This window comes from Sphingomonas trueperi, from assembly GCF_040545965.1.
GTDB classification, from domain to species: domain Bacteria; phylum Pseudomonadota; class Alphaproteobacteria; order Sphingomonadales; family Sphingomonadaceae; genus Sphingomonas; species Sphingomonas trueperi_C.
Genome location: NZ_JBEPMV010000011.1, coordinates 1 through 56,948 on the forward strand (window position 1 = coordinate 1; position 56,948 = coordinate 56,948).

The 56,948-nt window shown below is 68.1% G+C and carries 47 protein-coding genes (1 of these 47 running past the window's edge); 27 read left to right on the plus strand and 20 right to left on the minus strand.

Annotation, left to right across the window (positions count from 1 at the left end; all coding sequences use genetic code 11):
• Positions 1-284: 284 nt before the first annotated feature.
• Positions 285-1,469, minus strand: a complete 1,185-nt coding sequence (locus tag ABIC35_RS21200) for a M24 family metallopeptidase (protein WP_121080054.1) — start codon at positions 1,467-1,469, stop codon at positions 285-287.
• A 12-nt stretch (positions 1,470-1,481) separates the two neighbouring features.
• Entirely contained in the window at positions 1,482-2,708 is a 1,227-nt protein-coding gene (locus ABIC35_RS21205; RefSeq protein WP_121080055.1) for an NAD(P)/FAD-dependent oxidoreductase, read from the minus strand.
• A 128-nt stretch (positions 2,709-2,836) separates the two neighbouring features.
• Here ABIC35_RS21205 and ABIC35_RS21210 point away from each other — a divergent pair, with 128 nt between their 5' ends.
• Positions 2,837-3,481 carry a GntR family transcriptional regulator gene (locus ABIC35_RS21210; RefSeq protein WP_121080057.1) on the plus strand — a complete coding sequence of 215 codons (645 nt, stop codon included), beginning with the start codon at positions 2,837-2,839 and terminating at the stop codon, positions 3,479-3,481.
• A gap of 4 nt (positions 3,482-3,485) precedes the next feature.
• Here the strand turns inward: ABIC35_RS21210 and ABIC35_RS21215 are convergent, their stop codons facing one another.
• Genes ABIC35_RS21215 through ABIC35_RS21225 form a run of 3 tightly spaced genes read right to left on the minus strand, consistent with a single transcriptional unit; the run spans position 3,486 to position 6,851 of the window.
• Positions 3,486-4,892 carry an amino acid permease gene (locus ABIC35_RS21215; protein ID WP_121080059.1) on the minus strand — a complete coding sequence of 469 codons (1,407 nt, stop codon included), beginning with the start codon at positions 4,890-4,892 and terminating at the stop codon, positions 3,486-3,488.
• A gap of 28 nt (positions 4,893-4,920) precedes the next feature.
• A complete protein-coding gene (locus tag ABIC35_RS21220; protein WP_121080061.1) occupies positions 4,921-5,919 on the minus strand; it encodes a 4-hydroxyproline epimerase in 999 nt (332 codons plus the stop codon).
• A gap of 8 nt (positions 5,920-5,927) precedes the next feature.
• A complete protein-coding gene (locus ABIC35_RS21225) occupies positions 5,928-6,851 on the minus strand; it encodes a dihydrodipicolinate synthase family protein (protein WP_121080063.1) in 924 nt (307 codons plus the stop codon).
• A gap of 259 nt (positions 6,852-7,110) precedes the next feature.
• Here ABIC35_RS21225 and ABIC35_RS21230 point away from each other — a divergent pair, with 259 nt between their 5' ends.
• The 3 genes from ABIC35_RS21230 (at position 7,111) to ABIC35_RS21240 (ending at position 13,698) form a co-directional block, all read left to right on the plus strand.
• Positions 7,111-9,999 carry a TonB-dependent receptor domain-containing protein gene (locus ABIC35_RS21230; protein WP_183049531.1) on the plus strand — a complete coding sequence of 963 codons (2,889 nt, stop codon included), beginning with the start codon at positions 7,111-7,113 and terminating at the stop codon, positions 9,997-9,999.
• A gap of 108 nt (positions 10,000-10,107) precedes the next feature.
• Entirely contained in the window at positions 10,108-13,302 is a 3,195-nt protein-coding gene (locus tag ABIC35_RS21235) for a helicase-related protein (RefSeq protein ID WP_121080065.1), read from the plus strand.
• Between the two features lie 69 nt (positions 13,303-13,371).
• On the plus strand, positions 13,372-13,698 hold the full coding sequence (locus ABIC35_RS21240; protein ID WP_121080067.1) for a hypothetical protein: 327 nt from the start codon (positions 13,372-13,374) through the stop codon (positions 13,696-13,698).
• Between the two features lie 6 nt (positions 13,699-13,704).
• Here ABIC35_RS21240 and ABIC35_RS21245 read toward each other — a convergent pair whose 3' ends face one another.
• The 6 genes from ABIC35_RS21245 to ABIC35_RS21270 all read right to left on the minus strand — a co-directional run bounded on the left by ABIC35_RS21245 (position 13,705) and on the right by ABIC35_RS21270 (position 20,279).
• The gene (locus tag ABIC35_RS21245) at positions 13,705-14,472 is read right to left on the minus strand and encodes a ThuA domain-containing protein (RefSeq protein ID WP_121080069.1); all 768 of its coding nucleotides are present in this window, start codon (positions 14,470-14,472) and stop codon (positions 13,705-13,707) included.
• Positions 14,469-15,689: a M20/M25/M40 family metallo-hydrolase gene (locus tag ABIC35_RS21250; protein WP_121080255.1), complete on the minus strand. Its 1,221-nt coding sequence runs from the start codon at positions 15,687-15,689 to the stop codon at positions 14,469-14,471. The genes ABIC35_RS21245 and ABIC35_RS21250 overlap by 4 nt, the downstream gene beginning before the upstream one ends.
• Before the next feature lie 174 nt (positions 15,690-15,863).
• The gene (locus ABIC35_RS21255; protein WP_121080070.1) at positions 15,864-16,097 is read right to left on the minus strand and encodes a DUF6894 family protein; all 234 of its coding nucleotides are present in this window, start codon (positions 16,095-16,097) and stop codon (positions 15,864-15,866) included.
• A gap of 532 nt (positions 16,098-16,629) precedes the next feature.
• On the minus strand, positions 16,630-17,796 hold the full coding sequence (locus tag ABIC35_RS21260) for a replication initiator protein A (protein WP_121080072.1): 1,167 nt from the start codon (positions 17,794-17,796) through the stop codon (positions 16,630-16,632).
• Between the two features lie 166 nt (positions 17,797-17,962).
• Positions 17,963-19,045 (minus strand): ParB/RepB/Spo0J family partition protein, encoded by a 1,083-nt coding sequence (locus tag ABIC35_RS21265; protein WP_121080074.1) that lies wholly within the window; start codon positions 19,043-19,045, stop codon positions 17,963-17,965.
• Between the two features lie 34 nt (positions 19,046-19,079).
• Positions 19,080-20,279: an AAA family ATPase gene (locus ABIC35_RS21270; RefSeq protein ID WP_121080076.1), complete on the minus strand. Its 1,200-nt coding sequence runs from the start codon at positions 20,277-20,279 to the stop codon at positions 19,080-19,082.
• A gap of 182 nt (positions 20,280-20,461) precedes the next feature.
• Here ABIC35_RS21270 and ABIC35_RS21275 point away from each other — a divergent pair, with 182 nt between their 5' ends.
• Positions 20,462-20,743, plus strand: a complete 282-nt coding sequence (locus ABIC35_RS21275; protein WP_121080078.1) for a type II toxin-antitoxin system Phd/YefM family antitoxin — start codon at positions 20,462-20,464, stop codon at positions 20,741-20,743.
• A complete protein-coding gene (locus ABIC35_RS21280) occupies positions 20,740-21,072 on the plus strand; it encodes a type II toxin-antitoxin system RelE/ParE family toxin (RefSeq protein ID WP_121080080.1) in 333 nt (110 codons plus the stop codon). Before ABIC35_RS21275 ends, ABIC35_RS21280 begins: the two co-directional genes overlap by 4 nt.
• 7 nt (positions 21,073-21,079) lie before the next feature.
• Here ABIC35_RS21280 and ABIC35_RS21285 read toward each other — a convergent pair whose 3' ends face one another.
• Positions 21,080-21,337, minus strand: a complete 258-nt coding sequence (locus ABIC35_RS21285; RefSeq protein ID WP_241213516.1) for a helix-turn-helix domain-containing protein — start codon at positions 21,335-21,337, stop codon at positions 21,080-21,082.
• Positions 21,338-21,572: 235 nt separating this feature from the next.
• Here ABIC35_RS21285 and ABIC35_RS21290 point away from each other — a divergent pair, with 235 nt between their 5' ends.
• Positions 21,573-22,250 carry a FadR/GntR family transcriptional regulator gene (locus tag ABIC35_RS21290; protein ID WP_121080082.1) on the plus strand — a complete coding sequence of 226 codons (678 nt, stop codon included), beginning with the start codon at positions 21,573-21,575 and terminating at the stop codon, positions 22,248-22,250.
• On the opposite strand, the gene ABIC35_RS21295 is transcribed toward ABIC35_RS21290, so the two are convergent.
• Positions 22,240-22,791, minus strand: coding sequence for a gluconokinase (locus ABIC35_RS21295; protein WP_436286794.1), 552 nt, complete (start codon positions 22,789-22,791; stop codon positions 22,240-22,242). The genes ABIC35_RS21290 and ABIC35_RS21295 overlap by 11 nt on opposite strands.
• A 131-nt stretch (positions 22,792-22,922) precedes the next feature.
• Here ABIC35_RS21295 and ABIC35_RS21300 point away from each other — a divergent pair, with 131 nt between their 5' ends.
• The 4 genes from ABIC35_RS21300 (at position 22,923) to ABIC35_RS21315 (ending at position 30,106) form a co-directional block, all read left to right on the plus strand.
• The gene (locus ABIC35_RS21300; RefSeq protein WP_121080084.1) at positions 22,923-25,943 is read left to right on the plus strand and encodes a glycosyl hydrolase family 28-related protein; all 3,021 of its coding nucleotides are present in this window, start codon (positions 22,923-22,925) and stop codon (positions 25,941-25,943) included.
• Positions 25,944-26,073: 130 nt separating this feature from the next.
• Entirely contained in the window at positions 26,074-29,043 is a 2,970-nt protein-coding gene (locus ABIC35_RS21305; RefSeq protein WP_121080086.1) for a TonB-dependent receptor plug domain-containing protein, read from the plus strand.
• A 132-nt stretch (positions 29,044-29,175) separates the two neighbouring features.
• The gene (locus ABIC35_RS21310) at positions 29,176-29,382 is read left to right on the plus strand and encodes a hypothetical protein (RefSeq protein ID WP_121080088.1); all 207 of its coding nucleotides are present in this window, start codon (positions 29,176-29,178) and stop codon (positions 29,380-29,382) included.
• Positions 29,383-29,494: 112 nt separating this feature from the next.
• Positions 29,495-30,106, plus strand: coding sequence for a TetR/AcrR family transcriptional regulator (locus tag ABIC35_RS21315; RefSeq protein WP_121080090.1), 612 nt, complete (start codon positions 29,495-29,497; stop codon positions 30,104-30,106).
• A 27-nt stretch (positions 30,107-30,133) separates the two neighbouring features.
• Here the strand turns inward: ABIC35_RS21315 and ABIC35_RS21320 are convergent, their stop codons facing one another.
• Positions 30,134-30,601, minus strand: a complete 468-nt coding sequence (locus ABIC35_RS21320; protein ID WP_121080092.1) for a hypothetical protein — start codon at positions 30,599-30,601, stop codon at positions 30,134-30,136.
• Positions 30,602-31,092: 491 nt separating this feature from the next.
• On the opposite strand from ABIC35_RS21320, the gene ABIC35_RS21325 reads away from it, so the two are divergent.
• The 4 genes from ABIC35_RS21325 (at position 31,093) to ABIC35_RS21340 (ending at position 37,484) form a co-directional block, all read left to right on the plus strand.
• Positions 31,093-31,506, plus strand: a complete 414-nt coding sequence (locus ABIC35_RS21325; RefSeq protein ID WP_121080094.1) for a hypothetical protein — start codon at positions 31,093-31,095, stop codon at positions 31,504-31,506.
• A complete protein-coding gene (locus ABIC35_RS21330; protein WP_121080096.1) occupies positions 31,484-32,734 on the plus strand; it encodes an efflux RND transporter periplasmic adaptor subunit in 1,251 nt (416 codons plus the stop codon). Before ABIC35_RS21325 ends, ABIC35_RS21330 begins: the two co-directional genes overlap by 23 nt.
• Positions 32,735-32,850: 116 nt before the next feature.
• Positions 32,851-36,027 carry an efflux RND transporter permease subunit gene (locus tag ABIC35_RS21335; RefSeq protein WP_354278596.1) on the plus strand — a complete coding sequence of 1,059 codons (3,177 nt, stop codon included), beginning with the start codon at positions 32,851-32,853 and terminating at the stop codon, positions 36,025-36,027.
• A gap of 50 nt (positions 36,028-36,077) precedes the next feature.
• The gene (locus ABIC35_RS21340) at positions 36,078-37,484 is read left to right on the plus strand and encodes an efflux transporter outer membrane subunit (protein ID WP_121080098.1); all 1,407 of its coding nucleotides are present in this window, start codon (positions 36,078-36,080) and stop codon (positions 37,482-37,484) included.
• A gap of 50 nt (positions 37,485-37,534) precedes the next feature.
• Here the strand turns inward: ABIC35_RS21340 and ABIC35_RS21345 are convergent, their stop codons facing one another.
• The gene (locus ABIC35_RS21345) at positions 37,535-37,969 is read right to left on the minus strand and encodes a pyridoxamine 5'-phosphate oxidase family protein (protein ID WP_121080101.1); all 435 of its coding nucleotides are present in this window, start codon (positions 37,967-37,969) and stop codon (positions 37,535-37,537) included.
• 259 nt (positions 37,970-38,228) lie between these two features.
• On the opposite strand from ABIC35_RS21345, the gene ABIC35_RS21350 reads away from it, so the two are divergent.
• From ABIC35_RS21350 to ABIC35_RS21370, 5 genes are all read left to right on the plus strand, one after another.
• Positions 38,229-38,876 carry a PEP-CTERM sorting domain-containing protein gene (locus ABIC35_RS21350; RefSeq protein WP_121080103.1) on the plus strand — a complete coding sequence of 216 codons (648 nt, stop codon included), beginning with the start codon at positions 38,229-38,231 and terminating at the stop codon, positions 38,874-38,876.
• Between the two features lie 118 nt (positions 38,877-38,994).
• The gene (locus ABIC35_RS21355; RefSeq protein ID WP_354278597.1) at positions 38,995-39,588 is read left to right on the plus strand and encodes an RNA polymerase sigma factor; all 594 of its coding nucleotides are present in this window, start codon (positions 38,995-38,997) and stop codon (positions 39,586-39,588) included.
• Between the two features lie 3 nt (positions 39,589-39,591).
• Positions 39,592-40,218: an anti-sigma factor family protein gene (locus ABIC35_RS21360; RefSeq protein ID WP_121080108.1), complete on the plus strand. Its 627-nt coding sequence runs from the start codon at positions 39,592-39,594 to the stop codon at positions 40,216-40,218.
• Positions 40,215-41,405 (plus strand): S8 family peptidase, encoded by a 1,191-nt coding sequence (locus tag ABIC35_RS21365; RefSeq protein ID WP_121080110.1) that lies wholly within the window; start codon positions 40,215-40,217, stop codon positions 41,403-41,405. Before ABIC35_RS21360 ends, ABIC35_RS21365 begins: the two co-directional genes overlap by 4 nt.
• Complete coding sequence (locus tag ABIC35_RS21370; RefSeq protein WP_183049532.1) at positions 41,353-42,087, plus strand: TorF family putative porin; 735 nt, start codon at positions 41,353-41,355, stop codon at positions 42,085-42,087. The genes ABIC35_RS21365 and ABIC35_RS21370 overlap by 53 nt, the downstream gene beginning before the upstream one ends.
• Here ABIC35_RS21370 and ABIC35_RS21375 read toward each other — a convergent pair.
• Positions 42,070-43,098, minus strand: a complete 1,029-nt coding sequence (locus ABIC35_RS21375) for a LacI family DNA-binding transcriptional regulator (protein WP_121080114.1) — start codon at positions 43,096-43,098, stop codon at positions 42,070-42,072. The genes ABIC35_RS21370 and ABIC35_RS21375 overlap by 18 nt on opposite strands.
• A gap of 12 nt (positions 43,099-43,110) precedes the next feature.
• Positions 43,111-44,328 carry an MFS transporter gene (locus tag ABIC35_RS21380; RefSeq protein WP_354278598.1) on the minus strand — a complete coding sequence of 406 codons (1,218 nt, stop codon included), beginning with the start codon at positions 44,326-44,328 and terminating at the stop codon, positions 43,111-43,113.
• Between the two features lie 316 nt (positions 44,329-44,644).
• Here ABIC35_RS21380 and ABIC35_RS21385 point away from each other — a divergent pair, with 316 nt between their 5' ends.
• From ABIC35_RS21385 to ABIC35_RS21400, 4 genes are all read left to right on the plus strand, one after another.
• Positions 44,645-46,876, plus strand: a complete 2,232-nt coding sequence (locus ABIC35_RS21385; protein ID WP_121080118.1) for a beta-glucosidase — start codon at positions 44,645-44,647, stop codon at positions 46,874-46,876.
• Between the two features lie 116 nt (positions 46,877-46,992).
• Positions 46,993-50,178, plus strand: coding sequence for a TonB-dependent receptor (locus ABIC35_RS21390; protein ID WP_121080120.1), 3,186 nt, complete (start codon positions 46,993-46,995; stop codon positions 50,176-50,178).
• Between the two features lie 68 nt (positions 50,179-50,246).
• A complete protein-coding gene (locus tag ABIC35_RS21395; protein ID WP_121080122.1) occupies positions 50,247-50,954 on the plus strand; it encodes a SapC family protein in 708 nt (235 codons plus the stop codon).
• A 35-nt stretch (positions 50,955-50,989) separates the two neighbouring features.
• Positions 50,990-52,480 (plus strand): tryptophan halogenase family protein, encoded by a 1,491-nt coding sequence (locus ABIC35_RS21400; RefSeq protein ID WP_121080124.1) that lies wholly within the window; start codon positions 50,990-50,992, stop codon positions 52,478-52,480.
• Between the two features lie 9 nt (positions 52,481-52,489).
• Here ABIC35_RS21400 and ABIC35_RS21405 read toward each other — a convergent pair whose 3' ends face one another.
• Positions 52,490-52,699, minus strand: coding sequence for a hypothetical protein (locus tag ABIC35_RS21405; protein WP_354278599.1), 210 nt, complete (start codon positions 52,697-52,699; stop codon positions 52,490-52,492).
• A 115-nt stretch (positions 52,700-52,814) separates the two neighbouring features.
• Here ABIC35_RS21405 and ABIC35_RS21410 point away from each other — a divergent pair, with 115 nt between their 5' ends.
• Positions 52,815-53,549 carry an ABC transporter ATP-binding protein gene (locus tag ABIC35_RS21410; protein WP_121080128.1) on the plus strand — a complete coding sequence of 245 codons (735 nt, stop codon included), beginning with the start codon at positions 52,815-52,817 and terminating at the stop codon, positions 53,547-53,549.
• Positions 53,546-54,991, plus strand: coding sequence for a hypothetical protein (locus ABIC35_RS21415; protein ID WP_354278600.1), 1,446 nt, complete (start codon positions 53,546-53,548; stop codon positions 54,989-54,991). Before ABIC35_RS21410 ends, ABIC35_RS21415 begins: the two co-directional genes overlap by 4 nt.
• Before the next feature lie 2 nt (positions 54,992-54,993).
• Here the strand turns inward: ABIC35_RS21415 and ABIC35_RS21420 are convergent, their stop codons facing one another.
• A complete protein-coding gene (locus ABIC35_RS21420) occupies positions 54,994-55,545 on the minus strand; it encodes a hypothetical protein (protein ID WP_121080130.1) in 552 nt (183 codons plus the stop codon).
• A gap of 244 nt (positions 55,546-55,789) precedes the next feature.
• Between ABIC35_RS21420 and ABIC35_RS21425 the strand changes: the two genes are divergently transcribed.
• Complete coding sequence (locus tag ABIC35_RS21425; RefSeq protein WP_121080132.1) at positions 55,790-56,788, plus strand: phosphatase PAP2 family protein; 999 nt, start codon at positions 55,790-55,792, stop codon at positions 56,786-56,788.
• Between the two features lie 20 nt (positions 56,789-56,808).
• On the opposite strand, the gene ABIC35_RS21430 is transcribed toward ABIC35_RS21425, so the two are convergent.
• Positions 56,809-56,948 carry the 3' portion of a hypothetical protein gene (locus ABIC35_RS21430; protein ID WP_183049533.1) on the minus strand. The gene runs 1 nt beyond the window's last position, so only the last 140 of its 141 coding nucleotides appear in the window; the start codon is cut by the window's right edge — 2 of its three bases fall inside, at positions 56,947-56,948; its stop codon occupies positions 56,809-56,811.

The following is a 56,948-nucleotide window of genomic DNA, read 5'->3' on the forward strand; positions in this document are numbered from 1 at the left end:
CCCCTTTTTCTCGGGGCGGCCGCTGCGCCTGAATTTCGGTGACCGTCGCTGCGTTCCGGTGAGGAGCACCGCGTCGGTGGAGTGGCTTCTATGCGGGAGCTCCCGACCCGTCAACACCGTTTTGCAATTTTGTGTCGTTTGGCGTGGAACCGATCCAGAAACCAGCAGGAAACCGCCATTCTTGCGTGCCCATGGCGGCGGCTCACATGACCATTTTATGACCTATGTGAGCCGAATCACCCCGAATCATCCCCGAATCAGGGGCTAGAACCGACGAATCAGGCTCAAGAGAGCCGATCGATCGCCTTTTGCGGCTCGGTGAACCAGCGCGGGCCCGACTCAGCCATGTAGAAATGGTCCTCGAGGCGGATGCCGAAGCGATCGGGCACCACGATCATCGGCTCGTTCGAGAAGCACATGCCCGTGTCGAGCGGCGTCCTGTCCCCCCGCACCAGATAGGCCGGCTCGTGGATCGACAGGCCGATGCCGTGGCCGGTGCGATGCGGCAGACCCGGCAAGCGATAGTCGGGGCCAAGCCCTGCCCTTTCGAGGATGGTGCGCGCTGCCGCGTCGACCTGCTCGCAAGGGACGCCTAGCTGCGCCGCATCGAACGCCGCCGCCTGGGCTTCCTTCTCCAGCGACCAGATCGCCTGCTCCTCGTCGGAGACGCGGCCGAAGGCATAGGTGCGGGTGATGTCCGAATGATACCCCTCCACCGTGCAGCCGGTGTCGATCAGTACCAGCTGGCCCTCCTCCAGCGCCTGTTCGCCGGGCAGGCCATGGGGGAAGGCGGTCGCGTGGCCGAACTGGACGATGCAGAAGCTCGATCCCGCGGCGCCGAGCGCACGATGGGCCTGGTCGATGAAGCGCTTCACCGCGCCAGTGGTGATGCCGGGCGCCAGGATGCGCGCAGCGGCGTGGTGGACCGCCAGCGTCATATTCTTGGCCTGCTGCATCAGCGCGATCTCGGCGGGGGACTTGCGCATGCGGCAGCCGTCGATCGCCGGGGCGCCGTCGACCAGGGTGACGCTCGGCGCGGCGCGGCGGAGGCGCTCGGCCATCTGGAAGGGAAGCGCGGGGTCGATCGCCAGCGTGGTGACGCCGCCCAGTGCGTCGGCCAGCAGCGCGAAGGGATCCTCGTCCTCCTCCCACAGCCGCATGTCCGCGTCATAGGCCATGTCGGCGGTGAGCGAGCCAAGTTCGAAGCGCGGGCAGAGCATGATCGGCTCGCCGCGGAGCGGCAGCAGCATCGCGACCAGCCGCTCGGTCGCCCCCCAGGGGACGCCGGCGAAATAGCGCAGCGACATGCCGGCATTCACCAGCAGCGCCTGCGCGCCCATCGCTTCCATACGCTCGCGCACGCGCGCGAGGCGGTCGCGGCGCTCGGCAAGGGCGATGGCCGGCGCGCGATCGGCCCAGGGGGCGAGCGCGGCGAGTTCGGTTTCCGCGGTGGATCCGCCGATGGTCATGGAGAGACGTCCTTATGCGTGGAAGCGTTGAAGATCGAAGGGGGCGAGGTCGTCCCCCCTACCCTCGGCCAGCGCGGCGACGCGTTCGCCGGTGATCGCCGCGAGGGTGAGGCCGAGATGCTGGTGGCCGAAGGCATAGAGAAGGTTGCCCGCCTTGCGGCTGCGGCCGATCGCCGGGAGATAATCGGGCAGCGTCGGGCGCGCGCCGCTCCAGCGGGTGAAGGGCGGGCGCAGCGGCAGTCCGAGCGCGGTGATGTGCGCCTCGAGCCGCTCCCATTTCGCCGGATCCGGCGGCGTGTCGATGCCGGCGAACTCGACGAAGCTCGCCGCCTGCACGCAGCCAGCATAGCGGGTGACGATCATCGAGCGGTCCTCGAACACCAGGGGCGGCAGATCGGCAGGCCAGTCGCGATCGGTGGCGCGGAGATGATAGCCGCGCTCGGCGATAATCGGCACGCGGTGGCCGAGCGGGGCCAGCACCCGGCCCGAGGCGACGCCGGCGGCGACCAGCAGCTGGTCCGCATCGGGCACCGCCACCCCGTCGATCGCCAGCCGTGCCTCGCCGCCGGCAAGACTGAGCGTCGCGCGGCCCGAGAGGATCGTGCCGCCTGCCGCGACCAGTGCCGCTCGCAGCGCGTGGTCGAGCACGCCGAGATCGCTGATCTGCGCGGTGTTGGTGAAGCGGATCGCGCCGGCCATCGCCCTGCCCGGCAGCTGGAGCAGTTCGGCGGGGGTGGCGTCGCGGAAGGCGGCGGTGCCGATGTCCGCCGACGCCCAGGCGCGCCGCCCCGCCTCGACCGATGCAGGGCTGCTCCAGGCGACGATATGGCCCTGGTCACGCAAAAGATCAGGGGTGTCGAGGCTGGCGCTCAGCCGCTGCCAGGCGGGCATCGCCTCGGCGAGCAGGCCCCCCAGCGTCGCTTGCCCCCGCGCAAACACGCTCGGGCGCGCCGCGCCGAGCAGCCGCAGTCCGAAGGGCAGCCAGTGCCGCCAGGCCGAGGGCGGGAGCGACACCGCACCCCCTGCCCCGAAGCGCCGCCGCGGCAGGCTGCGCACCGTCGCCCAGGAGGCGAGCGGTGCCACCTGCTCGATCGCGATATGCCCGGCATTGCCCCAGGAGGCGGCGCGTCGATCGGGATCGGCATCGACCAGCCGCACCGACCAGCCGGACCGCGCCAGGGCGATCGCGCTCGACAGCCCGACAACGCCCCCGCCGATCACTAGGATATTGCGCTGCATCAACTTCGCCTTGCCGATTTTGGGGTACAGGTATACTGTATTTGTACGTTTCGCCTGCCACAAGCCGCGCCCTCAGGACGGGGAAATCCTGGCGCCGACGGCGGGTATTCCAGGGAAAGACCGAGCACATGAGTATCGTCGTCCGCACGCTGTCGGAACAGATCTTCACGATCGTCCGCGAGCAGATCGTTTCCGGCAAGCTGCCGGTGGAGCAGGCGATCCGCCAGGATGCGCTGGCCAACCAACTGGGCGTAAGCAAGATCCCGCTGCGCGAGGCGCTGGCGCGGCTGGAGCAGGAAGGACTGCTCGTCGGCCAGGCGAACCGCGGCTATTTCGTCCGCGCGATGTCGTCGGGGGAGGCGGAGGAGATCTTCGCGCTGCGCCTCGCCATCGAGCCCGATGCCGTCGCCGCCGGCGCGCTTTCCGCAACCGACGCCGATCGCACCGCTGCGCGCGAGGCGCTGGCTGCGCTCGACCTGGCCGCCAACGACCATCTCGACGAAGTCGCCGCGCGCAACCGCGAGTTCCACATCGCGATGGTCCGCCCCGGCGGGCGGCTGCTCACCACCCAGCTGGTCGAGCGCTTGCAGATCCTCGCCGAACGCTATGTCCACAAGCATCTCGAACCCGCCGGGCGCGAGGATCGCGCGCATCTGGAACATGCCGAACTGATGGCCGCGTGGGAAAGCGGCGATGCCGATCGCACCCGGGCGCTGGCCCGCGCGCATATCGAAGGCACCCTCACCGATCTCCGCCGCCAGCTGAACGGCTGAGCCCTCAGCCGCGCGCCAGCACGCTGCGCGCGCGGCCATAGAGGAAGTAGACGGCGAGCCCCGCGACGTTCCAAATCAGGAAGCGCACCAGCGTCTTCTCGGGAAGCGAGAAGAGCAAATAAAGGCAGCCGAGCACCGCCAGCGTGCCGACCAGATAAGGTTGCGGGCAGCGGAAGATACGCGGCGCGTCGGGCGCGCGGCGGCGGAGCAGCATCATGCAGACGCCGACCGCGATGAACGCGATCAGCGTGCCGGCATTGGCCAGTTCGGCAATCTCGTCGAGCCGCAGGAATCCCGCAACGGCGGCGACGAACAGCCCGGTGATGCCGGTCACCAGCACCGGCGCACCGGTGCGCGGCGAAACCTTGGCGAGGCTGCGCGGCAGCAGCCCGTCGCGCGCCATCACGAAGAAGATGCGGCTCTGCCCATACATCATCACCAGGATCACCGAGGGCAGCGCAACCAGCGCGGCCGCCGCGATCGCCCAGGCGGCAAAGGGATGGCCGAGCGTGCGCAGCACCAGCGCCAGTGGCTCGGGCGAGTTGCCGAGCGCGGTGTAGGACATTGCCCCCACCGCCGCGACGGCGACGAGGATGTAGATGGTGGTGCACAAGGCCATCGATCCGACGATGCCGATGGTCAGGTCGCGGCCCGGCTTCTTGGCTTCCTCGGCCGAGGTGGCGACGGCGTCGAAGCCGTAAAAGGCGAAGAACACGATCGCGGCGGCGGCCATCACGCCGCGGGTGCTCGCGCCGTCGGCGTGGCTGGCGAAACCATAGGGCATGAAGGGGTGGAAGTTCGCCGCATCGAAGCCGGGCAATGCGAGGGCCACGAACACCGCAAGCGCGACCAGCTTGATCACAACCAGCACGATGTTGAGCGTCGCGCTCTCGCGGGTGCCGAGCATCAGCATGCCGGCGATCGCGAAGGAGACGAGCACCGCCGGCAGGTTGACGATGCCGCCGGCATGCGGCCCCTGGAGCAGCACCGCGGGCAAATGGATCCCCGCCGATTGCAGCCAGCCGACCAGATAGCCCGACCAGCCCACCGCCACCGCCGAGCAGGCCAGCGAATATTCGAGGATCAGGCTCCAGCCGACCACCCAGGCGATCGTCTCGCCCAGCACCGAATAGCTATAGGTATAGGCGCTGCCCGCCGCCGGGATCATCGTCGCAAGCTCGGCATAGGCGAGCGCGGCGCAGGCGCAGACCGCACCGGCGATGACGAAGGCGAGGATCACCGCGGGCCCTGCCCGCTCGGCGCCGACGCCGGTCAGCGTGTAGATGCCGGTGCCGACGATCGCGCCGACGCCGAGCGCGATCAGGTGCGGCCAGGAAAGCGTGGGGCGCAGCCGATGCGCGCTAGGAGCCGTGCTGCGTTCGATCGGCTTGATCGGTCCCCAAAATCCCATGCAACCCCCGATATTTTCGTTGTTTGGTTCAGACGACCGAGAAGCCGGCCCAGAAGGGGTCCTCGCGTTCGATCCAGATGGTGTTGAAGCCGGTCGCGATCGCCGAGCCTTGGATCGAGGGGATGATTCCGGGACGATCGCCCACCATCACCGCTTCCTCGACCCGGCCGATGAACCGGCTGCCGATATAGCTTTCATGGACAAAGCGGTCGCCGACGCCGAGGCGCCCCTGCTGCTCCAGATGCGCGAGCCGCGCCGAGGTGCCGGTGCCGCACGGGCTGCGATCGATCGCGCGCTCGCCGTAGAAGACGGCGTTGCGGCCATCGGCCCCCTCGCCCTTGGGCTTGTCGGCCCAGAGGACATGGCTCACCCCGCGGATGCGGTCGTCGAGCGGATGCACCGGCTCCACCTTGTCGCGCACCAGCTCGCGGATGGTGCGGCTGAGCTCGACGATGCGCGACGCGCCGAGATCGTCGAGGCCGGTATAGGGCCCCTGCGGCTCGATGATCGCGTAATAGTTGCCGCCATAGGAGACGTCGATACGGAGCGGGCCAAAGCCCGGCACCTCGATCTCGATACCGCGCGCGGCGACATAGGCGGGCACGTTGCGGATGCGCACCCAGCGCACCCGATCGTCCGTCATTGCGTAGGTGATGTCGATCACCCCCGCCGGCACTTCGATGCGCAGCTGGCCGGGCGTGCGGGGGGTGATCAGGCCGTGTTCGAGCCCGAAGGTGACCATCCCGATCGTGCCGTGCCCGCACATCGGCAGGCAGCCCGAGGTCTCGATGAACAGGATGCCGCAATCGGCGTCGTCACGGGTGGGCGGGTAGAGGAACCCGCCCGACATCATGTCATGCCCGCGCGGCTCGAAGCAGAGGCCGGTGCGGATCCAGTCGAACCGCTCGAGAAAGTCCGCGCGCCGCGCCAGCATGTCGCCCCCGCGGAGCAGCGGTGCGCCGCCCGCGACCAGCCGCACCGGGTTTCCCGCGGTGTGGCCGTCGATGCAGAAGAAGGTGTGGCGCATGGGTATCCTCAGGCCGCCTTTGCGGCGCGCTGGCTCGGGCGGGTGGCGGCGGCTTCCTCGACCCAGGCGATCACCTGGGCGCGGCGGGCACCCGAGAGCGGCAGGCGGGGCATGCGGACGCGCTCGCTGCCGCGGCCCATGATCTGCTCGGCAAGCTTGATCGACTGGACCAGGTCGTGCTCGGCATCGAGGTGGAGCAGCGGCATGAACCAGCGGTAGATGGCGCGGGCTTCGTCGTAACGGCCTTCGTTGAACGCCGCGATCAGCCGCACCGACTCTTCGGGGAAGGCGCTGGTCAGGCCCGAGACCCAGCCCGAGGCGCCGAGGAACATGCCTTCGAGCGCGACATCGTCGAGCCCCGCCATCAGCGTGTAGCGATCGCCATAGCGGTTGAAGAGATCGGTGAAGCGGCGCGGATCGGGCGCACTTTCCTTGACCGCCACGATGTTCTTCACATCGGTGAGCCGATCCAGCGTCGCGGTGTCGATCGACACGCGATAGGCCGGCGGGTTGTTGTAGAGCATGATCGGCAGCGAGGTCGCCTCGGCCACCGCGCGGAAATGGGCTTCGAGCTCTTCGGCGGTCGGCACATAGACCATCGCCGGCAGCAGCATCAGCGCGTCGACACCGATCTTCTCGGCATCGCGGGCGTACTGGATCGCGCGCGCGGTGGTGAATTCGGAGACGCCGGCGACCAGCGGCACCCGGCCGCCCACCGCCTCGACGCCGGCCTGGAGCACGACGCGCTTCTCGTCCGCCTCAAGCGAGTTGTTCTCGCCGCAGGTGCCGAGCAGGATAAGGCCGTCGACGCCATCATCGACCAGCGCGGTCTGCGTGCGCTGGGTGGCATCGAGGTCGATCGAGAGATCCTCGGCGAACTGAGTCGTCGCCGCGGGATAGACGCCGGTCCAGAGCGTCTTGGCTGCAGTCATAAGAACACGATCCTCCGCTGGGTTGGCGATTTCGTATACCGTATGCGGCAAATGCGCAAGGCTGCTATGCACCAACGCATATTTTCCCAAATCCCGAAAGGGGTAACCGCGCGCAGCAACGAAGCGTTACGATATCGTATAATTTATTTGACTGAATTCTGCTTCTCATGTTGCATATGCGCGACTCAAAAAACGGGGTGCGCGGGATATGCGTAATTTTCTTACAATTCGAACGGGAGCGGCGCTCAGTGCGCTCGCCATGGCACTGGTTTCCAGCGCGGCGTACGCGCAGCAGGCAGAAGGCAACACGGCGGGGGCCGACAGCGATCGTGCGGAAATCACCGTAACCGGCACACGCATCCGCCGCCCCGACCTGGAGAGCAACAGCCCGCTGACCAGCGTCGATGCGCAAGAAGTACGCTACCAGGGCGCGGTCAATGCCGAGACGATGCTGGCGCGGCTGCCGCAGTTTACCGCCGACGGCAACGAGAATGTCTCCAACGGCTCGGACGGCTCGGCGCAGATCAACCTGCGCAACCTCGGCTCCAACCGGGTGCTGACGCTGATCAACGGCCAGCGCATCCTCTCCTCGCAGGCGACGGACATCAACTTCGTGCCGACCGCGCTGATCGAGCGGGTGGATGTCGTCACCGGCGGTGCCTCGGCGGTCTATGGCTCGGACGCGATGTCGGGCGTGGTCAACTTCATCCTGCGCGACCATCTCGACGGGCTGCGGCTCGATGCGCAGACCAGCGTCGCGCAGCACACCAACGACAATGCCTATGTCCGCGGCCTGGTCTCGGACAAGGGCTATCAGCTGGCGCCGCGCAACGTGTTCGACGGGGCCAAGCAGGACATCAACGGCGCGTTCGGCAAGAATTTCGCCGACGGACGCGGCAACGTCACCGTCTATGGCGGCTATCGCCACACCGATCCGGTGCTGCAGGCGACGCGCGACTATTCGTCCTGCGCGCTCAACGCCAACGGCCCCAGCGCGCTGGTCTGTGGCGGCTCGAGCAACACCACCTACGGCACCTTCGCGCCGCTGGACGGGCCGAGCAAGGACCTGGGCTACCTCACCAACGCGCGCGACGGCTCGAAGAGTTGGGTGCCGTACAACGACAGCTACGCGTACAACTACTCGCCGACCAACTACATCCAGCGTTCGGACGAGCGCTACACCGCCGGCGGCAGCGCCTCGTTCGAGATCGCGCCGGTGGCCAAGGTCTATGGCAGCTTCATGTGGATGAAGGACCATACCTTCTCGCAGGTCGCGCCCTCGGCACTGTTCCTCGGCACCACCTTCACCCTGCCCTGCAACAATCCGCTGATGAGCGCGGGCCAGCAAACCGCCTTGTGCGGCCCCGCCGCCGGCACGTCGTCGACGATCGACACGCTGATCGGCTACCGCCTCAACGGCGCCTATTCGCGCCGCGACGATCTGCGCCACCAGGACTATCGCTATAACGGCGGCGTGAAGGGCGATATCGGCCACGGTTTCAGCTACGATGTCAGCTATTTGTACGCGCTGTCGCGCTACAACGAGACCTATCTCAACAACGTAGACAACGTGAAGGCGCAGCGCGCGCTGGACGTGGTGTCGGTCAACGGCACGCCGACCTGCCGCTCGAAGATCGACGGCTCCGATCCGGTCTGCGTGCCGATCGACATCTTCCGCGCCGACGGCATCACCACCGATCAGGCGCGCTACCTGTTCAGCCCGTCGAGCACCGCCGCGCGCAACACGCTCGAGGTCTTCTCGGGCTCCATGAACGGCGACCTTGGCACCTTCGGCATCCAGAGCCCCTGGGCGACGCGCGGTGCGGGTCTCGCGGTCGGCCTGGAGCGCCGCCGCGAGACGCTCAACTTCACCGCCGACGAGGTCGCCAAGCAGGGCGGCAGCGCCGATGCCGACGGCTCGATCACCGTCAACGAAGCCTATGGCGAGCTCGAGCTGCCGCTGATCGCCGACAAGCCCTTCTTCCACGACCTGACCGTGAACGGCGGCCTGCGTTATTCGGACTATACCAACCGCCAGGGTTCGACCGCGACCGAATCGCACTACAAGGCCTGGACCTACAAGGCCGAGCTGACCTGGTCGCCAGTCGATGGCGCCCGCTTCCGCGCCAGCTACAACCGCGCGATCCGCGCGCCCAATATCAGCGAGCTGTTCGGCGCGCGCGGCATCGGCAACGTCTCGCTGACCGATCCCTGCGCCGGCGCGACGCCTGACGCGTCGCTCGCGGCCTGCAAGCTGACCGGCGTGAGCGATGCGCAGTACGGCCACATCATCCAGTGCCCGGCAGAGACCTGCAGCCAATCCTATGGCGGCAATCCGGCGGTAAAGCCCGAGGTGGGCGACACCTACACCTTCGGGGTGGTGCTGACGCCCAAGCAGCTGCGCGGCTTCTCGCTCTCGGTCGATTACTACCACATCAAGGTGAACGGCTATATCAGCTCGATCGCGCCGTCACTGGTGGTCAGCCAGTGCACCAGCACAGGCGATCCCTATTATTGCGGGCTGTTCCACCGCGATCCGCGCTCGGGCGCGCTGTTCGGCACCAACGGCTATGTCGTCGGCAGCACGCTCAATACCGGCTATCTGCTCACCTCGGGCATCGACGTGGCGGCGGCCTATGCGACGCGGATCGGCAATCTCGGCAAACTGGACGCCAACATCGTCGGGACCTGGCTGGAACAGCAGGTGCAGGAGCCGCTGCCCGGCCTCGGCAGCTATGACTGCAAGGGTTATTATGGCTATAGCTGCGGCCAGCCCAACCCGACCTGGCGGCATGTCGCGCGCCTGACCTGGACCGTGCCCGGCGAGAAGGCGACGCTGTCGCTCGCCTGGCGCCACTTCGCCAAGACGGCGCTGTCGACCTCCTCGTCGAACGAATTCCTCAAGAAGGCCGGTCCGATCAGCATCATCAACGCCACGATCCCGGCAACCGAGTATTTCGACCTCGCCGCGACCGTGGTGCCCGCCAAGCAGCTGCAGTTCCGCATGGGTATCAACAACCTGACCGACAAGGCGCCGCCGGCGATCGCCTCGGGCGTGTTGGCCAGCTTCGGCAACGGCAACACCTATCCGGGCGTCTATGATCCGATGGGCCGCACGCTGTTCGTCGGTGCGACGCTGACCTTCTGAGCTCTCCTCGGGGCCGGTGTTCCTCCACCGGCCCCACCCCTGCCTTCTGGAACGGCCGCCCTGCCTGCTCGTTAGCGGTAGCTCGCTCGTTCCAAAGGCTTTTCCCGCATGGCTTCTTCCCGCGATCCCGTTGCCCGCGCGATCGCGCCCGCCAAGACCGCCCCTGCCCTCGCGACCGGCGAGACCGCCGCACTATTGGCCGAGGCGCTGGCCTCGGACGACCTGTTCTTCGCTGCCGCCGACGAACCCCGCGCCATCGCGGTCGCGCGGGCACTGGCCGCACTGGCCCCCGAGGCCTGCGTGGTATTCTGCCCCGGCAGCGACGCACTGCCCGGCGATGCCGCCCCCGCCTCCCCCGCCAATGTCGGCGAACGCGTCGCGGCGCTGCGCCGCTTGCGCCTCGCCCAGGCCGGGGAGACGCGGTCGCGGATCGCCTGCATCACCACCGGCGAGGCGCTCGCCCGCCTCTACCCGCCGCCGAATGCCTTTGAAGCCGCCCCACCGCGGATCGCCACCGGCGCGCCCCTCGACCTGACCGCGCTGTTCGAGACGCTGGTCGAGGCGGGCTATGTCGAGGATGAACGCGTTGACGAGCCCGGTGAAGTTGCGCTGCGCGGCCAAGTGCTCGACGTCTACCCCGCCGACGCCGAGGAACCGCGCAGGATCGAAGTCGCCGACGGCGTGGTGCTCTCGCTGCGCAGCTATGATCCCGGCACCCAGCGCACCACCGGCGACTGCGAGGCGCAGGAGCTGGGCCGCGTGTCGGAACCGCCGCTCGGCAAGGATGCCGTGCCGCTCACCGCGCATCTGCCCGGTGCCCTGCTGGCGATCGAGCCCGCGGCGGAGGATCGCCGCAAGCGATTCCTCGCGCTCGCCGCCGACTCGCAGCGTCGCCGGCCGAGCCGCGCGCTGCGAGACGTGCTGGACGACAAACAATGGCAGACGGCGGCGAAGGACCATCCGGCGCTCGCGCTTGCCGCCGCCGGCGACCCGCCGCCCCGCTTCATCGAGGGGCGTGCGCCGCTGCGCGCCTTTGCCCGGGTGGCCCGCGACGCACTCTCGGCGGAAGACTGGGTCGTCGTGCTGGGCAGCGCCCGCGACCTGCGCTTCCTGCGCAGCCGCATCGCGGGCGTGCTGAAGACCGAATTGCACGACGTGCCGAGCTGGGCCGCGCTGCAGGGCGCGCCGAAGGGAACCGTCGCATTGCTGGAGGCGCCCGTCGACCGTGGCTTCCGCCGCGACGGCATCCTCGCCATTGCCGCCGCCGACCTGCTCGGCAGCCGAGCAGAGCGCGACACCGCGCAGACCGGCGCCGCCGACCCTACGCTGTTCGGCCAGACCGAGATCCGTCTGGGCGACCTCGTCGTCCACGAGGATCATGGCATCGCCGAAGTCACCGGCCTCGCGCCGATGCCGGGCGAGACCGAGGCCGGCGGCGACGCTATAGCCCTCACCTATGCCGATGGCGGCGTGAGGCTGGTGCCGGTGGCCGAGGCCGATCGGCTGTGGCGCTATGGCGGCGATGCCGATGCGGTGGCGCTCGACAAGCTCGACGGCTCCAGCTGGCAGAAGCGGCGGGGCGCGATCGATCTCGCCATTGCCGAGACCGCGCGGGGGATGATCGCACTCGCAGAAGAACGCATGAAGTTAACCGCTCCGGTTCTTTCCCCCGATGCGGCTGCATATGAGCGGTTCGTCGCCGGCTTCGCCTATACCGAAACGCGCGACCAGGCCCGCGCGATCGATGCCGTGCGCAGCGATCTTGCGGCAGGCACGCCGATGGACCGTCTGGTGATCGGCGATGTCGGCTTCGGCAAGACCGAAGTCGCGCTGCGTGCGGCCGCCCTCGCGGCGCTCGCCGGGCATCAGGTCGCGGTCGCCGCCCCTACGACCGTGCTGGCCCGCCAGCATCTCGAGACCTTCACCGAGCGTTTTGAGGGCACCGGCATCGAAGCCGCCGGCCTCTCCCGGCTGTCCAGCGCGGCCGAGAAGAAGCGGGTCAAGGCGGGGCTCGCCGACGGTTCGATCCAGGTGGTGATCGGCACCGGCGCGGTCGCCGGCAAGGGCGTGGCCTATGCCAAGCTCGCGCTGGTCATCATCGACGAGGAGCAGCGTTTCGGCGCCGCGGACAAGGCCAAGCTGCGCGCGCTCGGCGCGGGGCATGTGTTGACACTCAGCGCCACGCCGATTCCCCGCACGCTGCAGGCCGCACTCGTGGGCATCCAGCATCTCTCGGTGATCGCAACGCCCCCTGCCCGCCGCCAGCCAATCCGCACCGCCGTGGGCGTGTTCGACGAGGCCATGGTGCGCGCAGCGCTGCTCCGCGAACGCAGCCGAGGCGGTCAGAGCTTCGTCGTCGTGCCGCGGATCGAGGATATGGCGCCGCTCGCCGCCAAGATCGCGCGGCTGGTGCCCGAACTCGAACTGCTGCAGGCCCATGGCAAGATGCCCGCGGCCGAGATCGACGAGGCTATGGTGCGCTTCGGTCGCGGCGACGGCGACGTGCTGCTGGCGACCAACATCATCGAGGCGGGGCTCGACGTGCCGCGCGCCAACACCATGATACTCTACCGCGCCGATCGCTTCGGGCTCAGCCAGCTCCACCAGCTGCGCGGCCGGGTGGGGCGCGGCAGCCGGCGCGGCCAGGTGCTGCTGCTCACCGAACCGGACAAGCCGATCGGCGCCCGCACCCTCAAGCGGCTCCGCACGCTGGAGGCGTTCGATCGGCTCGGTGCCGGCTTCGCGATCAGCGCACAGGATCTCGACATGCGCGGCGCCGGCGACCTGCTCGGCGAGGCACAGGCCGGGCACATGAAGCTGATCGGCGTCGACCTGTACCAGCATCTCCTTGAGGCCGCGCTGCGCACTGCACGCGGCGAGACGGTGGAACGCTGGACGCCCGAGCTGCATCTGGGCCTGCAGGGCGGCCTCCCCGATACGTGGATCCCAGACGAGGAGCTGCGCGTCGGCTTCTACGTCCGCCTCGCCCGCGCCGAGGACGGACCCGCCATCGACGCACTGGAAGCGGAGCTGGAAGACCGTTTCGGTGCCCTCCCCGAGGCGGCCACGACCTTGCTCGCGATCGCCCGTGTCCGCGCGCAGGCACTGGCGCTGCGGATTGCGCGGATCGATGCCGGCCCGGCTGCGATCGCCTTCACCCCGCGCGCCGATTTCGCCGGCGATGCGAAGGCGGCCGGCCTCACCGCCAAGGGCGACCGGTTGCTGCTCGCCGAGCGGATCGACGATCCCGCCGTGCGGCTCGCCCGGATCGAAACGCAGCTGGAGGCGATGGCGGGCGATTGACGCATTGTGCTGCCCCCTCCCCCGGCCTAGGCTGGCCGAAGAAAACAAAAACCGGAGAGGAATGGCGCCATGATTCTGCCCGTTCTGCTGCTGATGCTCCAGACCGCCCCGGCGTTCAACGCCGAGGAGGAGATCATCGTCGTCTCGCGCCAGTTGCGCATGATCAAGGTCGACCTGAAGACCGACAAGCGCGAGGACGGCCTGCATCTGCGCAGTTGCCGCATCCTGCGCGGCTCGGGGCACAGCGACCTCGATGCGATCCCCTGCGGCGTTGCCGAGCAATGCGTCGCCGACGGCGTGCCCTCGCGGCGCCTGCTGAAGGACTGTGTCGAGGATCGCTCGACCAGCCGGATCAACCTGGTGCTGGCCTCGCGGCGGATGGCGCGCGCCGACTGACCTGCCTCAGCGCTGCTCGCCGAGTCCTGTCGCCGCCCAGGTGATGCCGCCCAGCAGGTGCTGGAGATAGCGGGCGTCGCGGTACATCTCCGCCTCGTGGCCGAGCAGGGTGACGAACACCCGACCCTTCTCGTAGCGGTGGAACCAGGCCTCGGGATGGTCCTTGCCCATCCGGTGCCCCACCTGCCCCGGCCAGATGCGGGTGGGATCATAGCTCGCCTCGTCCACGACGAGCACGCGGTGGATCGCGATGTCGAACGGATTGCTGGTCACGTAGAACTCGTCACTCCACAGCCAATGGTCCGGGAGCCCGAACGCCGCCGGGAAGCCCTTGTCGAGCACGTTCACGACGGCAGTCTGGATCATCGGGTGGTTGACGAAGGTCCGCCCGACCAGCTTCTCGTACCAGGGCCACACGCCGGTGGGTATGATCGCGGCACGGTGCACCACCACCGCATTGCCGCCACCTTGCAGATAGCGCTCCAGACCAGCGCGCTGGGTAGGGGAGAATTCGTCGGCGGGCGTGTTGAGCAGCAGGATTGCCGCATAGCGTGCAAGGTCGCCGTCGAGCGGCGCGCCATCCTTGCGCCAGTCGACGGCGAAGGCGTGGAGCCGGCCGAGCTTTTCCAGGCTTTCGCGGGCGACGGGGATGTACTCGTAATGATATTTGCTGGGCGCCGCGATCACCAGCAGCGTGAACTGCGCATCGGCCCGCCCCACCGTCGGCAGCAGCAGCGCGGCGAGCGCCAGCAACAAGCGGACCACCGCCTTCATCGCGCGCTGCGTTCCGCGCTGAGCCGCGACATCAGGATTGCCGCGCGCTTGGCCTGGCGGCGGATGCTGGCGAGGTCCACCGTCTCGCCCGGGGCATGGTCGCCGGTGCTGTAGGTGCCCAGCCCCGCCAGGCTGTCGACATCGGCGGCGACGAAGGAGATGTCCCCTGCCCCGCGCTTGAGCGGATCGAGCGCCGGCATCTCCGGCAGCCCGAGGTCGCGGTTGACGCCGTTCAGTGCCGCCAGCAGCGCGCGGTTGCCTTCCGTCGGCGCCATCGCCGGATAGCCCTCGCCGAAGTCGATCGTTGCGCTGGTGCCCGGCGCGTGCGCGGCGACGATCGCTTCCATCTTGGCCTTCACCCGCGCGGTCTGCTCGGGGCTGAGTGTGCGGAAGTCGCCGGTGGCGATTGCCGTCGCGGGGATGATGTTGGTCTTGCCTCCCGCGGTCGCATTGCCGCTCTCGTCGATCGTGGCGCGCGCACCGCCGGCGATCACCCCGGTGTTGAAGGTGAGATTGGGCTCGGGCAGCTCCTTGCGGAAGGCGGCGAGGATGCGCGTGAGCTCGTTGATCGCGCCGTCGCCGAACTCGGACCCGAAGATCAGCGAGCTATGCCCGGTCTTGCCGGTGGCGGTGATCCGCCAGTCAATCGCCGACCGCCGCGCGATCGAGCCCATGTCGCGCCCGCCGTCGATCACCAATCCCTCGAAATCGAGCGCAGCATCGGCGCGCTTGCCGGCGGCGATCAGGTCGGCCCGGGCGATGCTGTGCGGAGTGCCCGACTTCTCCTCGTCGCCGGTCAGCACGATATCGATATTGGCGGCATTGAGCGTGCCGGCGGCCTGCATCGCCCGGAGCGCGGCGAGCATCACCACCATGCCGCCCTTGTCGTCCCCTACCCCGGGGCCTTCCGCGAGATCACCCTTGCGGACGAATTTCTGGAAGGGAGAGTCGGGCTCGAACACGGTATCGAGATGGCCGATCAGCAACAGGCGCTTGGTGCCGGGCTTGCCGCGATGGACCGCGATCAGATGACCCGCGCGCTGCACCGCGTCCATCGGCTTCCAGGTCACCGTGAAGCCCAGGGGCTCCAGCTCGGCACGCACCCGTTCGCCGACCTTGGTGACGCCGGCGAGGTTGAGCGTCCCGCTGTTCTGGTTGACCAGCGTTTCGAGCAGCGCGACCGATCGATCATAGTCGGCGTCGACGGTCCGGGCCATCGCCGTTTCTGCCGGCGAGAGGTGCTGCGCGGCGGCAGGGGCGATGGCGGCCGTGCTCAGCACCAACGTCGCGGCAAGGCGGGAGAAGCAAGACAGATCGGTCACCGGCGCCCCTTTATGTCAGGCGCCCTTCAAACCACGCCCGCAAGGGGCAGGCAAGCCGGTCGGGGCGATTTACGAAAGCTGTCGGGCGAGATCCGCCAGCAGGATGCGGGCAACGGGCTGGTCGCGATCATCTTCGATGTCGAGGCTGCCGCGTACCGGCGTGCGCCCGTTACGGTGCCGCAGTAGAGAACGGGCGAGGCTGTGGCCGGCGATGAGTGCCTGGCGCAGATCGGGCAGTTCGCGACGCTCGGCAGTGTGGGGGTGGTGATCCGGGGTGCAGAGGCGGAAGCGGTAGGCGGGCATGTGTGGATAATGCCCATGCCTTCAACAAGTTGCTGACGGTTGATGTATATTATTGTTGCAGCCTGGGTTGCGGCGATTGGGCCTTTTTGGCTGGCGTGTCGAACTGTCCGTATCCCCCTACTCTCTCCTTATCCAAAGAAGAAGACTCGACGCCTGGTTAGAGGGTTTCTTGAGTCGTTACGGAGTTAAGCGACGCCGTCGATCCTCCGAATCGTGGTGACTCCACGATTCGCGCAAATGGTGCGTTCCCATTGTGTCGAGGATCCGTTCCCGAAAAGTCGACATTGCCGTTCCCGAAAGGTCGATAAAGGGTTCCGGAAGGGTCGAATGCCGTTCCCGAAGGGTCGAAAGGCGGTGCAGCTTGCCTGATTTATGATGCGTTTGTGGGTTGAGGATCGCGAGGTTGAATCAGTTGGAGGGCGGCTATGGATAAAGTGGTTCAAACCACCGTCCCAAATGGCGACGCTTTCTCCCGAGCCTCGACGCCGCCCGACACTTCGGGAACGGATAGGGCGCCGCACCGCGCGGCGCGTCAGCGCAGCTGGTGCTTGTTTCGAGCGTGCCATTGGCGCACGAAGCCGAGAAAGGCGTTCTGATAGTTGGCGGGCGTCCGCGCCGGATCTGCCTCCACCCAATCGCGAAACTGGCGGTGCAGGTCCTGATAGTCCCAGCCGGGGCATTCGCGGCGGGCCTGCTCCAGCGTGGCATCGGTGAGCATGCCGCTGGTACCACGCGTCGCCAGGCTGGTGACCGTCCGCCGGAGCAGCGCGCGCGCCTCGACGCTTAGCGGTTGCGGCGCGGTGTCGTCGGGCTTTTTGGCGGGTTCCACCGGTGCGATCGGAGGCGCGGGCCGAACCTCCCATTCCCCGCGCCGTCGCATCCGCAGGCTTGGCTCGCGCTTGCCCGCCGGCGTCTCCAGCGACAGCGTGTAGCCCGGCAGCTCGTCGCGTTCGACGATCTTGGCGAGCTCGAACTTGAAGCGGCGATACTGCCCCTCGGCACCCGACTTCTCGAACAGGGTCGGCATCGAGATAGCGAAGCCCGCCTCCCCTGCCCCGCCCGCATGCTTGCGCGCGACCTTGTAGAGCCACCGCTCGCGCCCGCCGGTCAGGTCGAAATAGGCGCGGTCGATCGACAGCACCCCGCCGGTCATCAGCACGCCTTCGTAGAACCAGCTCGACAATTCGATCGTCATGCCGCGGGAGCGCTCGGTGCGTTCGTCGACCAGCTGGGTCCAGCCGTCGAGCCAGCTGAACGTCGCCTCGCGGCGGTTCTCTGCGCGGATGTTGGTCTTGATCGTCGTGGCCACCAGCCGGTCGAGCGACTGGCCGAGCAGTTCATAGGCGCGCCCCGTGGTCGGGCGGCCGATCGCGCGGAGCAGGTCGTAGGGCATCAAATGGAGCTTGCGCGGGATGTCGTTGCGCCCGCGCCGTGCCATGTCGGCGAGCACGCTGGCGCAGTAGATCAGGATGTCGGCATCCCAGATCGTCGCCATGCCGTAATCGGGATTGGCCGAGACATGGACCCAAAGCTTGCCGTCCGGGCTCTTGTAATCGATCGGCTTCACCCGCTTGGTCTTGGCGAGGCTGAAGAAGGGGCGCTCCATCATCTCGCGCTGATCCCGCAGCGGCATGTCGGCGAGATAGGGGAGGAACAGGTCGAACTGTTCGGGGATCGACTGGCGATCGGCCTGGGTCATGAAGCCTCTGGAAGCAGGGTGGGGGAGGGGCGTTTCCCCGGGGAAACGGAGGGCGATCGCGGGATCGCGACACGGATCGGATGGCAGGGAGCGTGACGCGGGGAAGGTGTTTCCCCGGGGGAACGGTCACCGGGTTCGGCACCGCTGTTTCCCCGGGGAAACGCGGTCATGGCTGCAACCCGCGGCCTTCGCGCTCGAGCTGGTCGAGCGCATCGCGGAAGGCATTGACGAGGTGATCGCGGCTCGCACCCGAGCCGGCGTGGAGGCGGACGGTCACGCCCTGGCGGTTGACTGACAGCACGCTGAGCGCGGTGCGTCCGCTGGGCATCGCCCACTGGTACAGCTCGTCCGCTACCTGCGGCCCTGAAGGCGCAGCGAGCAGCCGGCGCAGCACGTCGGCGGCGGCGATCGGCGCATGCCCATTCGCGCGGCGATCGCCCTGTTCGCGGGAAAGCGCCTTGGCCTCGGCGAGGATTGCCTTGGCGGCAACCTTGTCGTCCAGCGCCTGGGCGAGCGGGTAGGCGGGCTTGAGCAGCACGTCGGCGGGGGAGGCGAAGGCGGCGATCACCGCGTCGGGAATGCCCGCCACCTTGATCATCTTCGACAGCCAGCCCTTGGAGAGCTTCAGCCGCTCGGCCATGCGGGTGAGGTGGTTGCCGTAATGCGCCTTGAGCGCCTCGGCATAGTTGCGCGCGCGCTCGAGGTCCGACACGTCCTTGCGCGCGCGGTTCTCCAGATCGGCGAGGCGGAAGGCGGCCTCGTCGTCCAGCTGCGCGACCTGCGCCACGAACTGCATGTCGGGATAGCTGTGTGCGCGCAGCCAGGAGATCGCGAAGTGCCGCCGCGTGCCGGCGATGACCTCATAGTCATGCGCCGGATCGCCCTCGATCCGGCGGACCACGGCGGGGACCTTCTGGCCGTTCTCCGCGACGATCGAGTCGATCAGCTCGCGGACGTTCTCCTCGTTGAGATCGGCATAGACGCGGGCATTGCCCGGCCAGATCCGCACGCGCGAAGGATCGAGCAGCAGCTGGGTGACCTGGCGCACCTCGCCCGACGCGACCCGGGCCAGCGCCGACTCGCGGCCGAGCAGGGTGGTGCCGCGGGTGCGGGCGAGGCGGGGCGGCAGCTCCGGCTCGGCCGCCGGGGCGGGGAGGGGGGCAGGCGTCGAGGGCGCAGGCGCCGAAGCTTCTGCCGCGGCTTCCTCGGCGAGCAGGTCGGCGAGATAGTCTTTCTGGGTACGTGCCACGGTTCAGCCCTTCTGCCCGGTTGCGGCGGTGCGCTCAGGCCGCTTCATTGACGACATCCTCTTCGCTGGCGGGTGCCACCCGGCCCCAGTTGCGCCGGACCAGCGCCTCGACCTGGCCGAGCGCCTCGTCGAGATTGGCCTTGCACCGCTTGTGGGTTCGCGCGGTGCCGATCGGGCGATCCAGCTCGTAGATCGTCATCATCCGCATCGCCGCATGGCTGATCTCAGCCGATTCGAGGATCGGCACCGGCAGCAGCGCCGGCCCGAATGCCTGCTCCATGATCTGGCGCACCATCGCATGACTGGGGTCGTTGCCGTCGAACTTGGAGCACATCAGCCGGACGAAGTCGTAGCTTACGTCGATGCCCGCCTCGGTCAGCTGGTGGAGCACCTGATCCATCATCGAGAGGAACTGGACGGTGGAGCAGAAATCCGGCGTCGTCGCCGCCAGCGGCACCAGCAGCGCGTTGGCCGCCTGCATCACCGCCAGGCTGATCGTGCCGAGCGCGGGCGGCGGATCGAGGATCACCACGTCATAGTCACGGGCGAGATCGTTCAAGCCGGCCTTGAGCTTGCGGAAGCGTGTCGCGAGGATCGAGCCGCCATCGGCGCCGGCGGCGGCCAGCTCATATTCGACGTCGAACAGCTCGAGGTTCGACGGGATCAGGTCGACATTCGGCCAGGGCGTCTTCTTGACCGCATAGAGTAGGTCGGCCTGGGTGGGGTCGATCGAGAGATAGGGGTAGAGCGTCTCTTCGCGGGTGATGTTGAAATGCGGGTTGAAGCCGAACAGCGTGGTGGTGGTCGCCTGGCTGTCGCAATCGACCACGAGCACGCGGTAGCCCTGTACCGCGAAATAATGGGCGAGGTGCGTGGTGACCGTCGACTTGCCGACGCCGCCCTTGAAGTTCTGCACGGCGATGATCGCCGGCACATCGAGCGGCGCGCGGGCAGGGGAGGCGCCCAGCACCTGCCGCATGTTGAGCAGCTCCTCGACAGTATAGCCCGGCCGGCGACCGTTTTCGCTGGGCGGGGGCGGGGGGAGGCGGCCATCGTCTTCGGCCATGCGGATGCGGTTGGTGGAGCAGCCCAGCAGTTGCGCCGCTTCCGCAATGCCGAAACGGACATGGAGTCCCTTGCGGCTTTCGGGTAGAAAGGCCTTGCGGCGCAATCGTTCGATCATGCGCTCGCCGGCGTCGGCAAGCTCGCTGATCCGCTCAATGTCTGAATGCATTCGTGCCTCGCCCCGCGCGGTTGAATGAGAGTTATGAGATACATCTCATATTTCGTTCAAACCGGCAAGCTTTGCACCGAAACGGCGCAACTATCGGGTCACACGATTGTTATCACCGGGTATGAGGACTATATTCGGACCGATAATGGTCTGAAAAGATACGATAAGGGTCGGAGACCGAGATGCGCTACACCGAACAGGTCAAGCCTGTCAGCTATTTGAAAGCCAATGCTGCGGACGTGTTGCGCGGGCTCGCGGAAGGCGGCGCGCCGCTGGTGATTACCCAGAATGGCGAGGCGCGCGCAGTGCTGCAGGACGTCGCGAGCTATCAGGCGACGCAGGAAACCCTGGCGCTGCTCAAGCTGATGGCACTGGGCACACGCGATGTGGAGGCGGGCCGTACCACACCTGCGCGCGATGCCATTGCCCGTCTTCGCAAGGGCAAGGCCGATAGCGCCGCATGAGCGGACGCTACACGGTCTATCTCACCGACGGCGCCGAAACGGATCTGGCCGAGATCCATGGCTGGATGGCCGCTAACCGTTCGCCCGAACAGGCCGAGGCGTTTCTCGATGCGATGTTGGCGAAGGTGGACAGCCTCGAATCCTTTCCCGATCGCGGCAGCGTGCCGGTCGAACTCGATGCGCTAGGGATCCGCGAATTCCGCCAATTGGTGGCGCCGCCCTATCGACTGATCTACCGCGTGATCGTCGACCATGTCTTCGTGTTCCTGATCGCCGACGGGCGCCGTGACTTTCAAGCGCTGCTGGAGCGCCGGCTGCTCTCGGCCTGAGCCGGGCTCAGCCGTGCGACCAGCCGAACTGGCCGGCGGCGATCGCGGCCTGGGTGCGGTTGCGGACGTTGAGCTTGCGCATGACCGCGGTCATGTGGACCTTCACCGTCGCCTCGGCCATGCCGAGCTCATAAGCGATCTGCTTGTTGAGCAGCCCCGAATGGACGCAGCGCAGCACCTGCATCTGCGTCGGCGTGAGGCGCGGCGGTGCCGAAGGCTCGGCGCCGATTCGTTCAACCTGCTGTGCTTGAGTAGCGGCTTGCATGCCCATCCTCCCAACCGATCCGTTTTGTGAGGCACTGCCTCCAGATTCGTTAACGTTAACGTAGGCGAACTTGTAGGACAGGTTCAAGAGGAAATTTGCGCAGGCGCCCCCGATCGATCGTTTCGGCTGGTAATTTCGCCCGCTTCTGCCTAGAACCTGTCCGATAAGTTACCGCTGACATCCAGCGGCCCATGGGGAGGGGCATGGCAGCAGCAGCAGCCCGGCGCGCGGAGCGGTGAACCAGCCGCGACTATCCGATCATGCCTATGCGGCGATCGTCGAACTCATCAAGGCGGAGGATCTCGAGGTCGGCGCGCGGCTGCCCTCCGAGGCGCGGCTGGCGGAGATGTGCGGCGTCTCCCGCGCGATCGTCCGCGAGGCGCTGGTGCGGCTCGGCTCGGATGGGATCACCGAAGTACGGCGCGGCGCAGGGTCGTTCGTGAAGGGGCGGCCGTCGGAGCGGCTGGCGGCGTTCATGCCGCTCGCCGAGCTGCCGGCGACGCTCGGTAGCTACGAAGTGCGCTTCGTGCTGGAGACCGAGGCCGCGCGGCTCGCCGCCGTTCGCCGCACGGCAGAGCAGATGGAAGTGCTGGAGGCCGCGCTGGCCGACCTGCGCGCGGCGCTGCTGTCCAGCGCGCCTGCCCATGTGGAGGATCGCGAACTCCACCGCGCGATCGCGGACGCCACCGGCAATCTCGCTTTCCAGCAGGCGTTCGACGCGCTCTGGCCCGATGTCGAGAAGGTGATGCAGGCAGGCGTCGACATCTCCCGCTCGCGCTCGGCGGACGTGATCGCGGTGATGCTCCACGAGCATGAGGTGATCGTCGATTCGATCCGCGCCCAGGATCCCGAGCGCGCCGCGCTGGCGATGCGCTGGCACCTGGGGGAGGGGCGTCGCCGGCTCATGCCCTGAGCGCGGGCTGCTCCAAATAGGCGAGAACGCGGTCGCACAGCGTCGCGGGGGGAAGGGTCGCGGGCAGGATCAGCACGCCTTCGTCGGGCTGCGGTCGTTCCAACGTCTCGAGCTGGCTGTCGAGCAGGCTGGTCGGCATGAAATGGCCCGGCCGCGACGACATGCGCTTGAGGAGTTGCGCGCGATCGGCCTCGAGCAGTACGAACTGCACCGCGCCGGAAATCTCGGCGCGCAGCCGGTCGCGATAGACGCGTCGCAGCGCCGAGCAGGCAGCGACCGACACTCCGCAGGTGTCGATCGATGCCGCCACCGCCGATCCGATCCGGTCGAGCCACGGCCAGCGGTCCGCGTCGGTGAGCGGGTTGCCGTCGCGCATCTTCACCACCGCCTCCGCCGAGTGAAACGCATCGCCCTCCAGGAAAACACAGTCCAGCGCCTCGGCGAGCATCGCGCCGAGCGTCGATTTGCCGGAGCCGCTGACCCCCATCACGATCACGGCCGCAGCGGCAGGCGATCGGGCAGGCAGGTCGGACATGGGCAGGGCTCCGAAAAAGAGGGCAGCCTCGCTTGTGAAAGGCTGCAGCGATGCTGAAAACTACGACCTTGGTCGCAGGTGTCGCTAGACCTTCAACAGGTTAGCCCATGCAATCAAGAACTAAGCTTAGAATGGGGATGGATATGCGCTGCTTCCTGGCCGGTTTGCTCGTCGCGACCTCGCTCACCGCGCCGGCAATGGCGCAACATGCCTCGGTGTTCCCCACCGCCCCGGACGAGCCGCGCGCCGTCACGGTGAAAGCGCGCGGCGACGGCAAGGCCGACGATACGGCGGCGATCCAGAAGGCGCTGGACGACGCGCGCGACGCCACGCGCCACGGCATCGTCTTCCTTCCCTCGGGTCGGTACCGCATCAGCCGCACGTTGGTCGTGCCCGCAGGCGTGCGCGTCTACGGTGTAGGGCCGACGCGGCCGACGATCCTGCTCGGCGCGAGCACGCCGGGATTCCAGCAGGGCGTCTCGACGATGATCGTGTTCGGCGGTGACGACCAATATGCCGTCGGCAAGGTGCCGGTGCCGGTCCCCAATGTCGTGCCGCGCGACAAAGTCGTCCGCGACGCCAATTCGGGCACCTTCTATTCGTCGATGAGCAATGTCGACATCGAGATCGCCGAGGGCAATCCGGCGGCGGCGGGCGTGCGCTTCCGCATGGCGCAGCATGCCTTTCTCAGCCACATGGAGTTCCGCCTCGGCAGCGCGTTCGCCGGGGTCTACCAGGCCGGCAACGTGATCGAGAAGGTGGCGTTCAAGGGCGGGCGCTACGGCATCGTCACCGAAAAGACCTCGCCCGCCTGGCAGTTCACGCTAATCGACGCGCAGTTCGACGGCCAGCGCGAGGCGGCGATCCGCGAGCATGAGGTGGACCTGACCCTGGTCAATGTCGCCATCCGCGACACGCCGGTGGGGATCGAGATCGACCGCGGCTATTCGGACTCGCTGTACGGCAAGGACGTGCGCTTCGAGCGCGTGTCCAAGGCCGGTGTGGTGATCTCCAACGAAGACAGCGCCTTCACCCAGATCGGCTTCGACAATGCGGTGGCGGTCGACAGCCCGGTCTTCGCCCGCTTCCGCGACAGCGGCAAGACCGTGGCGGGGAAGGGCAGGGCCTACCGTGTCGGCGCCTTCTCCTACGGCCTCAAGGTGCCCAGGCTCGGCGAGATGGGGAAGACCGACCTCCAGGCGGAGATCCAGCCGCTGGCGAGCGCGCCCGCGCGCCGCGAACTGGCGGTGCGCGCGCTGCCGCCGATGGCCGAGTGGGTCAATGTCCGCAAACTGGGCGTGAAGGGCGACGGCACCACCGACGACACCGCCGCGCTGCAAAAGGCGATCGACGGCAACCGCGTGCTCTATCTGCCGATCGGCTTCTACAAGGTGACCGACCGGCTGAAGTTGCGCCCCGATACCGTGCTGATCGGGCTGCACCCGGCGACCACGCAGCTCTATATCCCCGACGATAACCCGGCGCATCGCGGGCTCGGCACCGTCATCCCGATCCTGGAGACGCCGCAGGGGGGCGACAACATCCTCTCCGGTCTCGGCCTGTTCACCGGCCGGGTGAACCCGCGCGCTTCGGCGGTGCTGTGGCGCTCGGGCGCGAACAGCCTGATGCAGGACGTCAAGATCATGGGCGGCGGCGGCACCCCCACTGCCGACGGCAAGCCGCTCGGCAGCCTGCAGGGCCGGACCGGCGATCCGGTGGCCGAAGGCCGGTGGGACGCGCAATATCCGAGCATCTGGGTGACCGACAATGGCGGCGGCACCTTCACCGATGTGTGGAGCCCCAACACCTTCGCCCAGGCCGGCTTCTACGTCACCAACACCAGTACGCCCGGCCATGTCTACGAGATGTCGGTGGAGCACCATGTCCGCAACGAGTTCGTGCTCGACAATGTGGCGAACTGGGAGTTCCTCGCGCCGCAGACCGAACAGGAAGTGGGCGACGGCCCTGATGCGGTGTCGCTCGAGATCCGCAACTCGCGCAACCTGCTGTTCGCCAATTACCATGGCTACCGCGTCACCCGCAGTTACCACCCGGCAAAGAGCGCGGTGAAACTGTTCAACTCCTCGGACATCCGCTTCCGCAACGTTCATGTGAATGCCGAGAGCGGCTTCGCGGCGTGCGACGACGAGGGCTGCGGCACCTTCCTGCGCGTCAGCAAATATCCGTTCGACAATGCGATCGAGGACGTGACCGGCAAGAAACTGGTCCGTGAGCGCGAGTTCGCGCGGCTGGACGTGGGCGGGGTCGAGCGGCAGGTGGCGGAGAAGCCGCTCACCGGCAAGGTCGAGAAGCTGGAGGACGGCTTCTACTCCATCTCGGGCGCGACGGTGGATGCGCAAGGCCGGCTCTACTTCATCGATCGCCGCTTCCAGCGGATCCAGCGCTGGACCGAGGCCAAGGGGCTGGAGATCATCCGCGATCATGCGCTTGATCCGGTGAACCTCGCGGTCGATGCCTCGGGGCATCTGCTGGTGCTCTCGTCGCTGGCCGCCAAGGGCGCGGCCTATTCGATCGATCCCGACGGGCCGCGCGACCAACTGACCCGCATCGAACCGACACCGATCGGGGCGGGGGCGGGCGCCAAGACGCTGCTGCCGGTCAACTGGTGGGCCAACGGCGAATTCCGCGACCAGCTGAACCAGCAAACCTACCAGTTCACCACCATGGCCGAGCTGTTCGCCAAGGAAGCGAGCGAGCCCAAGACCCAGGCCTATGTCTCCCCCGACGGCAGCGTCGCGCTGCCCGCCTTCCGGGTGTGGCAGCAGGGGCCGATCGACCATGTCGGCTGGCGCTGGTCGCACGCGCTCAACGCCAACGGCCTGGTCGGCGGCAAGCAGGGCGAGCGGCTGTTCGTCACCAACGGGTCGGAGAACATCACCTATACCGGCACGGTGGGACCGGCGGGCACGCTGACCAACCTCAAGCCCTTCGTCAATCGCGGCGGCGAGAGCGTCGCGGTGGCGCCGGACGGGCGCGTCTATGTCGCGAACGGGCAGGTGTTCGTCTATGGCGCCGACGGCAAGGAAGTCGGGCGGATCGATGTGCCCGATCGGCCGCTCCAGATCCTGTTCGGCGGGGCGGACAAGCGCACCCTGTTCATCCTCACCCACCACGCGCTCTACGCCACCCGGCCCTGACCCGTTCTGAGCGGTCCGCAGGCATCTACCACCTATGTCGTAGATGCCTGCGGCGCCGCGCAGGTCTAGCGTCGCAACATTATCGCCACGGGTCGGATAACGCCCGGAAAACATTGGAGGGGTTCGTCGCATGAAAGCCATTCTCACGTCGCAGCTGCGCCTTGGCGGCGCGAGCCTGATCGCGCTCGCGGCCATGGGATGGGCGAGCGCGGCGCATGCCCAGACCAGCACGACCGAGCCGGCGCCCGCCGCCGAAGTGCCGCAGGCGGACACGGCCGCCCAGGCCGAACAGAACGACCAGATCGTCGTCACCGGCTCGCGTATCGTCGCCAGCGGCTTCACCGCCCCGACCCCGACGACGGTGATCGGCGCCGAGCAGATCGCCGCCAATGCGCAGCCCAACCTGTTCAACACCATCGCCCAGCTGCCCTCGCTCCAGGGCTCGACGGGCGCTGCCACCGGCACCTTCAGCACCTCGAGCGGCACCCAGGGCCTCAGCTCCTTCTCGCTGCGCGGCCTGCAGCCGATCCGCACGCTGACGCTGCTCGACGGCCAGCGCGTCGCCGCGGCGAACGTCAGCGGCGTGCCGGACATCAGCCTGTTCCCGCAACTGCTCGTCCAGCGGGTCGACGTGGTCAATGGCGGCGCCTCGGCCACCTATGGCTCGGACGCGGTCGGCGGCGTGGTGAACTTCATCACCAACACCCGCTTCACCGGCTTCAAGGCCAATGTGATGGGCGGCATCACCACCTACGGCGACAACAAGCAGATCCTGGCACAGGGCGCCTGGGGCGGCTCGTTCGCGGGCGACCGGCTGCACGTGATCGTCAGCGGCGAGTATGCGCATGACGGCGGCGTCGGCCCCGGCGACTTCGGCACCGATCTCGCGCGCAGCCGCGACTGGTACAAGGCGACGACGCTGCTCAACACCGGCGTCACCACTGGCGGATCGCCGCAGTTCGTCTACAGCGACTATGCCCAGCCCTATCAGTACGCCCGCTACGGCCTGATCAACAACGGCCCGCTCCAGGGCATCGCCTTCGACGCCGCAGGCAATCCGTACAACTTCCAGTACGGCTCGAACGGCCAGCCGCTCGGCAACGGCCGGGTGAGCAACTGCTATCCGGGCAACAGCTTCTGCGTCGGCGGCGACCTCACCGGTGCGCCGGGCTCGGGCGCGTCGCTGGTCTCCAAGCTCCAGCGCGTCGTCGGCTATACGCGGATCGGCTATGATTTCGCGCCGGGCAACGAGTTCTACGGCACGCTCAACATCGGCCAGGTCAAGACCAACAACCAGCCGAGCCCGGGCTATAACCGCCCGAACCTGACCGTGCAGTGCGCCAACCCCTATCTGCCGCAGCTGGTCCGCGACCGCTGCGCGACGGCGGGGATCACCTCGTTCAACTTCGGCACCAGCAACGGCGCCTTCCCCGATCCGCAGGTCTATACCGATCGTCGCCAGTATCGCGGCGTGCTCGGTGCCAAGGGCAAATTCTCGGCCGCCGGCGGCGAGTGGAATTACGACGCCTATTACGAGCATGGCGTGACGATCGCGGACATCAACGTCCAGGATATCGTGCTGCAGAACCGCTATGTCGCCGCGACCAATGCGATTGCGCTCAACGGCGCGATCGTCTGCGCCGATCCGGTGGCGCGCGCCGCGGGGTGCCAGCCGATCAACATCTTCGGCGGCTTCGCGCCCTCGGCCTCGGCGCTGGCCTATGTCACTCCGGCCAACGGGCCGTTCCAGCACACCAAGCTGACCCAGGACGTGGTCAGCGCCAACATCTCGGGCAATCTGTTCGATCTCTGGGCCGGCCCGCTCAGCCTGGCGATCGGCGGCGAATATCGCCGCGAATTCTACCGGGTGAACGCCGATCCCTACGGCGCGGGTGCCTCCAGCCCCAACAGCGCCGCCTATCCGGTCGATCCGCTGCTCAACCAGACGCTGGGCAGCAACTGGGCGGCGGGCAACTACAAGAATGGCGGCGGCAAGTACAATGTCTACGAGTTCTCGGCGGAAACCAACCTGCCGCTGCTCGACAGCGAGAGCCTCGGCCGCGCCAATCTGAACGCCGCCGCGCGTTACACGCACTACAGCACGTCCGGCTCGGTCTGGGCGTGGAAGGTCGGCGGCACCTGGTCGACCCCGATCGACGGCATCCGCCTGCGTGCGGTCACCTCGCGCGACGTCCGTGCCCCGAACCTCTCGGAGCTGTTTGCCGCGCCCACCGTCACCACGCTGCCGAACTTCAACGATCCGTTCCGCAATGTTGCGGTGCAGGCGTTCCAGAACACGGTGGGCAACCCCAACCTCAAGCCCGAAATCGCGCGCAACACCGAAGTCGGCATCACGCTCGCCAACCCGACCTGGCTGCCGGGCCTGAGCCTGTCGTTCGACTATTACACGATCAAGCTGAGCGGCGTCGTCTCGACGCTGTCGCCGGACCAGATCGTCCGTTTCTGCTTCGAGGGCAATCAGACGTTCTGCGGCGGCTTCGTGCTCAACAGCCCGGTGCAGGGCGGCAATTTCATCAACGTCCAGCCGTTCAACCTGGCGAGCTGGAAGACCAGCGGCTTCGATATCGAGGCGAGCTATCGCTGGCAGCGGCCGCTGGGCCTGCCGGGCAACTTCACCGTCCGCGCGCTGGGCACCCACGTCAGCGAGTTCCTCGTCCGCGCCGGCATCGCCGGGGTGGCGACGGTGGACAATGCTGGCGCCAACAACGGCGCGACGCCCAACTGGAAGTGGCTGGCGATCCAGACCTACGACACCGACAAGTTCAGCCTGCTGGTGCAGGAGCGCTGGTTCTCCGACGGCAACTTCGGCAACCAATATGTCGAGTGCCAGACCAACTGCCCCGTCTCGACGGGCAATAACCCGACGATCAGCCGCAACTTCATGCCCGGCGCCTTCTATGTCGACGTCGGCGGCTCTTACAAGGTTACCCGCGGGCTGGAGGGCTATTTCAAGGTCGACAATCTGTTCAACGTCGATCCGGTCCCCGCGCCGCAGACCAATACCGGCCTCGACGTGAACCCGGCGCTCTACGACACCATCGGCCGCACCTATCGCATCGGCGTGCGCTTGAACTTCTGATCCTTTCGTCCCCCCGACGATCTCCTGGTCCCGGTCGCAAGACCGGGACCTTTGTTTTGTGCGGAAACCGGAGCGGCGGCGGGCGTTGAGGCCGGGTGCGCAACGCTGCGCCCGGATCAACGGAGACGAAGCATGACCGAAGCCACCCAGACTGCCGCCAAGACCGTGTCCAACGGCAAGACCGCGCTCACCGACGACATCCGCGCCCATTTCTCGGGGGATGCTCCGATCACCGAAAAGGCCAAGAGCTTCGCCAAGGCGCGGCCCTGGACCAGCGCCGCCTTTCTCGGCATCGCCGCGCTCGCGGTACTGAACGGCGTGCGCGGCGTTCGTCCGTGAGGATCTGCCGGGTGGCGGCGCACCTGCCGCCACCCGGGGCCTGGCCCCTTTGCGGCGTGCGGAAATACGCGTACTGGCAATCGGCCGTCGTCGGGGTTATATACCGTTCGTTATGAAAACCGCAGCCTGTACCGTAGCCAAGGGTCGCCCCCGCGAGTTCGACGTCGACGAGGCGTTGACGGCGGCGCTCCGCATCTTCTGGACCAAGGGCTATGAAGGTGCCTCGCTGACCGACCTGACCGAGGCGATGGGCATCACCCGTCCCAGCCTCTATGCGGCGTTCGGCAACAAGGAATCCTTGTTCTGTAAGGCGCTGGATCTCTACGAGCGCGAGAAGATGTGCTATATCGGCCGGGCGCTCGAAGCCCCGACCGCCCGCGGCGTTGCCGAGTCGCTGCTGCGCGGCGCGCTCGAGCGCCAGCGGGATACCAGCGATCCTCGTGGCTGCATGGGCGTGATCAATTCGGTGGCCTGCGGTGCCGAGGCCGAGTCGATCCGCGAGGAAGTGCTCAAGCGCGGCGAGGCCGCCAAGCGCGCGATCGTCGAGCGGTTCGAGCGCGCGAAGGCCGAAGACGATCTTCCGCCGCATGCCGATCCGGAGGGGCTTACCTCCTATATCATCGCGTTGATCCAGGGCATCGCGCTGCAGGGCGGGGCGGGGACCAGCTGCGCCGATCTCGAGCGCTTGGTCCAGACCAGCCTTTCGATGTGGCCGGCACGCTGAAACCGGCCTTTCGCCGGATCGCCAGCATCAGTCGTTGGGAACGGTGAGCACCACGCCGGTCTTGTCTTCCTGCTTCGAGACCATCACCGACACCTGCTTGCCGTCCTTCTCGCCGGTGATCATCGCCGCGTCGGGCATCAGCATGGACTGGGGCAGCTTCCACCCCTCCTTGGCCAGCACAGCCTTGTAGAAATCGCCGACCTTGGCGACCGGATCCTGGGTCGCGAGCGTCACCATCTTGGTCTTGCGGCCGCCCGATTCGGTTTCCATCACGCCATCGACGGTCGCGCCCGGATAGACCGGCGCATAGGCGGGCATCACCACCGCGGCCGCGGCGGCACCCTGGGTCGTCTTGATGCTGCCGTTCGCCGTGGTGATCGAGGACGTGCCGGCGCTCTCGTCGGTCTTGTAGGTGGTGCCGGCAATCGTCGTGGATTTTTCCTTGGATCCGCAGGCGGTGAGCAGGACGGCGGCAACGAGAAGGGCACGGCGCATCGGGCAAGTCTCCCACGAACAGATGCAGACGTTTGGAACGCCTGGGCAATGGTCGTGTACCCGCCGCTCGGCCGCATGGCAAACAGGTCGGGAGCGCGCGTGCAGCGGCTTGAAAAGAAAACGTTTCGCACACGCAAAATGCGCTTGCGAGGAAAAATACCGGCCGGTATAAAAAGCCTGTTGACGCACCGCAGCGCGATTTATATACCGACTGGTATAGAAAGTGATCCGCCGCCCCCACGGGGTCGCGGGGCAGACGGAGACGCGGACATGCGCCAGCTTGCACGCAAGAAACGGGGTGAGCCCTAGGCTCTAACCGATCATACCCACGTAGTAACGGGCGCTGCCTCACGGCAGGTGGACGGAGCGAGCTATCGCTGCGATCCATGGCTCGCAACCAGACGAATTCATCCCGGCACCCGGAACCGCAGCAGGCGCTTTTCGGGAGGGCGGAGCCTTGCTCCCCGCCGGCGCAACCGAGGGAGAATGACATGGCATATCTCGATCTCACCGACATGGCCGGCAACGCCGCCGCGCTCCCCGCCTTCCTCGCCACCCCGCGCGAGGAAACCAAGCTGAGCGCGCTCGAATGGCAGGTCGTCGCGATCGCCCAGCGCGATCGCATGTCCTCGCTGGAGGCGCCGAGCCGCCTCTCGATCGCGTTCGGCGTGATCTTCGGCGGCGAGCGCGGCAACCCGCGGCTGGCCGATCCCAAGCTCGAGGCGCTGCGCCGCATCGCCGTCATCTCGTGGCACCGCGGCTTCCGCGTGCCCCAGTCCGAAATCCAGCGCTTTCACGAGGCCGGCTACACGCCCGGCCAGCTGGAAACGCTGCTCACCAGCATCAGCCGTGGTCGCGCGGCGATGAATCAGGGGAACCATCATGAATATGCACGCGCCCATTGAGGGCGAAGCGGTGGCCGAGCGCCGCCCCAAGCGTCTGCGCACCTGGCAGAAGGCGGCCCTGGTCGTCGTGCCGGTGGGCGTAGTCGCCGCCGGCTTCGGGCTGAGCGGACGCAACGCGCCTGCCGTCGCTGCGCCGGCCGCACCCGTCGTCACCGTCGCCGCGCCGCTCGCCCGCGAAGTCAACGAGTGGGACGAATATGTCGGCCGCTTCGAGGCGAGCCGCACCGTCGAGGTGCGGCCGCGCGTCTCGGGTGCCGTCACCGCGATCCACTTCAAGGACGGCATGGTCGTGAAGCAGGGCCAGCTCCTCTTCACCATCGATCCGCGTCCGTTCACGGCAGCCCTGGCCGAAGCCAAGGCCGGCGTGGCGAGCGCGCAGAGCGATCTGGCGCTCGCCCGCTCCGACCTCGACCGCGCCCAGCGGCTGGTGAGCGTCGAGGCGGTGTCGAAGAGCGATGTCGAACGTCTCCAGGCCCGCGTCCGCGCGGCCACTGCCGCTGTCGCCGCGGCGGAGGCCCGTGTCCGCGCTCGCGCGCTCGATGTCGAGTTCACCCAGGTGCGTGCGCCGATTTCGGGCCGCATCTCCGATCGCAAGGTCGATCCCGGCAATCTGGTCGCCGCCGGGGAAGGGCAGGGGGGCACGCTCCTCACCACAATCAACGCGCTCGATCCGATCTACTTCACCTTCGACGGCTCGGAAGCCTTGTTCCTCAAGGCCAAGCGCGCGGCGGGCTCGTCCGCCAGCCCGGTCGAGATCCGGCTGCAGGACGAAGGCGATTATCGCTGGAAGGGCCAAATCGACTTCACCGACAACGGGCTCGATCCCAAGTCCGGCACGATCCGCGGTCGCGCGGTGCTGTCGAACAAGGACATGTTCCTGACGCCGGGCATGTTCGGCAACATGCGGCTTGCCGCGGGCGGCAAGGCGCAGGCGCTGCTGGTGCCCGACGCCGCGATCCAGACCGATCAGGCGCGCAAGCTGGTGCTCACCGTCGGCGCCGACGGTACCGTGGTGCCCAAGCCCGTGGTGCTCGGTCCGGTGGTCGACGGCCTGCGCATCGTCCGCTCGGGGCTCGCGCCCCAGGACAAGGTGGTGATCGCCGGCACCCAGTTCGCCCAGCCCGGCGGCAAGGTGCAGCCCAAGGCCGGCACCATCACGCCGAACGCCGCGACCGACGCGCCCGTCGTTTCCGCTCCGGTCACGGGCCAGGCGACCTTCGCCCGCTGACCGAACTGCCGCCGGGCGCACCCCAGATGCCCGGCGGCAGGTAGTTTCCCGTGTGCCCGTCCGCGCGATCCAGCGCGGGCGCGAGCACGCGCGTCCGCTAGGAAAAGGAGAAGGCTATGCGCCTCTCACGCTTCTTCATCACCCGCCCGATCTTCGCGGCGGTGATCGCGATCATCATCACGATCCTGGGCGGCATCGCCTATTTCGCGCTGCCCATCTCGCAATATCCTGACATCGTGCCGCCGACGGTAACGGTGACGGCCAGCTATCCCGGCGCTTCGGCCGAGACCGTGGCGGAAACCGTTGCCGCGCCGATCGAGCAGGAAATCAACGGCGTCGACGACATGCTCTACCAGTCGTCGCAGTCGACCGGCGACGGCAATGTGACGATCACCGTCACCTTCAAGACCGGCACCAATCTCGATGCCGCGCAGGTGCTGGTGCAGAACCGCGTCGCGGTCGCGATCCCGCGTCTGCCGGAAGAGGTGCAGCGCCTCGGCGTCGTCACGCGCAAGACCAGCCCCGACTTCCTGATGGTCGTCAACCTGATCTCGCCCGACAACTCGATCGATCGCAGCTACATCTCCAACTATGCGCTCACCCAAGTGAAGGACCGCCTTGCGCGGCTCGAGGGCGTGGGCGACGTGCGGATGTTCGGTGCGCGCGACTACGCGATGCGGGTGTGGATCGATCCCGGCCGTGCCGCCGCGCTGAACCTCACCGCGGGCGACATCGTCCAGGCACTGCGCGGGCAGAACATCCAGGTCGCGGCGGGCTCGCTCGGCCAGCCGGGCTCCAGCCCCAGTGGCAATGCCTTCCAGCTCAACGTCGAGACGCAGGGTCGCCTGAAGACTCCGGCCGAGTTCAGCCGCGTCGTCATCCGCACCGATAGTGCAGGCCGCCAGGTCCGCGTGAGCGACGTCGCGCGCGTCGAACTCGGCGCCGCCGATTATTCCTCCAACACCTATCTCTCGAACAAGCCGACCGTGATCCTGGCCGCCTTCCAGCGCCCGGGCTCCAACGCGCTCGCCGCCGCGCTGCGGATCAAGGCGGAGATGGACACGATCTCGAAGACCTTCCCCAAGGGCCTCGAATATCGCGTGATCTACAACCCCACCGAGTTCATCGCCCAGTCGATCGACGCGGTGTACCACACCCTCGGCGAAGCGGTCGTCCTCGTCGTCCTCGTTGTGATCGTGTTCCTCCAGAAATGGCGGGCGGCGATCATCCCGGTGGTGGCGATTCCCGTGTCGCTGATCGGCACCATGGCGGTGCTGCTGCCGCTGGGCTATTCGCTCAACAACCTGTCGCTGTTCGGGCTGGTGCTCGCCATCGGCATCGTCGTCGACGACGCGATCGTCGTGGTCGAGAATGTCGAGCGCAACCTGGCGCGGGGCATGACCCCGCTCGAAGCCGCGCGCACCTCGATGGACGAAGTGTCGGGCGCGCTGGTCGCGATCGTGCTGGTGCTGTTCGCGGTGTTCCTGCCGACCCTGTTCCTCAACGGTCTGTCGGGCGCCTTCTACAAGCAGTTCGCCGTGACGATCTCGGTCGCCACCGCCATCTCGCTGCTCGTGTCGCTGACGCTCTCCCCGGCGCTCGCCGCGGTGCTGCTCAAGCATCACGAGGGCGAGGCCAAGGGCCGGATCGGGCGTGGGTTCGCGCGCGCGGCGGATGCGTTCAACCGCGGCTTCGAGCGGATGAGCAACGGCTATGCCCGCCTCACCCACAAGCTGGTCACCCGGCCCAAGCGGATGATGGTCGCCTATCTCGGCCTGATCGCCGCCACGGTCGCCACCTTCTGGGTGACGCCGGTCGGCTTCATCCCGGCGCAGGACCAGGGCTATTTCCTCACGGTCATCCAGCTGCCGCCGGGCTCGTCGCTCGAGCGTACCGATGAAGTGATGCGCAAGGTCGTCGCGCGCATCCTGCCGATCCCGGGCGTGAAGGGTTCGGTGATGCTCGCGGGCTTCGACGGCCCGTCGCAGACGCTCGCCCCGAACAGCGCTGCCGCATACGTACCGCTGCAGAGCTTCGAGGAGCGCAAGAAGCTCGGCGTCAACATCGCCGGCATCATGGCCGAGGCGCGCAAGCGCACCGCCGACATCAACGAGGCGATGCTGCTCGTGGTCCCGCCACCGCTCATCCAGGGCATCGGTTCGGCCGGCGGCTACCGCCTGATGGTGGAGGATCGCAGCGAGCATGGCTATCAAGCCTTGGGCAACACCGCCTTCGGCCTGATCGGCCAGGCCAACAAGACGCCGGGGCTCGCCCAGGTCTATACCTTCTTCAACACCGCGACGCCGCGCGTTTTCGCCGATATCGATCGCCGCAAGGCCGAGATTCTCGGCGTGCCGCCGGAGCGGGTGTTCGAAGCGCTCAACGTCTATCTCGGCTCGGCCTTCGTCAACGACTTCAACATGCTCGGCCGCACCTACCGGGTGACCGCGCAGGCCGACGCGCCCTTCCGGGCGACCGAGGCCGACATCGCCAACCTCAAGACGCGCTCGGACGCCGGCGGCATGGTGCCGATCGGATCGGTCGCGACCTTCGAGAACAAGACGGGCCCGTATCGCGTCACGCGCTACAACCTGTTCCCGGCGGTGGAAGTCGATGGCGATACCGCACCGGGCTACAGCTCGGGCGCCTCGCTCGACGCGATGGAGAAGCTCTCGGCCGAGCTGCCTGCGGGCTATGCGGGCGAGTGGACCGGCATCGCCTATCAGCAGAAGATGGCGGGGAGCACGGCAGGGCTGGTCTTCGCGCTGGCGGTGCTGTTCGTCTTCCTGGTGCTGGCGGCGCAATATGAAAGCCTGACACTGCCGCTGGCGATCATCCTGATCGTGCCGATGTGTCTGCTGGCCGCCATGGCGGGCGTGAACCTGCGCGGCATGGACAATAATGTGCTGACGCAGATCGGGCTGGTCGTGCTGATCGCGCTTGCCGCGAAGAACGCGATCCTCGTGGTCGAGTTCGCCCACCAGGCGGAAGTCCGCGACGGTCTGTCGCCGGTGGAAGCCGCGGTGCGGGCGGCGCAGGATCGGTTGCGGCCGATCCTGATGACCAGCTTCGCCTTCATCCTCGGCGCGGTGCCGCTGCTGATCGCGAGCGGCGCGGGTGCGGAGCTCCGCCAGGCGCTGGGGACCGCCGTGTTCTTCGGGATGATGGGCGTCACCGGCTTCGGCCTGCTGTTCACGCCGACCTTCTACGTGGTGTGCCGCGCGCTGGGTGCGCGGCTCGCCCGGCGGCGTGGGCAGGGTGGGGCGCACCACCAGCTCCAGCCGGCCGAGTAAACTGAACCAACCGGCGGGCGCTCTCATGCGCCCGCCGCAGGAGATTTCGCATGCAACGCATGGCTTCGATCATGGCCGCAGTCTCGGCGCTGGCGCTTTCCGCCTGCGCCGCCGGCCCGAACTACAAGGCACCCGCCCGGCCGCAGAGCGCCGCGGGCGCTTTCCTTTCCACCACCCCGGCGGTCTCGACCGCGCAGGTGCAGGAGGGCTGGTGGCGGCTCTATAACGATCCGGTGCTCGACCGGCTGGTGACGGAGGCGCTCGCCGCCAATACCGATGTCCGCGGCGCCGTTGCCCGCATCGAGCGCGCTCGCGCGACGTTGCGCGGCGCAACTTCGGACCGGCTGCCCCAGGCGACCGCCAGCGCCGGTGCCAATTACGGACGTCTGCCCGTGGGACAGCGCCCGATCGGCAGCGCGCAGAACGACTGGCAGATCGATACCGGCCTCAACGTTTCCTATGAGGTCGACCTGTTCGGCCGCATCTCGCGCAACGTCGAGGCGGCGCGCGGCGACGTCGCGGCGGCCCAGGCCGATGCCGATGCGGTCCGCGTGATCGTCGCGGCGGATACCGCGCGCGCCTATGCCGACGCGGTGTCCTCGGCCGAGCGGCTGGCGGTGGCGGAGCGGATCGTGGCACTGCTCGACCAGTCGATCGACCTCACCCAGCGCCGCCGCAATGTCGGGCTGGCGACGCGGCTCGACGTCGCCCGCATCGCGGCGCTGCGCAACCAGCGCCAGGCGGACGTACCCGCGCTCGCCGCCCAGCGCGACGCCGCGCTGTTCCGCCTCGCCACGTTGATCGGCAAGACGCCTGCCGAACTGCCCGCCGAAGCGCGCGAGCGCCACACCACCCTGCGGCTCGACCAGCCGATCCCGGTCGGCGACGGCGCGGCGCTGCTCGCTCGGCGGCCGGACGTACGCGCGGCCGAGCGCCGGCTTGCCGCGTCGACGGCGCGGATCGGCGTCGCCACGGCGGATCTCTATCCGCGCATATCGCTGGGCGGTTCGGGCGGATCGACCGGCAACGATTTCGGCAACATCTTCGGCGCGGGGCCGCTGCGCTGGCTCGTCGGCGGGCTGATCAACTGGACGGTGAACCCGGCCCCGGCGCGCGCGCGGATTGCCGCGGCCGAGGCCGACAGCCGCGAGGCGCTCGCCACCTTCGACGGCACGGTGCTCACCGCGTTGCAGGAGACCGAGACCGCGCTGTCCAACTACGGTCGCGCGCTCGAGCGGCGGACGGCGCTGCAGGCGGCACTCAACGAAGCCGAGGCGGCCGTGCGGATCGCCCGCGCGCGCCAGACCGAGGGCGACATCAACTCGCTCGACCTGCTTGATGCCGAGCGCACCTTCGCCGACGCGCAGGCCGCGCTGGCGACGGCCGATGCCGCGATCGCCGAGGCACAGGTCAACCTGTTCCGCGCGCTCGGCGGCGGCTGGCAGCAGCAGGCCTGAAGACCCGCCCCCGGCGCCGCTACCGGTGGGCGCGGTGCCGGGGGCGAATATCAGAGGGCGATCTCGCCTTCGTCGCTGCCATTCCAATAATGCAGCCGCTGCGCGCGGACATGGATCATCACCACGCCCGGCGTGTCGATGCCCTGCTCGAACCAGCGATCGAGATCCTTGGTCCAGTGCTCGGCGAACTGCGCCTTGTCGCGCACCAGATCGGCATCGCCCTCGACCGCGACGAACAGCGGCGGCCCCCCGAGCAGCCCCGCCGCACCGGTGAAGGTGAGGCCCACCCGCGGCTCCGCCTCGATGTCGGCGATGGTCCGCGCGCTGTCATAGCTGAAGAAGTAGCTGTCGCCGCGATATTCGACCTCGCCATTGTTGCTCATCGGGCGGCTCGCGATGGCACCCCCGTCGGTCCGGGTGGAGAGCATGCCGAAGTCGATCTTGCCCATCTTCTTCGCCAGGTCTTCCAACGTCATTTCCGCCATGATGCATCCTTCCACACGACCGGGCGCTCCGGCCGGAGGCTTCAACCACGGCGGACGGCGTCGGTTGCGCGGGCTTCCCCTTTCGACAGCCCGAAAAACTTCATCCGCTTTGAACCATTCCCGTCCGGCCCGGCACTGACGGCATGCGAACGCTTCCGGCCGCGGCGTTCCCCCTGTGTGCGGCCGAGGCCGACGTGCGTGTCCGATCCGGTGTCCGCCCCTGTGCACCGGATCGGACCAATCAAGGGAGAACCAAAAGATGCGTATCTTGTTGGGCGCAGCCGCGCTCGTCTCGCTCGCCGCCGCACCCGCGCTGGCACAGACCCAAACCGTTACCGACGCGACCGGCGATTTCCTCTCGGGCTATACCGGCCCGAAGCTCGCCGATCTCGACGTCACCAGCTTCTCGGTAAGCTATGATTCCGCCGACAAGCTGTTCACGCTCGGCACCACCTTTGCCGGTGCGATCACGCCCGGTACCGCCGGCTTCTATGTATTCGGGGTCAACACCGGCAAGGGCGCGATCCGGCCGTTCGGCAGCATCGGCCAGGGCAATGTGATCTTCGACCAGGCGATCGTGGTGCAGAAGGACGGCACCGGCGCGATCGGCGGCACCGCCCTCGATTCGAACTGGGTGGCGATCGCCGGCAACATCCTGACGGTGAAGGTGCCGCTGTCGCTGCTGCCAAGCACCGGCTTTGCGCCGGGCAAATACGGGTTCAACCTGTGGCCGCGTACCGGCTTCGGCAGCAACGCCCAGATCAGCGACTTCGCGCCCGAAAACGCCACGCTCGCCGCCGCCGTGCCCGAGCCGGCCAGCTGGGCGATGCTGATGCTCGGCGCCGGCGCGGCGGGCGGCATGCTCCGCTATCGCCGTCGCCGCCAGGCTACCCCGGCGCTCGCCTGATCTCCCGCCGCCGGCCGGGCGCGCAAAACCGTCCGGCCGGCGAAAATTTGCACCTCGGGTCGCACCGATTGAACCTTCGCTCCCCTACACACCACTAAGGGGGAGCGAAGGCAGGTGCGTGATACAGAGCGATCCCCAGGCGCGGCACTCGACCGCAAGGCAGGACGACGAGGAAATGGGCCTCGTCGCGGCCGTGCGCGCGCGCGACCTTCGGGCGTTCGAGCAGCTGTACCGCCGCTACCAGCCGCGGCTCACCCGCTTCGTCGGCACGCTGCTGCGCTCGCCGGGGCTGGTGGAGGAAGTGGTCAACGACACGCTGATGGTGCTGTGGCAGAAGGCGGGCGACTTCACCGGCGCGAGCCGGCTGTCGACCTGGCTGTTCGCCATCGCCTACCGCAAGGCGGTGCGCGCCCGTGCTCGCGAGCCGCTCGCCGTGGCCGAGGATGCGGCGCTGCTCGCCGAGGTCGCGGGTGACAGCACGGCGGATGCGGGGCTGTCGCGCGATCGCACCCGGCAGGCGCTGCAACGCGCGATGGGCGTGCTCTCGGCCGAGCATCGCGCGGTGGTGGACCTCACCTATTTTCACGAGATCGGCTATCGCGAGATTGCCGAGATTCTGGGATGTCCGGTCGATACGGTGAAGACGCGGATGTTCCATGCCCGGCGCCAGTTGCGGCGTGCGATGGCGGGCGAATTGGCGGACTGGATCTAGACGATGGGCGACCTACTCCATTTGCGCGGCGATCCGCACGAGGCGACGATGCTGCTGCTGCCCTGGTACGTGACCGGGCACATCGAACCCGGCGACCGGCTGCTGGTCGACGCGCATCTCGCCGGCTGTCCCGAATGCCGCGACGAACTGGCGGCGGAGCGCCGGCTGCACGGCGCCGTTGCGGACCTGCCCGCGCCGAGTGCTGCCGGCTGGGACCGAATGATGCTCGAACTTGCCCAATCAGAGGCGCAACCGCAATTGCCGAAGAGTTTCCTCCGCCGCGCCGGCTGGATGCTGGCGGCGCAGGCGGCGGTGCTGGTGCTCGGCGTCGGCGTGGTGCTGCACCTCCAGCGCCAGGCGCCGTCGGTCGCCACCCCGCAACCTTATCATGCGCTCGGCTCACCCCAGCAGGGGCAGGCGGGTAACATCCTGGTGATGTTCGCGCCCGACACGCGCGAGCCGGCGCTGCGCGAGGCGATCGAAGCCTCGGGCGCGCGGCTGGTCGATGGACCGACGGCGGCGGGCGCCTATCTGCTCGCCATCGCGCCTGGCGAGCGCGCGGCGGCACTGGCCCGGTTGCGGGCGCAGGAGGGGGTGACGCTGGCCCAGCCGGTCGACGCCGCGCCATGAGGTGGCTGCGCGCGGCGCTGTTGCTGGTGCTGCTCGCGGCGGCCCCCGTGCAGGCACGTGCCGCCGAGGAGGTCGCCCCGCGCATCCTGATGATGCTCCGCCTGGCGCCGGCGCATTTCCGCGCGGGCAGCGGCTATGGCGGCGGCTATGGCGAGGACCAGTCGGCGGCGGCGCGGCGGCGGATCGCAGCCGCAGTGGCCAGGCGCAACGGGCTGCGCCTCGCCGGCAATTGGCCGATGCCGATCATCGGGATCGACTGTTTCATCCTGACCGTCCCCAAGGGCCGCGCCCCCGCCGAGGCAGCTGCGCAGGTCGCGCGCGATTCCGCCGTCGAATGGTCGGAGCCGATCGAGACCTTCGAGGCGCAGGGCGACCCGACGCCCAATGATCCGCTCTACCCGGCCCAGCCCGTTGCGCGGGCCTGGCACCTCGCGATGCTTCACCGCACCACGACGGGCCGCGGTGCGCGGATCGCGGTGATCGACAGCCAGGTCGATGCCCGGCACCCGGATCTGGCGGGGCAGGTCGCGGTCGAGCGCAACTTCGTCGACGGCGCGGGCGTCGCGGCGGAGCGCCACGGCACCGGCATCGCGGGCGTGATCGCGGCGCGGCCGGACAATGGCGTGGGCATCGTCGGTATCGCGCCCGGCGCCCGGCTGCTCGCGCTGCGTGCCTGTGCGGAGCAGGGAGCGGGGCCCGGTGCCGGGACGCTCTGCGACAGCCTCAGCCTCGCCCGTGCGGTGAGCTTCGCGGTCGAGCAGCGCGCCGATGTGATCAACCTCAGCCTCGCCGGGCCGCCGAGCCGGCTGCTCGAGACGCTGCTGCGGATCGGCGTTGCGCGCGGGGCGACGGTGGTCGCGGCCTATGATCCCAAGCTGCCCGGCGGCGGCTTTCCAGCATCGATGCCGGGCGTCGTCGCGGTGGCGGAGGCGGCGGTGGGGCAGGCGGGCGGTCCTTATGCTGCGCCCGGGCGCGATATCCCCACGACGCAGCCCGGCGGCCGCTGGTATCTGGCGAGCGGTTCCTCCTATGCTGCCGCCGAGGTGAGCGGGCTGATCGCGCTGATCCGCCAAGAGCATGCACAAGGCAGACGACCTTCGCTCGTTTCTGCTAGACCCGGCGGCGGAGAGATCGATGCCTGTGCGAGCGTGGTGGGGAAGGCAAAATGCGCGAGCGCGCGTCCCTGAGGCGCTGCTGGCGCTCGCGCTGCTGGGCGCGGTGCCGGCACGGGCGCAGTGGAGCGGGCAGGTCTCGGTGACCAACGACGAGCGCTGGCGTGGCCGCAGCATCAGCGCGGGGCGCCCCGCCGCGACCCTGTCGCTGGGCTATGACGATCGCTCGGGTATCTATGCCGATGCCTCGGCCACTGCGGCGGCCTTACCCGAGGGCGCGGCCCTGGTCTCGGCGGGCGTGGATGCCGGCTATGCCTGGCGGCTGTCCGGCGGGCGGGTGCTTGACGTCGGCGTGACGCGGCGCGAGTTCCGCAACGGGGCCACCACGCCGCGCGCGGCGGGCTATACCGAAGCCTATCTCGGCATCGGCGGCCGCAGCCTGTCGGCCCGGCTGCACTATTCCCCCGACTATCTGTGGCGCGACACCTCGACGCTCTACGCCGCGCTCGACGGCGTCGTGCGCCCGGCCCCTGGCTGGCGGCTACTTGCGCATGGCGGCGCGATGCAGTTCCTGGGCACCGTCCCCCGCTACAGCACGGATCGAACGCAGTTCGATTACAGCCTCGGTGTGGCCAGGCGCTTCGGGCGGATCGACGGCCAGCTCGCCTGGACCGGCGGGGCCCCGGGCACCGATTTCTACCGCGGCGGCGAGCATGCGCGCCGGGCGGTCACGCTGGCGCTATCGCTCGGTTTCTGACGCGGGGGCGGGGCCTGTGCTGTCGCGCAGCGTCAGCGTGTAGGGCAGGCGCAGCGACGGCGTCGCCTTGCGCCCCTCGGCTGGGCGGGTGAGCAACTCCACCGCCGCCGCTGCCATCTCGACATGCGGCTGGTGGACGGTGCTGAGCGGCGGCCAGGCCATGCGGGCAATCGCGGCATCGTCGAACCCGGCGATCGAGAGCTGGTCTGGCACCGCAATTCCGGCGCGCATCGCTGCGACCAACACGCCCAGCGCCATCTCGTCATTGGCGGCAAAGATCGCGCTCGGCCGGTCCTCACGCGACAAAAGCCGTTCGCCGGCGGCAAGGCCGGAGCGGAAGGTGAAGTCGCCCGGGAGCGTCCGCTCCGACCGCAGCGGGAGGCCTGCCGCCACCATCGCCGCCTCGAAGCCCTCCTGCCGGCGGGCGGCGGCATGGTGTTCGGGATTGCCCTGGATGAAGCCGATATCGCGGTGGCCGAGCGCGATCAGCGCCTCGGTCAGCTCGCGTGCGGCGCCGCGTTCGTCCATCTCCACTGCGGCGGTGCGCTCGTCCGCATCGCCCGGCGAGATCCGCACCACGGCGACCTCCATCCGCGCGAACAGGTCGAGCAGCTCGGGCCAGTCGCATAGGGGCGGGGGGAGGATTGCGCCGCCCAGCCGCATCGATCGCAGCGACGCTTCGCACTCCTCCAGCCAGCCGAGTCGATCGCGCGTCACCTGCTCGACGACGAGATGGTAGCCGAGCGCCCGGCACCGCGCGAGCGCACCGCGCTGGACGTCCGCAGCATAGGCCGAGGCCGGGTCGTCGAAATAGAGGCCGAGCAGGAAGGAGCGGGCGCTGGACAGCTCGCGGGCAAAAGCGTTGGGCCGATAGCCGAGTTCATCGACTACCTTCTGCACCGCCGCGCGCACCTCGGGCCGGACATAGGCCTCGCCGTTGATCACGCGCGAGACGGTCTTGGGCGAAACGCCCGCCTGCCGGGCGACGTCCTTGAGGGTAAGCGGCTTCATGCGTGCGCAGTCTTATCGTTTCACGGGCGATAGCGCTATCATGCATGCGAAGGCCGCGATCCCCAGATAGCACAGCAGCGGCAGCCCCAGCGCGGCGGCGAGCCCCACATGATCCGCAAGTGCACCGGTTGCGAGCGGGACAATGGCGCCGCCGACCACCGCCATGCACAGGATCATCGAGGCATAGGCTGCGAGCCCGCGGTCCTCGGGGAGCGCCAGGGCAAAGATCGTCGGGTACATGATGGCGTTGCACAGCCCGACAGCGGTGAGGGCCGCCGCGCCGACGATGCCGTGCGCACCGCTCGCGATCCCGACCAGCAGCACGGCCCCAAGGGCCACCCCCGCAAGCAGCCGTGCCGGTGCGATCCGCGCCAGTCCCAGCGCGCCGGCGAAGCGCCCCAGCATCGCCCCACCCCAATAGAGGCTAACCAGCCGTCCCGCGCTCGCCGGATCGATGGCGAGGATCGTCGGCAGCGCAAGATAATTGGCGAGCAGGCTGCCGATCGTCACCTCCGCGCCGACATAGCCGAACATCGCGAGCGCACCCCAGGCGAGGCGCGGCTGGCGCAGCACCCGGCCGAGCGCCGCCAGTGGCAACCGCTCCGGGGCGGGGTGGGACGCGAGCAGGTCGCGCGCGCGCCAGAAAACGAGGCACAGCCAGCCGAGCACCAGCGCGCAGGCGAGGAACGGCAGCGCCAGAGGCACCCGCCCCATCGCGCCTAGCTGGAGCAGGAAGCCCGCGCCAATCAGCGGCGCCAGCACGGTGCCGACCGAGTTGAACCCCTGGAGCAGGGTCAGCCGCGCCGCACCGCCGCCCTCGGTCGCGACCAAGGGCTGCACGACATTGGCGGCGATCTGTAGAAAGGTGATGCCGGTCGACAGGCTCAGCAGCGCCAGCAGCAGCAACGGATAACTGCCGATCCACGCCGCGCCCCCGAGCGCGACGCAGGCGCAGCTCATCACCGCCAGCCCCGCGGCGATCGCACGCATATAGCCGGTGCGGACCAGCAGCGCGGTGATCGGCAGCGCGAACAACAGATAGCTCGAATGGAAGGCGAACTGGACCAGCGCCGCGCGGGTATAGTCGAGCCGGTCGATCAGCGTCAGCCGCGGCACCAGCAGCCCGACCAGCGCGGTGACGAAGCCGCCCATGAAGAAGATGCCGATCGAGCGGCGAAACAGCCGTGCGACCATGTCCGATGCCGGGGAGGGGAGGGGGGTCAATGCCACACTCGGACCTTAGCGTCGGCCGCTGGTCAGACAATGCGGATCGGCTTTATGCTTGACATCGATGTCAGATATATCCAGACATCGCTGTCAGAAAACTACCTCGCAATAATGCGGGTCGAAATGGGGGAGAGGACATGCCGGGCATTGCTGCCGTTTGCCGCGCGACTGCGCCGACGCACGCCTCCACCCAGATCTGCTTTCCGGTTCCGGCCCCCTCCTCAAGGGCGGATTACCTGCGGCCGTCGTCCGCCCCGATGGACGGCGGCCGCATTTTTCGGGCCGCACCCCTTCCCCAGCATCAGGAACTCTCGCGCCGATGAACGCTGCCCGCGCCCTTGCCCTGCTTCTCCTGGCCGGCACCGCGCCTGCGGCCTCGTGCGCGCAGAACGCCCCGCAAGCATGGCAGGATACCAAGCTGGCGCCCGAGGCCCGCGCCGCCGCGCTGGTCCGCGCCATGACCCATGCCGAGAAGCTGCAGCTGATCCACGGCCTGTTCCCGCCGCGCGCGCAGCCCGCGCCTGCGGACATGATCCCATCGGCCGGCTATGTCCCCGGCATCCCCCGGCTAGGTATCCCGACGCTACGCGAAAGCGACGCGAGCCTCGGCGTCGCCAACCAGGTTGAGCAGCGCAAGGGCGACGTCGCGACGGCGCTGCCCTCGGGCCTCGCCACCGCCGCGACCTTCGACCCTGAGCTGGCCCGCGCGGGCGGCGCGATGATCGGGGCCGAGGCGCGCGCCAAGACCTTCAACGTGCTGCTCGCCGGCGGCGTCAATCTCACCCGCGATGCCTGGAACGGCCGCAATTTTGAATATCTCGGCGAGGATCCGCTGCTCGCCGGCACGCTGGCCGGCGCGGCGATCGACGGCGTCCAGTCGAACCACATCGTCTCGACGATCAAGCATTTCATCCTGAACGCCCAGGAGACCGGCCGCACCGTGCTCAACGCGCGGATCGACGACGCGGCCCTGCGCGAAAGCGACCTGCTCGCCTTCGAGATCGCGATCCGGGCCGGCAAGCCTGGCTCGGTGATGTGCGCCTATAACCGCATCGAAGGCGATTATGCCTGCGAGAGCGCGCGGATGCTCACCGACGTGATGCGCCGCGACTGGGCCTATACCGGCTGGGTGATGAGCGACTGGGGCGCGGTGCACTCCACCGTCAAGGCCGCGATGTCTGGGCTCGATCAGGAATCGGGCCAGGAGCTCGACCACGCAATCTACTTCGCGCCCGAGAAGATCGAGGCGGCGATCAAGGCAGGTCAGATCACCGAGGCACGGATCGACCAGATGGTGACGCGCATCCTCACCGGGGTGATCGCCAGCGGCCTCTACGACCATCCGACGCCCGCGACCGCCCAGCCGATCGACTATGCCGCGCATGCCCAGGTCGCGCAGCGCGTCGCCGAGGCGGGCATGGTGCTGCTGCGCAACCAGGGCGACCTGCTGCCGCTGGCCAAGTCGGCGAAGAAGATCGTGCTGATCGGCGGCCATGCCGATGTCGGCGTACTCTCGGGCGGCGGGTCGAGCCAGGTGCGGTCGGTCGGCGGTGCGCCGGTCGAGATCCCGCTGACCAGCGGCGCCGCCGCGTCGTTTGCGCGGGTGACCTGGCATGCTTCCTCGCCGCTCCAGGCAATCCGCGCCAAGGCGCCGCAGGCGCAGGTGACCTATGTCGACGGCAGCGATCCTGTCGCGGCCGCTGCCGCCGCGCGCTCGGCCGATATGGTCGTGCTGTTCGCGACGCAATGGGCGACCGAGGCGCAGGACGTCGACTCGCTGGCACTTCCCGACAACCAGGATGCGCTGATCGCCGCGGTCGCCAAGGCGAACCCGAAGACGGTAGTGGTGCTGGAAACCGGCGGCCCGGTGCTGATGCCGTGGCTGGAGCAGGTGCCGGCGGTGCTGCAGGCCTGGTATCCCGGGCAGCGCGGCGGCGAGGCGATCGCCGGCATCCTGTTCGGCGACGTCAATCCGTCCGGCCGCCTGCCGATCAGCTTCCCCAAGAGTGCCGACCAGCTGCCCCGGCCCAAGCCGGTGGTGCCCGCCGGCCTCAATTCCAACGCCGCGAGCGACGCCGGTGCCGGCGACGGCAGCGCCCTGCCGAGCTGGGACGTGACCTACAGCGAAGGCGCCAATGTCGGCTATCGTTGGTATGCCGCCAAGGGCACGCAGCCGCTGTTCCCGTTCGGCTATGGCCTCAGCTACACCCGCTTCGCCCTCACCGATGCGCGCTTCACCGGCGGCGCGGCGCCGTCGGTCACCGTTACCGTCCGCAACCAAGGCGTGCGCGCGGGTGCCGTCGTGCCGCAGCTCTACGTCACCGGGCCCGAGGGCGGCACGCCGCGGCTGGCGGCATGGAAACGCCAGATGCTCAAGCGTGGTGAGTCCGCGCAGGTGACGCTCGCCGCCGACCGCCATGCGCTCGCGCGCTGGCAGAACGGGCGCTGGGTGATCCCGGCCGGCAAGTATCGCCTCGCAGTCGGGCAGGATTCTGCTTCCGCGACGATGATTCGCGAAGTAGAGGTCCCCGCCGGTGCGATTCGTAAATGAAAACATAACGAAAGGGGAAAGTGTGAAGAAAAGTAAGACAACGTTGTCACCGACCATTGTCGGTACTCAGCGGACCATCAGGGCCTAACGGCCCGTTCAGGAGGGGAAGAGACCCAATGCGTATTCGTTCGTCATCGCGCGTCCGCGCGGTATCCATGCTCGCCGTCGCGACGGCACTCGCAATGCCCGGCATCGCCGCGGCCCAGACCAGCACCGCCACCGACTCTGCCGCCGCCGACACCGCGCAGGATGCAGGCCAGGATAACGGCGAAATCATCGTCACCGGCATCCGCGCCTCGCTCGAGCGTTCGATCGCGCTGAAGCGCGATTCGACCGGCATCGTCGATGCGATCTCGGCCGAGGACATCGGCAAGTTCGCCAACACCAACCTCGCGGAATCGCTGCAGCGCATCACCGGCGTGTCGATCGACCGCGTCAACGGCGAAGGCTCGACCGTGACGGTCCGCGGCTTCGGCGCGCAGTACAACATGGTGACGCTCAACGGTCGCCAGCTCGCGGCCTCGAACATTGTCGCGGTGGGCGGAGACCAGGGTGGTGACGGCGCCGGCGGCTTCGGCCGTTCGTTCGACTTTGCCAACCTCGCCTCGGAAGGCGTGAAGACGCTGGAGGTCTACAAGACCGGCCGCGCCGCGATTCCGTCGGGCGGCATCGGCGCCACCATCAACATCGTCGGCGTGCGTCCGCTGGACGGCAAGGCCGGCTTCACCGGCTCGGTCGGCGCGAAGGCGAGCTACGACACCTCGGCCGACGACTGCATCAGCTGCGGCAGCCATGTGACCCCGGAATTCTCGGGCATCGCCAGCTGGAGCGACCAGGAGCAGCGCTTCGGCGTCAGCCTGTTCGGCAGCTATCAGAAGCGCAACTTCAGCTTCCCGAGCCAGGCGAACAACTACTGGAACATGCCCCGCCTGTCGGATTTCCTCGATCCGTCGAAGGGCTACATCACCGCCAACACCAAGATCAACAATCGCCCGACCGATGGCAACACGCTGGTCGCGGTGCCCGACGACTACCGCCACCATTTCTCGGAGGCGAGCCGCGAGCGCATCAACGGCCAGGCCGTGGTGCAGTATCGCCCGTCGGACAGCATGACCTTCACGGTCGACGGCCTGTTCGCGCAGCTGCGTTCGTCCGAGCGCCGCTCGTCGCAGTCCAACTGGTTCTCCAAGCCGTTCGATGAAGTCACCTTCGACGATTCGAGCAACGGCATCGCGACGACCAAGTATCTTCACGAGACGCTCAACGGCGTGAAGGACGAGGGCTTCGAGAACGCCTATCGCGCGCAGAAGAACCGGCTGTGGGACATCGGCGGCAACCTGAAGTGGGAGCTGGCCGACAACTTCACGCTGAACTTCGATGGCCATATCGGCAAGGCGGAGAGCCTGCCCGACAATCCCAACGGCCAGACCTCGACCACGGTGGCGTTCAACGGCAACATCGTCACGTCGCACGGCCTGACCTGGGACAATGAGGGCTTCCCGACCCAGACGCTGACGATCAACGACTGCTATTCGCAGCAGACGCCGAACAAGGTTGCGTTCAAGAACGGCAACTGCAACGGCGTATTCGATGCCGGCGATCTGTCGGCCGCGGTGCAGCGCCAGTTCGCCTCGACCCAGTCGCAGAAGATCAAGGAAGCGCGGATCGACGCGGGCTGGGATCTCGGCGGCGGCAGCCGCTTCGATTTCGGCGGCGACTTCCGTTCCACCGACACGCGCCAGACCCAGTACAATACCCGCCAGGTGCTGGGTGACTGGAACAACGCGCTGCCGCCCGACGTCGCGGCCTTCGCGCCCGGCACCGTGCAGCAATATTGCCTGGTCTGCCAGTTCCACCACAACAACGCGACCGCCGACGCAGTGGGCCAGGTTGCGTGGCGTGCAGAGGATCCGACCAAGCTCTACAACGCGCTGTACAACCACTATGTCGGCATTACCAACGATGGGATCAACCATCAGAACATCATCGATGCCAACAACAACAACCGCGTTAAGGAAGACATCTGGGCGGCCTATGGCCAGCTGACCTGGAAGGGCGAAGTGGGCGGCCGCAACGCGACCCTGGTCGCGGGCATCCGCTACGAGCACACCAAGGTGAAGGCGACCTCGCTCCAGACCATCCCGCTCGCGGTGGTGTGGGAAGCCGACAACGACTTCTCGGTGCTCAACTCGGTGGACCAGCAGGCGGTGACCGGCCGCGGCAGCTACGACAATCTGCTGCCGCAGGTCGACTTCCAGATCGAAGCCGCGAAGAACCTGATCGGCCGCGTTTCGTACAGCAAGACGATCTCGCGCGCGCCGTACGGCAACCTGTTCGCTTCGACCGGCGCCGGTGCGCTCAACAACCCGACCTCGCTGGGCGGCGTTGCGACCGGCAACCAGAACAATCCGGCGCTGAAGCCGCTGGATTCGGATAACTTCGACGTCTCGCTCGAATGGTATCCGCGTCGCGACGTGTATTTGTCGGTCGGCTTCTTCGACAAGCGGGTGCACAACTTCATCGGTAACTCGGTGGTGCAGCGTAACCTGTTCGGCCTGCGCGACCCAACCGCGGGTCCGCTGGCGCAGGCGGGACGTGCGATCGTCACCGGCCTGGGCGGCGACATCAGCAACGTGAACCTGTTCACCAGCACCGCGATCCTGCAGAAGTACGGCGGCAACGTCGCTGCGGCGACCGCCGAGCTGCAGGCCAACTATGTGCCGTCGACGCGGACCTTCGATTCCGGCTATATCAGCAACACGCTGGCCGCGATCGACGTGAAGCCGACCTCGGCCGATCCGCTGCTCAACTTCGCGGTGAACACGCCGATCAACAACAAGGACGCCGAAATCTACGGCGTCGAAATCGCCGGCCAGTACTTCCTCGGCAATACCGGCCTCGGTATCGCCGCGAGCTACACGCTGGTGCGCGGTAACATCGGCTTCAACATCACGGCGGATCCGACGGCCGACCAGTTCGCGCTGGTGGGTCTGAGCGACACCGCCAACGCCACGCTGATCTACGACAAGCACGGCATCTCCGCCCGCCTGTCGTACAACTGGCGCGGCAAGTTCCTCGCCGAAACGAACCGCGGCGCCGCTCACAACCCGGCGTTCAACGATCCGTACGGCCAGGTCGATCTCAGCATCAACTATGACCTGACCAAGAACATCTCGCTCAGCTTCGAAGGCATCAACCTCCTTGAGGAAGGCGTCCGCAGCTACAGCCGCGATTACATCAACACCTGGTACGAGTCCGAAGGCTCGGCCCGGTATCTGGCCGGCGCGCGCTTCCGCTTCTGAAGCCCGCCTGTACACTAGGGAAAGGCCGCTCGCTTCGGGCGGCCTTTCTCGTTTAAGGTTCGCACATCATGCCCCGCGCCGTGCTCAACAATATCGACCATGCCGATCTGCGGATCCGGCTCGACCGTGGTGCCGCGTTCGGCGACGCGGTGAACCAGATGACGGTGTTCCCCACCGAATTCGAAGCGCTCCAGCGCGATTATGTGCTGCTCTTCCGCCGCGACGACGACGGAAGTTGGCGCTCGACCGTGCTGCTCGGCCTCGATGCGGATGAAAATCTGTACTTGGACGGTGATCGCTGGAATGCCGATCAGCTGCCCGCGTTGATGGAAATCGGCCCCTTCTCGATCGGCCTGCCGCGCCCCGGCGAAGCGGGCGAGCCGATGATCCACATCGATACCGATCACCCGCGCGTCTCGACCAGTGAAGGCGCGCCGCTGTTCCTCGATCAGGGCGGCAACGCGCCCTATCTCGATCGGGTCGCCGCCACGCTGCAGGCGATCTATGTCGGCGACCAGCTTTCGGCACCGATGTTCGCGGCGTTCGAGGCGGCCGGGCTGCTCGAGCCGGTCACGTTCGATATCGAACTCACCAGCGGCCGGCGTTACAAGGTACCCGATTGCTGGGTGATCGAGGGCAGCCGCTTCGCCGCGCTCGGCGCAGAGGCGCTGGCGGCGCTTCACGCGCAGGACTTCCTGCGCTGCGCGGTGTGGCAGCTTTCCTCGCTCGGCAACCTGCCGCGACTGATCGCGCGCAAGGAACGCCGCGAAGGCTGACGGCAGAACAACAGAAATTTCGGAGGGGATCAGCGATGGACGGGCAGAAGTTTCGGGTGGTGATCGCGGGTGGCGGCACGGCGGGCTGGGTCGCGGCGGCGGCGCTGGTGCGGCACCTTGGGCAGAACCTCGACATCACTTTGGTCGAATCCGACGCGATCAGCACCGTGGGGGTGGGCGAATCCACCATTCCCACCGCTTGGACCTTCCACAAGCTGCTCGGCATCAACGAGCAGGTCTTCCTCCGCGAAACCAATGCCACCTTCAAGCTCGGCATCTCGTTCGAGAACTGGCTGCGCGATAGTGACCGCTACTTCCACCCGTTCGGTTCGGTCGGCCGCGCGATGCCTTTGTGCGACTTCCAGCATTTCTGGCTGGAGGCCCGGCGGCGTGGTTTCGGCGGCGATCTCGGCGACTATTCGCTCGAGACGCAAGCCGCGCTGGCAGAGAAGTTCGCCACCGGCGATCCGATGCCGCTCGCCTATGCCTATCATCTCGACGCGACCGCCTATGCCGCCTTCCTGCGCGGCCTGGCCGAGCCGGCCGGGGTGCGCCGCGTTGAAGGGCGCATCATCGAGGTCGAGCAGGCGCAGGATGGCGACATCGCTGCGCTGGTGCTGGAGGGGGGGCTTCGCATCGAGGGCGATCTGTTCATCGACTGCACCGGCTTCCGCGCGCTGCTGATCGAGGAGACGCTGAAGACCGGCTTCGACGACTGGAGCCACTGGCTGCCGACCAACCGCGCCTTTGCGGTTCAGTCCGAAACCACCGAGGCGCCGGTGCCCTATACCCGCGCGATCGCGCACGGCGCCGGTTGGCGCTGGCGGATTCCGCTCCAGCATCGGATGGGCAACGGGTTCGTCTATGCCAGCGACTATCTGTCGGACGACGAGGCGAAGGCACAGCTGCTCGCGGCGGTGCCGGGGCGCGCGCTGTTCGATCCGCGGCTGATCCGCTTCACCACCGGCATGCGGAAGAAGGCCTGGAACCGCAACTGCATCGCGCTGGGCCTGTCGAGCGGGTTCATCGAACCGCTTGAATCTACCAGCATCCACCTGGTGATGATCGCGGTGACCAGGCTCCTGCAGAACTTCCCGTTCCGCCGCGACATGGCGGCGCTGTCGGCGCGGTTCAACGCGCAGTCGCGCGCGGAATCCGAGCATATCCGCGACTTCATCATCCTCCACTACAAGTGCAACGATCGCCCCGAGCCCTTTTGGCGCGATCATGCCGCGCGCGCGGTGCCGGACAGTCTCGCGGCGCGGATCGCCTTGTTCGAGGAAGGCGCGTCGACCTATCAGGAAGGCACCGATCTGTTCCGCATCGACAGCTGGAACGCGGTGATGCTGGGACAGGGGGTGCGCCCGCGCGACCATCACCACATGCCCGCGCAGATTCCCAGCGAGGATCTCGAGCGCGCACTCGGCGACCTGCGCGCGGGAATCGCGGCCCAGCTTGCCAAGCTGCCGGGCCATGCCGAGTTCATTGCGCGCTATGCGGCGGCGAAGGTGCCGGCCGCCGCCTGACGCAGGCGATTAGCGGCGGCTGCCGATCAGCGCGAGTTCGGCGACGCGCAGGCTCAGCTGGTCGGCGGCGGAGGCATCGGCGTCGCCCCAGGCAAAGGCGGGGCGGGCGTTGCCGAGATCGGCGCGCACGCGGCGCGCGACCCGCTCCAGTTCGGTCGCGGTCGGCGGGCGCCCTTCGGCGATGCAGGCGATCACTTCCGGTGCGATCGTGCTTGGCATTGCGAACATCCTTACCCCTCCCGGTACTTTGCGGAAGCTGGGGACGAATGAACGCGGAAAAAGGTCCATAACGGCGCACTTGCGACGAACCGCTCGGCCGCTAGGATCGGTGCCGATGTCCTCCCCCGCGCTCCGCATCACCGGCCTGCACAAGGCGTTCGGCAAGCCCGTCATCACAGGTCTCGACCTCACCGTCGGGGCGGGCCAGCTCTACGCCTTGCTCGGGCCGAACGGCGCCGGCAAGACGACGACGCTGCGCATGGCGGTGGGGTTGACCGAGCCCGATGCCGGCAGCATCGAGATATTCGGCGTCGACGCGCGCAGCGATCCGCAGGCGGCCAAGGCGATCACCGCCTGGCTGCCCGACGAGCCGATGCTCTACGACAAGCTGACCCCGGCCGAATATCTCGGCTTCGTCGCCGGCCTCTGGCGGATCCCGCCCGACCGCGCCGCGCCCGAGGCCGAACGGCTGCTCCGCTGGCTGGAACTGTGGGAGGTGCGCGACACGCGCTGCGAGGGCTTCTCGCGCGGCATGCAGCAGAAGGTGGCACTGGCCGGCGCGCTGATCCACGATCCCCAGCTGCTTATCCTCGACGAGCCGCTCACCGGGCTCGACGCGGCAATGGCGCGATCGGTGAAGGACGCGCTGCGCGCCGCGGTCGATCAGGGCAAGACGGTGATCGTGACCACCCATATCCTCGAGGTCGCCGAGCGGCTGGCCGATCGGATCGGCATCATCGCCGGCGGGCGGCTGCTGGCCGAGGGCACGCTGGAGGAGCTGCGCGCGCTCGCCGGGGCCGACGAGGCGACGCTGGAAGACACCTTCATCCGCCTGACGAGCCGCCCGTGATCGGCTGGACGATGCGGCGATTGCCGCCCGGCAGCCTCGCCTGGCTGACGCTGCACGAGCTGCGCGGCAACCTGCGCGCCACCGGCCGGAGCAAGCTGGGGCAGATCGTGCTCGCGCTGGTGCTGCTCGGCTATACCGGGCTGGGCGTTGGCCTCGGGCTGCTGCTGGCCGACGAACATTGGCAGGCCGGGCCGCTCGCCTGGCTGATCGCGCTGATCGCCGCGATCCTGCTCTTCACCTTCATGACGACCCAGGCGCTGCTCGCCAGCCAGCGGACCTTGTACGAGGCGGGCGATCTCGACCTGCTTTTCTCCGCCCCACTGGATCCGCGTACCGTCGTCTCGGCCAAGCTGCTGGGCATTGCCGGCGGGGTGATGCTCACCTTCTCGATCTTCCTGCTGCCGATCCTGTTGCCGGTGGCGCTGCTCGGCCATCCAGAGCTGCTCGGCGCGCTGGCGCTGCTGGTGGCGCTCGCCCTGACGGCAGCGTGCCTCGGGCTGGGCGTGACGCTGCTGCTCGCGCGCACCCTGGGGCCGCGGGCGGCGCGAACGCTGGGGCAGATCCTCGCGGCGCTGACCGGTGCGAGCGTGTTCCTCGCCAGCCAGCTCCTCAACCAGCACGACGACCGCCGCGAGTCCGGGACGGTGCTGCTGTTCGATGCGCTTCGCAGCGCGGGCTATGGGAAGGGCGGGCCGAGCAGCCTGCCCGGCCGTGCCGCGTTCGGCGAGCCGGTGGCGATGCTGGTGCTGCTCGGCGGTGCACTGGCGCTGTTCGCGCTTGCCGGATGGGGCATGCGGCATGCCTTTCTGCGGAGCTACCGTGCCGGGGGTGCGCGGCCTGCGGCGAAGCGCACAGCCAAGGGCGGCATCGCCCGGCACTTCCACCGCGGCCTGTTCTCCACGATCTTCGCCAAGGAGCTTCGGCTGCTCCTCCGTGATCCAGCGCTGATCTTCCAGGTGTTGCTGCGGATCGTCTATCTCGCCCCGATCCTGCTCGTCGCCTTTCGCGACAGCGGTTCGCTGCCGATGGCGCCGACGCTGGCCTTTACCAGCGTGGTGATCGCCGGACAGCTGGTGTCGAGCCTCGCCTGGCTCGCCGCCTCGGCCGAGGATGCGCCTGATCTGCTCAAGGTGGCGCCGGTCGACAAGGACGATCTCGATTTCGCCAAGCTGCTTGCGGCAATGGCGCTGGCGGCGCCTTTGGGCATGCTGCTTCCGGTCGCGATCGCGATGGAGACCGTGCCCGGCGCGCTGGTCACGCTGCTCTTCACCGCAGGCGCGGGCGGGGCGGTCGGCTATCTGGAGGTGGCGCATGCCCAGCCGGCGCCGCGCTCCACCTTCCAGCGGCGGCAGAAGGGCGGGGGGATCGTCCGCAACCTGGTCGAGTTCGTGATTGCCTTGCTGCTCGGGCTCGCTGCGGGCGTGATCGTCTACTTCCTCTGATGTCAGCCGCCGGGCTGGAGCGCCCGACGCGCCTCCTCGGTCACCGCGTAGACGGCATGCCGCTGGGCGCCGCGATTATGGTGATCGACGCGGAAGCCCTGATAATGCCGCCGCACGAGTCCCGCCCGCACCAGTTCGGAGACCGCGCGGCTGACATTGGTGCGGCCGGAGAGGCGGATGCGATGCTGCACCTCCGCCTCGATCGCTGCCTGCGCGGCTTCCGGATCGGCCGGAAGGGTGCCCGCTTTCTCCAGTTCGGCGCGCGCCCGCGCGGTCAGCCCCAGCCGGCGCGGATCGCGCCTTGCGACCGGGGACAGCGCCTCGCTCAGCCAGTCGCGCACCGAGAGGCGGCGGCCGTCGCGCTCGATCCAGGGGCCCGCCCAGCCGGTGCGGTCGCTCGCCTGGGCGATCAGCTGGAGGACCATGAAGCTGTAGCGCGGCCGCTCGCAGGTGGCGCTCAGCCGGTCGAGCACCGCGGGCAGGTCCATGGCGGTGGGGGAGGCCGCATCCGGCCGAACGCGGGGGGCGGCGGCGAAGAGATCGGGCTGGAACATAGCAGGAATCTAAGCACATCGCGATTCGCCTGTGAATCCCTTCCGTGCGCCCGTCTGCACTTGGACCAGCCATGGCACTTTGCCGCGCGAGGGAAACGGCCGGTCGTGGCACTTTACCACCGGGTAAAGTGCCACGCGTGACAAGCGCGGCGGAGGGCTAGGCGCGGGCGCATCGGCGCGATAGGATCGGCCACGACGCGCGGACAGCAATGGCAGGCGGGTCGCTCCGCCCTCCCGACGAGCAATGCCCTTGAACGATCCGCATCCCGCCTCCGCCCTTCTTGTTACCACCACGGTGCTTCCGGCGCCTTCGGCCGATCCGCGGGCGAGCATCGGCTTTTCGGGCGGTCAGGTAGTTGGCTCGGTGATTGCTGCGGTGGCCGCGTGCACGGCGTTGCTTTGGTCGGCGGGCCTGCACATCGACCCATTCGCGCGCAGTAACATCCCCTATTATGCGATTCTCGCCACCGCGCCCCTGCTGCGACTGTGGTGCCTGCGCGACGGCCGCCGCTGGAGCCTGGTTCTTGCCCAGGTGATCGAATATTACACGCTCTTCATGGCGCTCGCGCTGATCGGGGCGGTGAGCTCCTACCCGATCGCGGCGATGAGCCAGGGCTTTGCCGATGCGGGATTGCAGCGCGTCGACGAGCTCCTCCAGTTCGACTGGCTCGCCTGGTACCGCCTGGTTGCGGCGCACCGGGCGCTTCAGTTGCTCGGCATCGCCGCCTATCAGAGCATCTTCCTCACGCCGGCGCTGCTGCTCGGCTGGTTCGCGCTGATAGGCCAGCGCCGCGAAGCGCATCGTTTCCTCGCCGCCTTCGCGATCGCCGCGGTGCTGACGTTGACGATCTACAGCCAGATGCCGGCAGTGGGGCCCTTCTCGTACCTATGGCACGGTCCGATCCCCTATATGCCGGTGAGCGAGCTGTGGCAGCCCGACCTGATCCCGGCGCTGCGCGACCATAGCCTGACCTTGGTCGATGTCGGCCAGCTGCGTGGGCTGGTCTCGGCGCCCAGCTTCCATGCGGCTTCCGCCACGCTCTACATCGCCGCCGCCCAGCGCTGCGGGCCGCTGCGCTGGTGGCTGACCGCGATTCCCTGCGCGATGCTGCTGTCGACCCCGGTGGAGGGCACACACTATCTGATCGACCTGATCCTCGGCGCAGGCGTCGCGCTGGTCGCCTGGTTCTTCGCGACGCTGCTGGTCCGCTGGCGGGTGCGGACGGCGCTCGTCGGCCGATAGCATCCCATGTGGGGAAGTATTCACGCGGTCGCGGGCGCGCTCGCGGGGCTGATGGCGGTCAGCGCGGCCGCCAGCTGGATTGCCGGCAGCATCATCGCAACCCCATCGAAGCGTTCTTGAAGAAGACCATAGGTATCCGTGACGCGCGTTTCGGCTACCA

What these genes read in the sequence shown, in the direction of transcription:
- ABIC35_RS21225 (WP_121080063.1), bottom strand. Translation starts at nt 6,851, where the DNA reads ATGACTGCAGCCAAGACGCTCTGGACCGGCGTCTATCCCGCGGCGACG.
- ABIC35_RS21370 (WP_183049532.1), top strand. Translation starts at nt 41,353, where the DNA reads ATGCCTGTGCGAGCGTGGTGGGGAAGGCAAAATGCGCGAGCGCGCGTC.
- ABIC35_RS21425 (WP_121080132.1), top strand. Translation starts at nt 55,790, where the DNA reads ATGCCCTTGAACGATCCGCATCCCGCCTCCGCCCTTCTTGTTACCACC.
- ABIC35_RS21325 (WP_121080094.1), top strand. Translation starts at nt 31,093, where the DNA reads ATGGCATATCTCGATCTCACCGACATGGCCGGCAACGCCGCCGCGCTC.
- ABIC35_RS21200 (WP_121080054.1), bottom strand. Translation starts at nt 1,469, where the DNA reads ATGACCATCGGCGGATCCACCGCGGAAACCGAACTCGCCGCGCTCGCC.
- ABIC35_RS21315 (WP_121080090.1), top strand. Translation starts at nt 29,495, where the DNA reads ATGAAAACCGCAGCCTGTACCGTAGCCAAGGGTCGCCCCCGCGAGTTC.
- ABIC35_RS21340 (WP_121080098.1), top strand. Translation starts at nt 36,078, where the DNA reads ATGCAACGCATGGCTTCGATCATGGCCGCAGTCTCGGCGCTGGCGCTT.
- ABIC35_RS21360 (WP_121080108.1), top strand. Translation starts at nt 39,592, where the DNA reads ATGGGCGACCTACTCCATTTGCGCGGCGATCCGCACGAGGCGACGATG.
- ABIC35_RS21275 (WP_121080078.1), top strand. Translation starts at nt 20,462, where the DNA reads ATGCGCTACACCGAACAGGTCAAGCCTGTCAGCTATTTGAAAGCCAAT.
- ABIC35_RS21280 (WP_121080080.1), top strand. Translation starts at nt 20,740, where the DNA reads ATGAGCGGACGCTACACGGTCTATCTCACCGACGGCGCCGAAACGGAT.
- ABIC35_RS21395 (WP_121080122.1), top strand. Translation starts at nt 50,247, where the DNA reads ATGCCCCGCGCCGTGCTCAACAATATCGACCATGCCGATCTGCGGATC.
- ABIC35_RS21410 (WP_121080128.1), top strand. Translation starts at nt 52,815, where the DNA reads ATGTCCTCCCCCGCGCTCCGCATCACCGGCCTGCACAAGGCGTTCGGC.
- ABIC35_RS21405 (WP_354278599.1), bottom strand. Translation starts at nt 52,699, where the DNA reads ATGCCAAGCACGATCGCACCGGAAGTGATCGCCTGCATCGCCGAAGGG.
- ABIC35_RS21390 (WP_121080120.1), top strand. Translation starts at nt 46,993, where the DNA reads ATGCGTATTCGTTCGTCATCGCGCGTCCGCGCGGTATCCATGCTCGCC.
- ABIC35_RS21345 (WP_121080101.1), bottom strand. Translation starts at nt 37,969, where the DNA reads ATGGCGGAAATGACGTTGGAAGACCTGGCGAAGAAGATGGGCAAGATC.
- ABIC35_RS21245 (WP_121080069.1), bottom strand. Translation starts at nt 14,472, where the DNA reads ATGAAGGCGGTGGTCCGCTTGTTGCTGGCGCTCGCCGCGCTGCTGCTG.
- ABIC35_RS21300 (WP_121080084.1), top strand. Translation starts at nt 22,923, where the DNA reads ATGGATATGCGCTGCTTCCTGGCCGGTTTGCTCGTCGCGACCTCGCTC.
- ABIC35_RS21285 (WP_241213516.1), bottom strand. Translation starts at nt 21,337, where the DNA reads ATGCAAGCCGCTACTCAAGCACAGCAGGTTGAACGAATCGGCGCCGAG.
- ABIC35_RS21220 (WP_121080061.1), bottom strand. Translation starts at nt 5,919, where the DNA reads ATGCGCCACACCTTCTTCTGCATCGACGGCCACACCGCGGGAAACCCG.
- ABIC35_RS21330 (WP_121080096.1), top strand. Translation starts at nt 31,484, where the DNA reads ATGAATATGCACGCGCCCATTGAGGGCGAAGCGGTGGCCGAGCGCCGC.
- ABIC35_RS21385 (WP_121080118.1), top strand. Translation starts at nt 44,645, where the DNA reads ATGAACGCTGCCCGCGCCCTTGCCCTGCTTCTCCTGGCCGGCACCGCG.
- ABIC35_RS21250 (WP_121080255.1), bottom strand. Translation starts at nt 15,689, where the DNA reads ATGGCCCGGACCGTCGACGCCGACTATGATCGATCGGTCGCGCTGCTC.
- ABIC35_RS21255 (WP_121080070.1), bottom strand. Translation starts at nt 16,097, where the DNA reads ATGCCCGCCTACCGCTTCCGCCTCTGCACCCCGGATCACCACCCCCAC.
- ABIC35_RS21365 (WP_121080110.1), top strand. Translation starts at nt 40,215, where the DNA reads ATGAGGTGGCTGCGCGCGGCGCTGTTGCTGGTGCTGCTCGCGGCGGCC.
- ABIC35_RS21305 (WP_121080086.1), top strand. Translation starts at nt 26,074, where the DNA reads ATGAAAGCCATTCTCACGTCGCAGCTGCGCCTTGGCGGCGCGAGCCTG.
- ABIC35_RS21205 (WP_121080055.1), bottom strand. Translation starts at nt 2,708, where the DNA reads ATGCAGCGCAATATCCTAGTGATCGGCGGGGGCGTTGTCGGGCTGTCG.
- ABIC35_RS21375 (WP_121080114.1), bottom strand. Translation starts at nt 43,098, where the DNA reads ATGAAGCCGCTTACCCTCAAGGACGTCGCCCGGCAGGCGGGCGTTTCG.
- ABIC35_RS21350 (WP_121080103.1), top strand. Translation starts at nt 38,229, where the DNA reads ATGCGTATCTTGTTGGGCGCAGCCGCGCTCGTCTCGCTCGCCGCCGCA.
- ABIC35_RS21310 (WP_121080088.1), top strand. Translation starts at nt 29,176, where the DNA reads ATGACCGAAGCCACCCAGACTGCCGCCAAGACCGTGTCCAACGGCAAG.
- ABIC35_RS21320 (WP_121080092.1), bottom strand. Translation starts at nt 30,601, where the DNA reads ATGCGCCGTGCCCTTCTCGTTGCCGCCGTCCTGCTCACCGCCTGCGGA.
- ABIC35_RS21230 (WP_183049531.1), top strand. Translation starts at nt 7,111, where the DNA reads ATGGCACTGGTTTCCAGCGCGGCGTACGCGCAGCAGGCAGAAGGCAAC.
- ABIC35_RS21215 (WP_121080059.1), bottom strand. Translation starts at nt 4,892, where the DNA reads ATGGGATTTTGGGGACCGATCAAGCCGATCGAACGCAGCACGGCTCCT.
- ABIC35_RS21235 (WP_121080065.1), top strand. Translation starts at nt 10,108, where the DNA reads ATGGCTTCTTCCCGCGATCCCGTTGCCCGCGCGATCGCGCCCGCCAAG.
- ABIC35_RS21400 (WP_121080124.1), top strand. Translation starts at nt 50,990, where the DNA reads ATGGACGGGCAGAAGTTTCGGGTGGTGATCGCGGGTGGCGGCACGGCG.
- ABIC35_RS21270 (WP_121080076.1), bottom strand. Translation starts at nt 20,279, where the DNA reads ATGCATTCAGACATTGAGCGGATCAGCGAGCTTGCCGACGCCGGCGAG.
- ABIC35_RS21240 (WP_121080067.1), top strand. Translation starts at nt 13,372, where the DNA reads ATGATTCTGCCCGTTCTGCTGCTGATGCTCCAGACCGCCCCGGCGTTC.
- ABIC35_RS21420 (WP_121080130.1), bottom strand. Translation starts at nt 55,545, where the DNA reads ATGTTCCAGCCCGATCTCTTCGCCGCCGCCCCCCGCGTTCGGCCGGAT.
- ABIC35_RS21210 (WP_121080057.1), top strand. Translation starts at nt 2,837, where the DNA reads ATGAGTATCGTCGTCCGCACGCTGTCGGAACAGATCTTCACGATCGTC.
- ABIC35_RS21335 (WP_354278596.1), top strand. Translation starts at nt 32,851, where the DNA reads ATGCGCCTCTCACGCTTCTTCATCACCCGCCCGATCTTCGCGGCGGTG.
- ABIC35_RS21260 (WP_121080072.1), bottom strand. Translation starts at nt 17,796, where the DNA reads ATGACCCAGGCCGATCGCCAGTCGATCCCCGAACAGTTCGACCTGTTC.